A 57,671-nucleotide genomic window follows, 5' to 3' on the forward strand; every position below is an offset into this window, starting at 1 on the left:
AATGACGCGGTCGATAGCGCGCTGAGGATGATGGATATGGGCGCACCAGGCTACTTGGTTGCAAGTGCAGTGCGAGCGGTCGTGGCTCAGCGTCTAGTTCGTAAGATTTGTCCTGACTGCAAAACTCAAGAGCACGTTGATGAAGCAAGGAAGCAGTGGCTCGCGCAGCGATTCCCCAACCAAGTAGAGACATCATTCTCTCGTGGTCGCGGGTGCCAAAACTGCAACCTTACCGGTTATCGAGGCCGAATTGGTGTTTTTGAAATGCTTGAATTGGAGCAAGATATGATGGATATGCTTCGTGCGAGTGACGCTGTAGGGTTTGCCCGTGTTGCTCGTGAATCTGCGTCATACAAGCCGTTACTCGCTTCTGCGATGGAGCTTGCTATCAGCGGAGTCGTCAGCCTCGATGAGGTGATGAGCCTGGGTGAAGGTGATTCATCAGGCGTAGAAAAAGCGATCTATATCTAGGTTCGGGCATGGCATTATTTCAGTATCAAGGTCGAAACTTAGATGGTTCTGCTGCTTCGGGACAAATCGAAGCGGCTAATCAAGAAGCGGCTGCAGAACAGTTGATGAACAAAGGCGTCATTCCGACCAAGTTGACGCTCGGTGGCGGTAAATCTGCGTTTGAGTTTGACCTCAAGCAGCTATTTACGCCCGCGGTTCCGCTTGAAGCCTTGGTTATTTTTTGTCGTCAGCTCTACAGTTTGACCAAGGCGGGCGTCCCCTTATTGCGTTCAATGAAAGGGCTAAGTTCCAATTGCTCAAACAAACAGCTTCAACACGCGCTTGAGGAAGTGACTCAGGAGCTGACAAATGGTCGCAGCCTAGCAGGTTCGATGCAGATGCATTCGAAAGTCTTCAGCCAGCTCTTTGTCTCTATGATCAACGTTGGTGAAAATACGGGTCGATTGGATCAAGCACTATTGCAGTTGGCGAACTACTATGAGCAAGAGGTAGAAACGCGCAAACGAATCAAAACGGCTATGCGTTACCCAACATTTGTTATTAGCTTTATTGTTATCGCGCTGTTCATTTTGAACGTGAAAGTGATTCCCCAGTTCTCAACGATGTTCAGCCGCTTTGGGGTCGACCTTCCTTTGCCTACGCGTATTTTGATCACGATGTCAGATTTTTTCGTCAACTACTGGTTGGTCATGATCGCGGTGATAGTAGGCGTGTTGTTTGGCTTTAATACTTGGGTCAAAACGGCCAATGGACGTGAAAAATGGGACAAGTTTCGCCTAAAAATGCCAATTGTTGGTCCTCTTGTTAATCGGGCTCAATTATCGCGGTTTTCTCGGACATTTGCGCTGATGCTAAAAGCAGGGGTTCCGTTAAACCAATCGTTGGCACTGGCGGCTGAGGCGCTTGGGAATAAGTTTCTTGAGAACCGCTTGATTGAGATGAAGTCCTCCATTGAAGCGGGTGGAACCATCTCCTCAACGGCAATAAACAGCGGCATCTTTACACCTCTTGTCATTCAAATGATTTCCGTCGGGGAAGAGACAGGGCGTATTGATGAGCTACTGTTAGAAGTAGCGGACTTCTATGATCGAGAAGTGGATTACGATCTTAAAACCCTAACCGCGCGAATTGAACCGATACTTCTGCTTGTTGTTGCGGGCATGGTGTTGATTCTCGCACTGGGTATTTTCCTACCTATGTGGGGAATGTTGGATGCGATCAAAGGGTAACGCCATCCTGATGCTGAGGCGGATACGTTTCTCGGCTTGGTTACTCGTTGTCATGGTGTTAACCGCGAGCTTTATGTCAGCTTTTCAAAAAGTGGAGATTGAGGCTAATGACAGCGCGTTTTTAGTCGCTAGCAAGCGAATCATTGAAAGAGCAAGCTTTTATAAGCAGAAGTGGCTACTGCAACAGCAACCGAGTCATCTCGAAATTGACTCTGAGCTGTTAACTCTTTCGCAAAATGGTTGGGTACTGCCTATCAACGAGGCGGGTGACATTGATTGCGATTATTGGCTGAAGGTACTCTATCCGGATAAGCAGATTTTGGAGAGTTTACCTATCAATATTCATAATCATTCTGACGGCTCTCATTATCGTTGTGATTATGATTACGGCATGAATCGACATGTTGTTATCGATCTGAACTATAAGCATTTTTCTGCTAAAATTGTTTTGGTCGCAGAGTGATTTTTTGCCCAAGAGCGATAGCGATATTGTGGCTTGGCAGTATAATAAACAGTACTGATACGTGGATTAATTTATATGTTTAGAAAACAGTCTGGCTTTTCGTTAGTCGAACTTGTGGTTGTGATTGTTGTGGTGGGTTTACTCGCGGTTGCTGCATTACCTCGGTTTTTGGATGTTACTGATGAAGCCAAAAAAGCGAGTATAGAAGGTGTCGCGGGCGGCTTTGCTACAGGTGTCCTGTCAGCACGAGCTCAGTGGGAAGCCTTGGCGCGCCCTTCAAGAACGGTGGGTACAGAAAAGTATAATACCGTCGATTATGACGGCGTTGATTTCTGGTTAACGCGTTCAAAAGACAGCAGCGGAGCGGATACAGGATTTCGCGACGGTTATCCTTATGCTCTGAATGAGGATGATACGTCGTTCCCGACAAGCTTAACGGATCAGGCTTGTATTGATTTGATGGACAATCTTTTGCAAAACCCACCAAGTGTCGACACGGTGGCGAATGCAAAAACTAACTCAAATGTAAAATATTCAGCACAGGCTGACAATGGCGCCTCAACTTGCACTTATATTCAGCAAGAGGGAGGCACCGAGCATCAGTTCGTGTATGAAATAGAGACTGGTCGTGTGACCGTAACGCTGCAGTAGATCTGCGCTAACAACATAGAGAGACAGAAACTATGAAAAGACAAGGCGGTTTCACCCTGATTGAACTCGTGGTGGTAATTGTTATTTTAGGTATCTTGGCCGTAACGGCGGCGCCGCGATTCCTTAACTTACAAGACGATGCTCGTAACGCTTCTCTTCAAGGCTTGAAGGGTGCGATTGATGGTGCGGCCGGTATTGTATATGGTAAAGCGGCCATAAACGGTGTTGAAGCAAGTGGTGCAGCTAATGTAGATGGAATTACCACTGCATTTGGTTACCCAACGGCAGATGCTGCGGGTATCGGAGAGGCCGTGGTTGGATTGTCAACTGATTGGTCTGTTACAGCGAGTACCGCAACTAGTATTACATATGGCTTTGATGCTACAGCTACTACTTGTACAGTGACATACAATCAGGCTACAGGTACAGCAGTGTCGGAAGCTGCATCTTCAGTAGTCAACAGTGGTAACGGTTGTCAGTAACACTATAAGGCCAGCATTGCTGGCCTTTTCTTTTCTCATCTTCTAAATCGTTCTCAAAACTGCATAAATTTGCCTCTCACGCACGTAATCTCATTTATAATCAAAGCAGTAAATTTCATTACTTAGGGTTTCTATGAAACTTAGATGGGCACAAGGTTTTACCTTGGTTGAGTTAATTGTTGTCATTCTGTTGTTGGCAATCATTTCTGCCTATGCCGCAAGTCGCTATTCAGGGCGTGGTGATGTAGTCGCTGCCGTGTTGCAACATCAAGTGGTCTCCGTCGTGCGTCAGGTGCAAGTGAATCGAATGCAATCAAACATTACCGCGAGTGCAGCCTTGGCGAGTAATCAAAACTTTACATTGGATGTCCAAACCAGTTGCGTCGGCTCGGAGGCAGCTTGTTCGGAGCGCTCTGATTCTCGCAGTGACTGGGCTTCCTCTCAAATGGTCCGTTTTTCTTCATCGCCTAGCGCGCCTATTTCGTTCGATTTGTTGGGTAATCCGGTAGGGTCTGCCGCATCTGGGGCGTCTATCTCGATTGTGTCCAGTGAGGAAACCTGCGTCGTGGCAATAAATGCTCAAGGGTATGTGTCACTTGGAGGGTGCTCATGACGAGAGAGCGTGGTTTCACTTTGATTGAGAGCGTTATTGTCATCGTTGTCATAGGGTTTGCCATGATAACCATTACCCAGTTTTTAGTGCCTCAAATTACTCGCTCAGCCAATCCACATTATCAGGTTAGAGCTGCGGCATTGAGCCAGAGCGTCATGTCGATGGTTTTAGCCAGAGGATTTGATGAGTACAGCAATTTTTCTGGTGGTGAACTGCGCTGTGGTGAAGGCGCCGCGGTGGGTACCTCTCATCAATTTTGTTCAGGGATGGATGCATCGGTCAATGGCCTTGGTCCTGATGGAGAGGTGATTGCTGCCTATAATGATGTGGATGACTATATTGGTTGTTGGGAGCCTAATGGCGCCAATGGGTGTCGAGACTTAAACGTATTGGTTGGAGATGGTGTGGGGAATACGACCTATCAAAACTTTCGCTTAGATATTCAAGTGACTTACCAAGAGCCAAGCCTTATTAAGCAGATAGTATTGACCGTCTCTGCGCTTAACCAAACTCCCATCGAATTACGAGCCTATAAAGGAAACTACTGATGAAAAAGTCGGGGTTTACTCTGATTGAAATGGTCATCACCCTAATCGTGGGCAGTATTCTGGTGCTTGGAATTGCGGGTTTTGTTGATCTTGGTGCGCGAGGTTATCGCGATACCATTGATCGCCAGCGGATGCAGACGCAAGCTAAGTTCGTATTGGAGAAAATGAGCCGAGAAGTTCGTCATGCTGTCCCTAATATGTTTAGCAATGAGCTAATGGCAGGGGCGACAGACTGTATTTCCTTTTATCCGATTATGACGTCAGGCTTCTACGCGGTGTCGGGGGCTGATCTACAGTTTGTTATTGGTAGTGAATCGATGACGGTGGATGACTTAAGTTCACTTAATTTGGTTATCAACCCAACAGAGTCGATGCCAAGCATCAATGTTTTTCCACTGAACAGCGTCTCGAGTGCGAACAATGTCTTTGTTTTGACTGGCGGGGCGAATGACTTGGTGGGTAACTCGGTATCGCGTCGCCACTACATTTATGATCCCGATGGTGAGGTGAGTTATTGCCTGATTAACCAACGAGTTCAGCGTTTGGTGAGTCGTACCAGTCTTCTTCCTGTTTCAGACCAAGGAGTGACTGGCAGTTTGAGTTACTCACCTGCTACGTTTGAGAATAGTGGTGGCATACACATTAATCTCAACTTTACCAACGAAGACGGTGATGAGTCGACAAACTTCCGCCAAAACGTGCAGGTGTTGAATGTCCCATAGTAAGTTTCAGTCCGGTAGCCTATACATTGTCGTCGTTTTTGTCTTGGTGGTAATGGGCTTTCTTGCCACCAGCTTAAGTCGAATTGAGTGGTCAAATAATGATGCCCACACCAAAGACGTGATCGGCCTTCAGGCTGCTTTTTCCGCTCACTCTGCGAATGAAATGGTGCTCAGAGAAATTTATCCGCCAAGAGATAATATTGCGGATGAATTTGATGTGGCAGCCGCTTGCAGCTCTGTAAATGGAACCACAAGAACGATTCCAGCGGTGATCAACTGCGCTGATGCTCAAGTGACGTGTGGTGCAAGAGGTGGAGTGTTAGCTGATGGTAGTCAGATGTTTGTCCTAAGCTCTGAAGTAACGTGTGGTTCAGGCGTGAATCAAATGCGCCGCAGTCAAGAAGTTTGGTTGAGAGGTCAATAGCGATGGTTAGATGGATCAAGCTATGTATTTTTGTTGGGTTGAGTTTGCTTTCAGCGAATTCAGTTGCCTTTGACCTTACAGAAGCGTGTCGGACATTTCCCAACCCTGCTCAGGGGTGGCAATCGAGCACAAGTAGGCTAACCATTAATCAGGAGAAAACGGTTAACTCGCCACATCTCGATTATTATATTGCCGGTTGGAGTAATGACTTTGTTCGTGACAATGTTAGAAACTGTACCGACTCAGACGCGGAATGTGGCAGCTCTAAAACAAAGCTGCTAGTGCCCTTTGATAGGGTTACTGACTACAGTAAGTTCACCAGTTGTGAAGCTGGGCTTTGTGCGTCAGGCGCGACGAGTTACAAAGGTAGCAAGCCGACAGTGACTACCTATGATTTTAGAAACGTAAATAAGCGTTTGACGGTTAATGACTTTGAATCCGTCAACTGCGGTAATGCTTGTACGGTAGATATTGACGATGTTAAAAAGCAAGTGACGTTAGCGATTACGGGCAACTTTAGCAATCTCATCATTAACGCTCCGTATTCTAATTATGAGATTAGGGTAAAGCTTAACCCTGGATACGTAATCAAAGACTTTACTGCCAACGTTACAACCACCTTAGATTTCACTTCTCCTGGCAGGTATCTACATCACAAACTGTCCGTGTTGGCACCAGGTTCGAAGCTTGAGTTTGGAAATGATGTACAGCTTAAAATTGTGGTTGATGCAGCAGCGCCATCAAACAGGGGCTTTGTTTACATCGGTGCTTCTGTAGATATTGAAACTCAGGAAACTGAAACTGACACACTTTGGATTAATGCTCCAGAAGGGGATGTATGGTTTCGCGACAGAGTGAGCCCTGTTGATATCCATGCTCTTATCTCTGCAAGACACGTCAGAATTGGCAGCGGGACGTATGTGTTTGGTGCGGTCTCAACGCCGGAGTTGACCATGTCGAGCCAACATAGCGCCGTCATCGGTCAAAGTGCGTGTTTTAGTGATTCTGTCCCTGCCCCAGTTGCCAAGTTCCATCTAGAGGAGTCTTGGTCTGGTAACAATGGCGAAGTGAAGGATGTGTCTGGCAATAATTACCATGGCACCGCGATTAATAGTGCAACCACGGCGGTGGATTTACCCGCTTGGCCTAATGATGCAAATCGCTTTGGTACTTGTGGTTACGGCAGCTTTAGCCGCAGTAGCAATCAATATGTGGATGTTCCTCACTCTTTACCGTTAAGTATGAGTGAAGAAGTCTCTGTATCCGCATGGATCTACCCTAAGAGTTATCCTTCTTCTGATCTTGCGTCAATTGTGACGAAAGATACCAACTATGAGTTCCATCTGACTTCAAGTGGGTATATCTATTGGTACTGGCAGGTCAATACCTCAGGCTATCCTGCGTATAACCTTTACAGTGCTGGCACGGTGCCGCTGAATCAGTGGACGCACATTACCGTGACGTACGATGCGAACCGTCCAACGCAAGCAAAAATGTACATAAATGGTCAGTTGAGTGCTTACTATTATGTACCTATCCATACACCTAGGTTACTAACCAACAACTTACCTTTCCAAATTGGCCAAGATAGAGCAAATCGTGGCTTTGATGGTTTTATCGATGAAGTTCAGTTGTTTGGATCTGCTCTATCTTCTGCTCAAGTACTAGATATTTATAACGAAAGGCATTTATGCCAAGAACAGTCCAAAAATTTAGCACTCAAAATTACGCCAGTCACAGGCTCTGGCTTAGCGTGTGATGGTATTCCGATCGATTTCTCGTTGGTCGACAAAGATACGGGTAACGTTGTTGATGGAGAAGGGCAGAGTCTGTTTGTCGAAACTTTCCCATTGTCTGGACGCGACTATGCGTGTTGGAGTCCTGATGGAAATATGACGACCAATCAATGTAAAAGTGACCATGACTACAACGCTCAATTTCCCAATGGAGCGCCAGCGGTAGTCAGAGGTTACATACACAGTAAGTTTCTCAATGATTACAACATTACAGCGTACGTAAATAGTGAGAGCTTATCTGAATCCGCAGGGCCGTATACATTCTTAGCTCAAAGCGCGAGTATTGTCCCGTCTGATGGGGTTGATGGTAATGATTATTACCATGTTGCCGGACGAGCGTTCCCATTTCGTATTAAAATTCGAGGCTCGCAAGGGCAAGGTAATCAGCTGAACTGCCGTGTCATTGATGTTGACGGTGCCGTCGATGTGGATTTTTCTACTGTGCAGCTTCCAACGAGTAGCCGCAATAATTTGCAAATCTCTCACAACAATGGTGCATGGCAGGACGCCAATACTAGGTTGGCACTTACATTTATCGATGGTGTCGCTGGAGGCAGTGAGTCGACAGCGGATGGCTCCTTAAGGCTAAAGTTAGATGATGCTGGTATCGTTGATTTTACAGGGAGAGGAAGCTCAGGTAATCAAACGTTATCATCGACAGAGCGTTTTTACTTCAGGCCGTTTGCGACCACGTTTTGTGCGCAAAATGGCGCATTACCAAACTATACGTCTGAACTGTCGGGTGGGTTTGCACCTGCAGGCACGAATGTTGATGTGTTCCTAAAAGCGTTCAACTGGCAATCTGGGTTAGACAGTAACAATGACGGGGTGCCCAATGCCTCGGTCAGAGCGGTCAATTTATGCAGCGCTCCTGTGACTGAGAGCTATTTTACTCACAATGGCTACGTGGCTGAATCAACCTTAGCATATGCTCTTCGCTATCCGTCTGGAGGCAGTTTAGGAGATTTAGTCCTTGATGGGTTGCCGTTTGCTGGTCAGGTTATTGAGACAACCACGTCCAATATTAATCGTTCGCGAGCGTTAAATTGGAATGAGGTTGGGACTTTATCGATTTTTGCAAAACAAGACAGTTACCTTTCTCAATCTGGCTTTAACGTGCCTGCAGTTGTCGCTGACGTTGGGCGCTTTTATCCCGCGAATTTTTCCATTACTCGTGCTCAATGGCAGGCGGCGATTGGTCAGGGCGGTATCGCTTATTTAGACCAACCCTATATGAGCGCGGAAGTCGAGGTGGCACCTTATCCGTTAGGTGCGACCACTCCCGTTAGCAACTATCACTTGTTCGGCAGTGCATTGCAGGCAGGGTTTAGTTTGAAGGCTGATCCTGATATCCCCAATAGCCTTATTTTGGACACCCCTAGCGGAAGTTGGTCTTCTGCACTTGATGGGACGTCACGTTGGCTAGTGACAGACTCGGATGCTGTGTTGGCGCGTCACTATGTTGCGTCATCCCCCGCCCAAACTGTGGAAAATGGGCCTTTTAACACAGGTGGCGGTGCGTCAGTGGCCACTGAGTTTGGTCTCAACGTGGTTGCAAGTAATGATCCCGCCTCTTTTGATGCCACATCGACCGTGAGTGAGCAAAACTTTCCGACCCAGCCGCCCGCTCGTTACGGTCGGATGGTGCTACAGAGTGCAACCACAACGATAGCAGACAGCGTCGCGATTCCGCTTAGTGTTGAATTTTGGAATGGCAGCACATTTACAACGAACAGTGAAGACAACGTGTCAGAGTTGGCCACCATGGCCAACTATGTGTGCAAAACGACCGTCTGGCCATCGGGAACCAACTCAAATTCTAAGCTGAATGGTTCAGACACTGCCCCTTGGGAGCAAGTGACTAATGGTGAGAGCAATGTGATTCGGGCTGTCCCCGACGACTCTCATTCGATACGAGAGCAAGTACAGTTTTGGATGAGATTAGGAAGCAATCGCCCTAGCGGGGTTGTATCAGGCTGTGGAAGCACGTTGTCGCAACCTTGGCTTCAATACGATTGGCGCGGATTAGGTGATGAAGATCCTTCTTCTGTGGTTACTTTTGGTATTTTCCGCGGTAATGATCGAGTGATCTTCCGTGGCGAGCCTGGGTTATTCGGACAGTAAATTTTGTCATTTATCTGCCTATCGTTAGGAATCTGTTAGAAATTGCGGGTTTCAGCCCATGTTTACGCTTCAATGCCTTGCTGTAGTGGCAAGGCATTGGTACATTTAGTGCAATTTTCTATCTTATAATTCTTTCAGGACGAGCGAAGAATATGTTCAAAAAACTTCGTGGCATATTTTCAAATGACCTATCTATCGATTTAGGTACTGCCAATACTCTTATCTACGTTAAAGGACAGGGCATTGTTCTTGACGAGCCTTCAGTGGTTGCCATCCGCCAAGACCGCAACCGTGCGGGTAAAAGCGTTGCTGCGGTAGGTCATGCAGCAAAGCAAATGCTGGGCCGAACGCCAGGTAACATTTCTGCTATCCGTCCAATGAAAGATGGCGTAATCGCTGACTTCTACGTGACAGAAAAAATGCTGCAGCATTTCATTAAACAGGTACACGATAACAGCGTGCTAAAACCAAGCCCGCGCGTACTGGTGTGTGTGCCTTGTGGTTCGACTCAAGTTGAACGTCGTGCAATTCGTGAATCCGCACTCGGTGCTGGCGCGCGTGAAGTGTACTTGATTGATGAACCAATGGCGGCGGCAATTGGTGCTGGCTTGCGCGTATCTGAACCAACAGGTTCAATGGTTGTCGATATCGGCGGCGGTACGACAGAGGTTGCGGTAATCTCACTAAACGGTGTGGTTTACTCGTCGTCAGTACGCATCGGTGGTGACCGTTTTGATGAAGCGATCATCAACTACGTTCGTCGTAACTACGGCAGCTTGATTGGTGAAGCGACAGCCGAGAAGATCAAACATGAAATCGGTTCAGCTTATCCAGGTGATGAAGTTGAAGAAATCGAAGTGCGTGGTCGTAACTTAGCAGAAGGTGTGCCACGTAGCTTTAGCCTGAACTCGAATGAAATTCTTGAAGCACTGCAAGAGCCTTTAACAGGTATTGTCTCTGCGGTTATGGTTGCTCTAGAGCAATGTCCACCTGAACTTGCATCAGATATTTCAGAAAATGGTATGGTGTTGACTGGTGGCGGTGCACTACTAAAAGATCTAGACCGTTTACTGACTGAAGAAACCGGCATCCCAGTTGTGATTGCTGAAGATCCACTTACCTGTGTCGCTCGTGGTGGTGGTAAAGCTTTAGAAATGATCGACATGCATGGTGGCGATCTATTTAGCGAAGAATAATCGTAGTACCTAGTGACAAACTAGGGTCATAGAAATAAGGAACTCATATTCAATGAAGCCTATTTTTGGCCGAGGACCTTCACTTCAATTACGTCTGTTTTTTGCCGTTGTTTTATCAGCCAGCCTTATGCTGGCTGATAGTCGTTTAGGTGCGTTTGCTCAAGTACGCTACTTTCTTAATAGCATGGTTGCGCCAATACAGTATTTAGCTGATGTCCCTCGTGTGATGTTTGACGGCGTTTACGAGCGATTCAATGTTCGCCAAAACTTTGTAGAAAGTAATCTCACGCTAAAACGAGAAGTATTGCGCCTCAAAAATGATCTCCTTCTTCTTGATCAATATCGAGAAGAAAATCAACGTCTCAGAAAGCTGCTAGGTTCCTCTTTTGTTCGTGACGAACGCAAAGTGGTGACTGAAGTGATGGCCGTTGATACTTCCCCTTATCGCCATCAAGTCGTGATCGATAAAGGTCAGATTGATGGTGTTTACGTTGGCCAGCCAGTGGCCAATGAAAAAGGTATTGTTGGACAAGTGACCTTTGTCTCTGCTCACAACAGCCGCGTGTTACTACTGACCGACAGTTTGAGTGCGATCCCTGTACAGGTGATCCGCAATGATATCCGAGTGATCGCTTCCGGTAGTGGCAATATGGAGCGTATTAACTTGGATCACATTCCGATCAGTTTGGATATTCAAGAAGGCGATTTGCTTCTAACTTCTGGTTTGGGAGGGGTGTACCCTGAAGGTTATCCCGTTGCCCATGTGGCGAATGTTGAGCGAGATAACGCTCGTGAGTTTGCCCTGATTGAAGCGGAGCCCGTGGTTGATTTTGAACGCTTACGTTATTTGCTTTTGATTTGGCCAAGTGATTTGCGTCAGGAAAAAATTCAACAGGCTGCGCCGGAAAATATGCAAGAGGTAGTCTCGGATGGCGAATAGTATCTTTAAAGGGCGCTTGGTCATTCTCTGTTCGTTCCTGATTGCACTGACCTTGCAAACCATCCCGTGGCCAGGAACGTTAGATCTGATTCGCCCATCTTGGTTATTACTCGTGACTTGCTACTGGGTACTGGCGTTGCCTCATCGAGTAAATGTTGGTAGTGCCTTGATTCTCGGATTGCTTTGGGATCTTTTGCTGGGTTCCACATTAGGCATTCGAGGTATGATGATGTCGGTCGTTATCTACCTAGTCGCATTGAATTTTTTGGTTATTCGAAACATGGCTTTGTGGCAGCAAGCGATCTTAATTGGTCTCTTTTCCATGCTGCTCGACGTGTTAATTTTCTTTGGTGAATACTTAATTCAAGATGTCACCTTCAATCCAGTGTCTTTATGGAGCGGATTGATTAACTGCATTTTGTGGCCGTGGATGTTCTTACTCATGCGTCGTGTTCGCCGTCATTGGCATGTGAGGTAGCGATGAACAAATTACTTATTTTGGCGTCAGGATCGCCGCGTCGTAAAGAACTATTAGGCCAACTCGGTTACCCCTTTACCATTGTGGTGACTAACGTCGAAGAGTCACAGCAAGAGAGTGAAACCGCGCAGCAATACGTTGCGCGACTTTCAAAAGACAAAGCGGTGGCGGCATTAACGCTTCACTCTGATGCAGTGGTGCTGGGATCGGATACGATCGTTGTCTGCGACGAAAAAGTTTTGGAAAAGCCTCTAAACTTAGCAGATGCCAAACAGATGCTGATGATGCTGTCTGGCCGAGAGCATCAAGTGATGACCGCAGTCAGCGTCGTGAGTCAAGAACAACAAGAAACGGTCGTTGTATCGACCGACGTATGGTTCAAAACCCTGTCAGAGAACGAAATAGAACAATATTGGCAAACAGGTGAGCCGTGCGACAAAGCTGGCAGTTATGGAATTCAAGGAATTGGTGGGCGTTTTGTTACCCGTATCGAAGGCAGTTACCACGCTGTGGTAGGGCTTCCATTATTTGAAACTGACCAGCTACTGCAGAAATTTTTATAATTTACATTGAGGTGCGCTCATGAGTGCAGAGTTGCTGATCAACGTGACCCCGAGTGAGACTCGAGTGGCCATGATTGAAGGGGGAACCCTACAAGAAATCCATGTTGAACGTGAAGCCAAACGTGGCATTGTTGGAAACATTTACAAAGGTAAAGTGAGTCGGGTATTGCCCGGAATGCAAGCCGCGTTTGTCGATATTGGTCTAGAGAAAGCGGCATTTTTGCACGCGTCCGATATTGTCCCGCACACCGAGTGCGTCGCGGAAAACGAAAAGCAGCAGTTTCAAGTCCGCGATATTTCTGAGCTTGTTCGCCAAGGGCAGGACATCGTTGTCCAAGTTGTCAAAGATCCGCTCGGCACCAAAGGCGCGCGTTTAACGACCGATATTACCCTACCTTCCCGTTATTTGGTGTTTATGCCGGGAGCCAGCCACGTTGGGGTGTCACAGCGAATTGAAAGTGAAGATGAGCGTCATCGCTTAAAGAAGGTTGTGGGTCATTACTGCGATGAAAATGGCGGCTTTATCATTCGCACTGCAGCAGAAGGGGCGTTAGATAAAGAGCTCTCTCAAGATGCTGCCTTCTTAAAGCGCTTGTGGTCGAAAGTGATGGAGCGGAAAGCTAAGTATAAAAACCGCTCAACCTTGTACGGAGAACTTGGTTTATCACAACGTATCTTGCGTGATTTCGTTGGTACCGAATTAACCAAAATCTTGGTCGACTCGCGCCAAGAGTTCGAGAACCTCAAAGAGTTCACCTCCGAATACGTTCCCGAGCTGACAGAAAAGCTGGAGCTGTACGAAGGGGATAAGCCTATCTTCGATATGTACGACACCGAAAATGAGATCCAGCGTTCTCTTGATCGCAAAGTGGAGCTCAAGTCGGGAGGCTATCTGATTATCGATCAGACCGAAGCGATGACCACGGTTGATATCAACACTGGGGCTTTTGTTGGCCGTCGTAATTTAGAAGAGACCATCTTTAACACCAATGTCGAAGCCACTCAGGCGATCGCTCGCCAACTGCGTTTGCGCAACCTTGGCGGCATCATCATTATCGACTTTATTGATATGGCCTCAGATGAACACCGTAAGCGTGTACTTACTTCATTAGAAGCCGCATTAGATAAAGACCGCGTCAAAACCAATATTAACGGTTTTACTCAGCTTGGTCTCGTCGAGATGACGCGCAAGCGCACACGTGAAAGTATTGAACATATCCTTTGCTCTACGTGTCCAACTTGTGAAGGGCGTGGAAGCGTGAAGACGGTAGAGACGGTTTGCTACGAAATTCTACGTGAAATCACTCGAGTGAACCGAGCCTACGACGCAGATAAATTTGTTGTTTACGCTTCCCCGGCTGTTGCGGATACTCTCCATGGCGAAGAGTCACATGCTCTTGCTGAGCTGGAAGTATTTATTGGTAAGCAAGTTAAGATTCAAGCTGAGCCTTTGTATATTCAAGAGCAGTTTGACGTCGTTATGATGTAAAGGTTGTATGTGAGCTCAGCAACAACGCGTTTAGCAAGGTTTGTATTATGGGTAGTCGTCACAGTGCTAGTGTTACTCGCTATCACGGTGACGGCTTTGCGTATTACGTTACCTCAACTTAACCATTTCCAAGAACCGATAAAAAACTGGGTCAGCGACAGTACGGGGTTTGATCTCGAAATTGCTGAAATCAATGGTTTTTGGCGCAATACGCACCCTTCTATTTCGTTGCAAGGCGTAGAAGTGCACACCCCAAAAAGCAGCGGGATTGCCTTTAGTGCCAATCGGGTTGAAGTTGAATTAGACCTTTTCCAGTCTCTCGTTCGGCGCCAACCTGTTGTTGCCGATCTGATCATCCATCAACTTGTCCTCGATATCACCTCAATTGAAACGGTAAAAAATGACGACGACAAAACGGTTCTAGAACCGAAAGGGTCACAAAAGAATGTGGTTGAGCAGCTCGATTCATTGCTGCTAAGGCAAATGGATGATTTTTCTCTGCTTGATTCGAGCATTCTCTTTCAAGGGGTTGATGGCACAGAGCGTCAGTTAGAGATCGCTAAGCTGCGTTGGCAAAATAATGGCCGTCATCACCTTGCTGATGGTGAAGTGAGCTTTGCTGATAGCAGTATTAACTCAGCCAAAGTCAAAGCGAATTTCGTCGACTATGGATCGCTCAGTGATGTGAGTGGAGAGTTTTATTTATCGGCGCAAAATGTCTTGGTTACGCCTTGGTTGACCAAATACCTGAAGACAGAAACCGGGATCGAAAAAGGCCAGCTGAGTTTTAATAGCTGGCTCACGTTACGACACTCCAAACCCGTTGGCGCTTATCTAGAACTAGAAGCGTCAGAGCTGATTTGGCAAGAAGGTCAGCGCCATGATTTGATGATTGAATCGGGCGTGTTTGAGCTAGAACCGACAAATGAAGGTTGGCAAGTAAATGCTCACTCACTAGAGCTTCGCACCGACGATATTCCATGGCCAGAACTGGACATGGCGTTCGATTGGCAGCCACAGCAGTGGCGATTAAACATTTCACAGTTGGATATCGCCGCGATCACGCCGTTCGTTAAGCTTGCGCCAGAATCCGTTCAAACGACCAAACTGTTAGAAACCTTGGCTATTGGTGGGCTGATTGAAGATGTGCGTATTTCAATGGGCGCAGATCTCGATAGTCTCAGATACTCGGCGGAACTGTCCAATGGCTCGATGTCTCAGTGGGATCTGCTGCCAGGCTTACATCATCTCTCAGCTTCCGTGAGCGGCAATCTTAACCAAGCGCGTGCGAAGTTAAATCTAATTGATGACACCTTGCCATACGGTGACGTCTTTCAAGCGCCGCTGAATATTAAGCAGGGCGAAGTGGATATCGTTTGGCAACAAGACAATTCAGGCTGGCGTCTGTGGGCAGATAAAGTCACCGCTGCCACCCCCGATTTGCAGGTCTTGGGCGCGTTTCGACTCGACTTTCCTAAAGAGCGCAGTCCATTTCTTTCATTCTACGCTGAAGCCGATCTTTACAATGCGGGGGAGACTTGGCGTTACCTGCCAACGTTGGCGTTAGGACAAGATCTCACTGACTACCTTTCGACTGCAATCCAAGCGGGTAAAGTGGATACCGCCAAGTTGCTTTGGTATGGCGAGCTGGCGAATTTCCCCTATAAAAACAATGACGGTATGTTCCAAGCTTGGGTGGGGTTAAAAGACGCGAAATTTAGTTTTGACACGGCTTGGCCGCCGATCACTGACTTGCAATTGGACCTCCTTTTCCAAAATGATGCGATGTATTTGGATTCAAGCAGCGCAACGCTTCAGGATGTGAAAGCGAGTCGAATTACCGGTCGCATTCCAGAGTTAGCCGAGGGCGGGCACATTGAAATTGAAGCGAGTGCTGTTGCTCAGGGTAACGCCGTTCGTGACTATATGAACACGACTCCATTGGTTGACTCGGTGGGCGCTGCGCTAACCGCGATTCAAGTTCAAGGTCCAGTTACATCGAGCTTTCAGCTTAAGATCCCGTTTGACACCGACCAAGAGGCAAGAGCATGGGGTTACGCCGATCTTGCTGGTAATCATGTTGAAATAGACGCCCCGCCAATGAGCCTTTCAAATGTGAGTGGACGTATCGAGTTTGATAATGATGTGGTCAAAGCGGCTGGTCTCTCTGCACAACTGCTCGAACAAGACATAGCCATCGACTTTAGCGGTGAAAATGTCGCTCAAGGTTATGGTGTCGATATTGATGTGGTAGGCGATTGGGACATCAAACCGATTGGCCCGTACATTGGTAGAAAATGGACCGATCCTTTACAAGGTCACGCGCCATGGCGAATGGGCGTCGACATTCAGCTTAACGACGTCGGTTTTACCTACCAAATCGACACAACGGCGGATTTACGTTGGATTGCTAGCGACTACCCATACCCACTTAACAAGCCAACTCAGCTGTCGGGTAAAGCTAGGTTGCAGGCATCGGGTAACCAAGAAAGCATTACCGCGCGTCTACAATTGCCTAACTTAAAGTATCAAGCTGAGATTGATATTCGCCCTGATACTCCGGTCTTAAGAGCGACCAACTTGGTGCTTGGTAAGGGGAGTTTTAAAATCAGCCCTGTTGCGGGTCATCATGCTCAAGTTAGGACCAATCACTTCGATCTCGACGGTTGGATTGAGTTTATGAACACGCCTGAGCCTGTCGCTCAATCGGCAATCAGCGACATGAACACGCCTGAAATTCCAAAGCCGCAACGTATTGAGATAAATACCAAAGAGATGACCTTGGCGGGCATTGAGTGGAACGACGTCGATTTCTCTGCAAAGAAAAAGGGACTTGGCTGGTACATGAACCTTGAAAGCCAAGAGGCATCCGGTGAGGCAAGCTACTTAGCGCCTTATGATCTTTCCGTCGCACTTGACCGACTGCATCTTTATATTCCAGCCTTGGACACCGAATATAAAGACAAATCGTTGTTTCAACCTGAAGCAAAAGATTTACCATTAATCAGTGAGTTTGACCGGAGTTTCCATGAACTCTTGCCTAATATTACATTGACCATCGATGACTTTTGGTTGCAAGGGTATAAAGTGGGCAAAACCCATATGGATGTTCAGCGCCAAGGCGATTCGATCGAATGGAAAAAGCTCTCTTTTGAGAGTGGGACGAACAAAGCGGAAATGAGCGGTCGTTGGACGCTCGACGACACTCGCAGCCATACGCAGTTAAACATTCAAATATCGGGCGAGAATAACAGCGATGTGATGGAACGTTTTGGTGTCTCTTCTGGTATTCAGCGCGCACCATTCGACATAAGTTCGAACGTCGAGTGGGATGGGGCGCCTTGGTCGATGAAAGTGGAATCTCTCCAAGGCGATGTGAACACGCGACTGGGCAAAGGGATGATCTCCGATGTCAGCGGGGCGGCAAGATTACTTGGATTGTTCAGCCTCGATTCGATCATTCGAAAGATGCAGCTCGATTTTACCGACGTTTTTGACAACGGTATGGCGTTTAACTCCATTACGGGCAGTGGTCAGATTAAAAATGGGGTGTTCCTAACGAATGACATTAAAATGGATGCGGTGGCGGGGGAGATGACGATTCGTGGTCTTGCCAACTTAAACAGTCAAACCGTTGATGCTGAAGTCAACTTCGTTCCAGATATCACATCAGGGATTCCAGTGCTTACCGCCTTTGCAGTCACCCCGCAAACAGCGCTGTATGTGCTGGCGATAACCACGGTTATCTCACCGGTGGTCGAGGTATTCACCCAAGTGAACTACGAAGTTAAAGGGCCGTTAGATTCGCCAGTGGTCAAAGAGCTTTCGCGTAGCAAAGGCGAGTTTGCGTTACCCGAAAAATTACGAGAATCCTTGGAATAGGAAGAGTACTCATGGAAAGAGTCGGTTTAATTCAGATGACCTCGGGGCCCGACGTCACTCGTAACTTGGAGTATATAGCCACTCAAGTTGCGGTGCTGGCTGATGCAGAAGCGTCACTCATCATCACACCTGAAAACTGTGTCGTATTTGGTGGTCGATTGGATTATCACCACAGTGCAGAAATCATGGGAGAGGGTATTGCTCAGCAGCGTTTCTCTCAACTGGCCGAGCAGCATCGCATCTGGCTGGTGATTGGAAGCATGCCGATTAAGCGTGCCCAAGGTGTGACGACAACAACACTGGTGTTTGACCCGAATGGAGAGTGCGTTACTCACTACGACAAGCTGCACATGTTTGACGTCGACGTTGCTGATGGTCACAGCCGTTACCGTGAATCAGAAACCTTTACTCCTGGGTCACACATTGTTTCATTGCCAACACCTATCGGTCATCTAGGTCTTACAATCTGTTATGATGTCCGGTTCCCGCAGCTGTACAATGAACTGGCGCAGCGAGGTGCCAATATGATGCTGGTTCCTGCCGCGTTTACAGCGGTGACTGGGGAGGCGCATTGGGAAGCATTGCTCAGAGCGCGCGCCATAGAGAGCCAAAGCTGGATCGTGGCAGTCAATCAATGCGGTGTTCACCCGTGTGGCCGAGAAACGTGGGGGCACTCCATGGTCATTTCCCCTTGGGGTGACGTGGTTGCAAGCCTTACGAATCAGCCTCAAAATCTTGTGGTGGATGTTGAACTTGCTCAAGTAGAAGAGCTAAGAACGACGATGCCAGTGCTACAGCACTCACGATTTCACAATCAATTAAAAGTATAAGAGCGAAGTATGACAATTAATCATGTAGAGGATGCGTTGCTAGGTGCAGCAGGTCTGACCGAGCAAGATGTAGCGGATACCCTTGCGAGTATAGCAACGCGTCAGATCGACTACGCAGACATCTATTTCCAGTCAAGCTGGCACGAGTCTCTGGTACTGGAAGACAGCATTATTAAAGACGGTTCTTTCAACATTGATTGTGGTGTTGGGGTTCGAGCGGTAACCGGTGAGAAAACAGGGTTCGCTTACTCTGATCAGATTCAGTTAGATGGGTTGAAGCAAAGCGCTATTGCGGCTCGTGGTATTGCCCAACAAGGTCAAAATGGTCAAGTTCAGGCGTTTAAACGCACGGATAACCAAACCGTTTACGGCGCCGTTAACCCTCTGGAAAGCTGGCAAAAAGAGCAAAAAACTAAGCTACTTAAAGAGCTGGATGCCTACATCCGAACCAAGGAACCATTGATCAAAGAAGTGTCGATCAGTTTAAGTGGCGTGCACGAGCAAATGCTGGTGGCCGCGACAGACGGTACTTACGCGGGAGATGTGCGTCCATTGGTTCGTTTATCTATTAGCGTGCTCGCTCAGCGAGGAGAACGTCGAGAGCGAGGCAGTTCTGGCGGTGGTGGTCGTTTTGGCTACGACTTCTTCTTATCCGAATCGCAAGGTAGCCAAGTTGCGTATCAGTTTGCGGATGAAGCGATTAGAATGGCGCTTGTGAATCTTGAAGCAGAAGCGGCGCCCGCTGGTGCAATGCCTGTCGTTCTTGGTTCTGGTTGGCCAGGAGTCCTTTTGCATGAAGCCGTTGGCCATGGTTTAGAAGGTGACTTCAATCGCAAAGAGTCGTCGGTATTCAGTGGTAAGGTGGGTGAAAAGGTCACCTCTGAGCTTTGTACGATTGTTGATGATGGCACGCTAAAAGATCTACGTGGCTCGCTCAACGTCGATGACGAAGGGGTTGTCGGTCAATACAATACGTTGATCGAAAATGGTGTACTCAAAGGGTACATGCAAGACAAACTCAACGCGCGCCTGATGGGTGTTAATCCAACGGGTAACGGTCGTCGTGAGTCTTATGCTCACCTACCGATGCCACGTATGACCAACACCTACATGCTACCAGGACAGCATACTCCAGAAGAGATCATTTCAACCGTCAAGAAAGGGCTTTACGCGCCGAATTTTGGCGGCGGCCAAGTGGATATCACCTCGGGTAAGTTTGTTTTCTCAGCGTCTGAAGCCTACTTAATTGAAGATGGCAAAATTACACGCCCAGTTAAAGGCGCCACATTGATCGGTTCGGGTATTGAAGCGATGCAGCAAGTCTCTATGGTGGGTAATGATCTGAGCATCGATCGCGGTGTTGGCGTGTGTGGTAAAGCAGGTCAAAGTGTTCCGGTTGGTGTCGGTCAGCCAACCTTGAAACTAGACTCTCTAACCGTAGGCGGCACAGAGTAAGTCGGCTATAAGGCTCGCTATAAAAACAAAAAGGGTTGATGTGAATGCATCAACTCTTATTTTTTGCGTTGTGATTGACCCTAGATGCCATCGCGTTCGATTGGGCAACTCATACAACGAGCACCACCTCGGCCGCGGCCAAGTTCATTACCAGGAATGGTGAGAACTTCGATGCCCGCTTTGTCATACTTCTCGTTGGTATAAACATTACGTTCATAGCCAATGACGACTCCTGGCTTGACCGTAAGAACGTTGTTCGCATCGTTCCACTGCTCTCGCTCTGCTTCGTAGCTATCACCACCAGTGGTAATGATCTTGAGGTAATCGACTTCGAGCGCTTCTTCAATTGCATGAATGTAACTTGGTACTTGCTCAACCTTCATGTCACCATCATCTTTGGCCGTTAAGCGCCAAGTGTCCAAGTCTTTTCGCATGATTTCTGGGTAGACAGAGAAGGTGTCAATGTCCATGTGCGTCATCACAGTATCAAGGTGCATACACGAGCGATGCTTGGGTAGATCAATCGCGATCACCTCTTTTGCCTGACCGTGTTTGAACAGATTGGCGGCTAAGTTTTCAACCCCTTGTGCTGTTGTACGCTCTGACATCCCAATCAGCACTGACTCTTTACCGATTACCAACACGTCACCGCCTTCAATGTTGGCGTTGTCATAATGGAGATCTTCATCGCCAAAGTACTTAATGAAATCTTGGCCTGCGAACACAGGGTGCCAGCGATAAATCGCGCGTAAGTGATTGGTCTCACGTTGACGAGCTGGCTTCATCATAGGGTTAAGTGATACACCGCCGTACACCCAGCATGACGTGTCTCGAGTAAATAGATGGTTAGGTAGCGGTTCGATGACAAAATCGAGAGGGCGATGCATTTTAGGCAGCATCGACGCAGATTTAATAGGAAGTTCAGAATAGGCTAAACCACCGAGCAGCACTGTTGCTAAGTGTTCGTTATCCAGATCGGATAAGTAACTACGCAGGTCTCGGGCAAAGATAGGGCCGTAGCGTAGATCTGATATCTGCGTGTTGAGTAGCCATGTTTTGGCTTCTGAAACCGCTAAGGTCTCAACAAGTAGGTTGTGGAGAAGCAGAACTTCAACGCCTTGCTCGGTGAGGGTTTGGGCAAACTTATCGTGCTCTTCCCCCGCAGCTTCCACTGCAAGCACATCATCAAACAGCAGTTCATGGCAGTTAGAGGGCGTTAAGTGAGTCAATGCTCGCTCTGGACGATTTAGCAATACACGTCGCAATTGGCCAACTTCAGAGCCTACATACAGCTTACTCATTTTGTATCCTTACACTATGTTCCAACCAGTATTTATGACAAGGTTGTTATCAATATGCAAGCATTCAACTTGGTCTTTAAAACTAACTTATATGGCTTTCTTGGTTTTATGCTTTGTTTATGGTGTTATTTTCTTGATTAAATTTCATTTGGATGAGTTTTGTGGCTTTGCCTTGGAGTGATTCCCTATTCGATAAAAAGAGTCTAACGATGCGTAGTTCATGGCGCATTACGGCATAGCTATTCACCTTAAGGCTAAAGCGGCGCACCAAAGTCATTTTTTATGCAATATTGCTTTGCTTCACAATATGCAGTAGAAAAAAATAAAAACGCAGAATGTTGTGGTGGGAACCTCCGAGCATCACAAAAGAAAGTTCTAAATCGTCAATTTGATAAAAAATTGTTAAATGAGTCAGGTTGTGAGCTTGATCGTTTTAGGGGCAAGGATAATCCGCGCAGAAAGATCAGGATCTCAGTGTATTCTAGGTAGTAATTTCGGTGGATCCATGCGATAGTCCGTTGCGTTAAATTATGATCATTTTTGTCACTATCTGGAGCACTATTTATGTCTCATGAAGATGAATATCTATCAGTCGAAGAATTAATTGAGATTCAAAAGGAAGAGACTCGCGACATCATCCAAGCCTTAAGAGAAGATGGCAGTGATCCAGACGCGTTGTATGAAATTGAACACCACTTATTCGCTGAAGATTTTGATACGCTAGAAAAAGCCGTGGTTGAAGCATTCAAAATGGGTTTTGAAGTGTTAGAAGCGGAAGAAACGGAAGATGAAGATGGCAACAAGCTATTGTGTTGCGATGCGACCATGGAGTCTGCGCTTGATGCCGAAGCGATTGATGCTCAAGTAGAAAAACTGATTCATCTAGCGGAAAAGTACGACATCATTTACGACGGTTGGGGTACTTACTACGAAGGCGAAGATGCCTTGTACCCTGAAGAAGATGACGAAGAGTAATTCGCGAAATGTGTTACAAATGCCAGCCTCTGAGGCTGGCATTTTTGTATCTTTCTTTTATTGCCTTGACTATAATCAGCTCTAATTTGATCTAGCGCAATTTTTGACTGGTACACTCTTTTATGCAGCTCTCTCTCGCCGGCCTTTGGCAAATCTCACCGCTGACCGATCTCTCTATCCCTCAAGATGATATTACCTTTCCCGCGCCGCTCAGCGATAAGCTTCCTGACTCTATGACAGAGCAACAAATCGCCGAGCAAGAGTGGCATTTAATGCATGATATTGAAGTGGATGAAGCGATGCTGGCATTCCCTTCGGTAGATTTAGTTATCGGTGGTGTCGATTTTCACGCTGAAGTGCGTTTGAATGGCGTGGCTGTGTTCGATTGTGATGGCACTCAAAGTGAGTACAAAAAGGATATTCGTCCTTATATGCAAAAAGGTCGCAATCGCTTCGAGATCCTGTTTTTGGAAGAAGAGGAAGACCTTTTGTTTGACGATGAGCGAGCTGAACTGTGCTCATTGCGAGGTGAAGAAGTTGAACAACATGACTCGCGAATCGGGGTGTGGAAGACGCCGTATTTGCAGTTTATTCGTCATGTACGCTTAGAACATATCTCGACTGAACAGATTTGGCATCATGGTGGTGGCTGTGAGTTTCTCGTTGATCTCCATTACAAAACCTATTCTCCAGGCCTTGTATCGGCGTCAGTCAAATTCAATGGTATGACATTCCATTTACCCATTGATGTTCGAAGCACTCACACCAGTGCATTGTTTCAAGTTGAAGCGCCCATTTATGCTGACACCAAGCAACCCAAGCCTGCGGACCTTTATCTATTGGAAGTGACGTTAGATGGCCAGACCCAGCGCTTCAACATTGGTCTTAGTAAAGACTTGTGTGTTACTCATTTCCCGTTGTGAGGTTCAGTAGCCGCTAGGCGTGAGCACCATGCCAACACGCAAGGTGTTGAGCGTGCTTACGTTGCCATACCTTTTCATGAAAGTAGTAGGCAACGGTATTAATGGTCGGCTCGATAGTAGCCATTACACCACCTACAAATGCATCGCCTGTCAGTAAGTAGACCACGCCAAAAGCGACGCTGAAGTGCACCACTGCAAAGCTAGTGGTTTTGACTTTGGCTGAACGAGCAAGCGCTTGCAGTGATTGACTGCGGCTCCACACTCGCTCATGAAAGTAAAAGGCTACCGTGTTGACGGAAGGTTCAATCATCGCTATCAGACTACCAAGCAAGATGTCACCCGTCAGGATATAAGCAACGCTAAACGCAATGGTAAAGTGAAGTGCAGCAAAAGTGAGTGTCTTTTTCATCGGATAGTCCAATCGTGTTTGTTTCGATAAGACTATTATTGAGAATTATTCGCATTAAATAAATTTGATTGATTCTATCAGTTTGATAGGTGAAGACGATGAAAAAGGCGCTCATTGAGCGCCTTGTTGAAGTTGTTTTGATTAGCCTTGAGGCTTAATCACCATCACATTGATAGGAGAGTTTTGTACCACTTTACTTGCCACAGACCCAAGAACAACCTTATCAATCTTTGAACGCTTATGACTTGGCATAATAATCAAATCGGCACCAAGCCTTTCTGCGTAGTCGAGAATGGTCGAGTAAGCTTTACCTTCGGCAACGTGCGCCTTGTAAACCAACTCTTCAGGGATGTGCGAAGAGGCAAACGCTTTGAGCTGTTCTTCGACATCAGAACGCATTTTTTGCGCGGCATCTTTAGGAAAGTAAGTGGCAACCATCGACATGTGGATACCAGGAAGAACGTTCAACAAATGAATTTGTGCGTTCGCGTGTTTCGCATGCCAGACAGCTTGCTCGATCGCTTTGTCAGAAAAGCCTTTGTCATTAAGATCGACTGGAACAAGAATTTGCTTATACATTGATTATTCTCTTTATCATCGCTTATGAGAGCGGAATAACTGCATCCTTAGCTTAAGTATAGCCCCGCTGGAATGGCGGGGCTGATTAACTTACGCGCTCAATTCGTCCCTACGAGCTCGTCTTCTTTGGTTCATTGCTAGACCAATCAGGATAAGAAGTGCAGGCACAAATACCCACTCTTTCATTGGTCGGTCTGCGTCAACAACAACCGAACGGATCTCCCAATCAAAATCAACACCAGCCGATTCTGCAGGGCTACCAAACTCAACCATATCGACAATCATGCGACCATTCGTATCGTTGAGCATCAGACCCATAGATGAGATACGCTCATCGGCGGTTGTTGCGTTATCGTCAAACGGCAAACGAACCGTTTTCGAAATGTAATCACCTTCAAGGTTTTCACCCGCAACTAACAACTCGATTTCTTGACCAACGGGCAGAGTTTCGGCAATTACGGCGATTTCAGTGCCCGGGTGCAGTACTTTTGCAGGGTAGATCTGATCCCACCAGAAACCAGGGCGGAAGAAGGTAAAGGTAAGCACAAGCAGTGCAACGGTTTCCCACCATTTATTCTTCGTAAACCACCAACCTTGAGTTGCTGCTGAGAATATCAGCATTGCGATAACCGAAGATATGATCGTGAGCATCAAATGCCACCAACTGTCGATCCCCATCAACAATAACTGGGTGTTGAAGATAAACATGAATGGCAAGATTGCGGTTCGAATATCATAGGTAAAACCTTGGATACCCGTACGGATAGGATCCGATTTTGCGATCGCCGCTGCGGCAAAGGCAGCAAGACCGACTGGTGGGGTGTCATCCGCGAGAATACCGAAGTAGAAGACGAATAAGTGAACGGCAATCAGTGGAATGATCAAGCCACTTTGTGCACCTAACGTCACAATGACAGGAGCCATCAAAGTTGATACGACAATATAGTTTGCTGTTGTCGGTAAGCCCATGCCTAAGATCAAACTGATCACCGCGGTGAATAGCAGCATCAGAATGATGTTACCACCAGAGATAAACTCGACGAAGTCTGTCATCACAAGGCCGATACCCGTTAGTGTAACTACGCCAACTACTGTACCCGCCGCTGCAGTTGCAACACCGATACCGATCATATTGCGCGCGCCTGTCACTAGGCTTTCTAGTAGATCAATGAAGCCTTGCTTGGTCTGCTCTGCAATAGAGCCTTGCTTCGACATCACTGCCATTAGTGGGCGTTGGGTGATCAAAATGAAGATCATAAATACCGTTGCCCAGAATGCAGAGAGACCTGGAGAGAAACGCTCAACGGTTAGACACCAAACCAATACCACGATAGGTAATAGGTAATGCAGACCAGATTTGATCGTCGGACCTGGCTCGGGAACTTCGGTCAGCTCTGCATCAATCTCGATCGCGCCTTCTTTGGCGTATCTTGCTGAAATATTAACAAGTCCAACATAAGCAAGCAGAAGGGCAACGGTTACGATTGGTGTTGCAGCATCGCCAAACACATCTTTCGTCCAACCCACACCGTAGTAGACCACTGCGCTAATAACGCACAGACCGAGTATTGTTCCCGTAAACGATAGCAGACTTTGAACCACCGTTGGCACTCGGCGACGAGGTAGCCCCGTCATTCCCGCTTTACATGCTTCGAGGTGAACAATGTAAATAAGCGCAATGTACGAAATCAGCGCGGGTAAGATAGCGGCTTTGATAACTTCAACGTAGGAAATGCCCACATACTCAACCATTAGGAAAGCGGCTGCCCCCATGATAGGCGGTGTTAGCTGGCCGTTAGTAGACGCTGCAACCTCAACTGCACCAGCTTTAGTGCCTGGGAAGCCAACTCTTTTCATTAACGGAATCGTAAATGTACCGGTTGTCACTACGTTAGCAATTGATGAACCAGAAACTAAGCCAGACAAGCCAGAAGCGACAACCGCAGCTTTTGCTGGGCCACCTTTCATATGACCAAGTAGTGAGAAAGCGACTTTGATGAAGTAAGCCCCTGCGCCAGCTCGCTCTAACATTGCACCAAAAAGTACAAACAAGAAAACGAAAGAGGTTGAAACGCCTAGAGCAACACCAAATACCCCTTCAGTCGTCAGCCATAGGTGAGACATGGCTTTGTTTAGGCTAGCCCCTTTATGCGCGATAACGTCTGGCATGTGTGGGCCACCAAAGGTGTAAAGCAGGAATACGGCTGCGACAACCATAAGAGGTGGACCTAAAGCGCGACGTGTCGCTTCAAGGAGTAACACCATACCCATCACGGCAACCACAATATCCATGGTGGTTGGCGCACCAGAGCGGCCCGCAAGTTGGGTATAGAAAAGATAGATATAGGCGGCAGCGAAGCTTCCTGCTAAAGCCAAAACCCAATCCACAGCGGGAATGCGATCGCGTGGCGAGTTTTTTAAAGCTGGATAGGCTGTGAAGGCTAGGAAAACGGCGAACATCAGATGGATAGAACGCGCTTCAGTATCATTAAGTACGCCAAAATCAAAAATGAACGGCAGAGGAGATGCGTACCAAAGTTGGAACAGTGACCAACATAGCGGCACAAACCATAAGATGCGACCAGGAATTCCACTTGGAGAACGGGCACCAGTATCGGCTTGAGCGACCATATCTTGCACATCTTGAGACGGAGATGTTGTCTTCGACATGTACTTTATCCTTGTTATATGTGGTTCACGTACTATTTGAGTTATGAACCTCTATTTTGCATCTTTCAGTTTATTGAATAGATGAAATATTGCTCAATCGTGTGTTTTTCTTAGGTATAAAACGGAGAAGAGTTTCAAACATTGAAACTCCAAATAGGTGGTGACGGGTTCGTCACTTAGGTATTGACTAGGGAAGCCGATGCTTCCCTAGTTCAAAGAGCGCTTACTTAAGTAGGCCGATCTCTTTGTAGTATTTCTCTGCACCTGGGTGTAGAGGGATAGAAAGACCTGCTTGAACCATGTCTTCTTTCTTCAAGTTTGCAAACGCAGGGTGTAGACGTTTGAACGTGTCGAAGTTTTCGAATACGGCTTTCGCTACGTTGTAAGCAACATCGTCAGAAACGTTAGTTGTTGTTACCATTGTTGCCGCAACGCCGAAGCTGTTCACGTCTTTGTCTGTGCCACGGTACATACCTGCAGGTACTGTGCTGTACGCGTAGTATGGGTTGTTTGCTACGATGTCGTCGATCTTAGCACCCGTTGCTGAAACCAGTTTTGCGTCACAAGAAGTCGTCGCTTCTTTGATTGATCCATTTGGATGACCAACCACGTAAACGAAGGCGTCAATTTTGTTGTCACAGAGTGCTTGCGAACGCTCAGAACCTTTAAGCTCAGACGCTAGCTTAAAGCTATCGTTTGTCCAGCCCATTGCTTCCATCACAACACCCATTGTCGCACGGTCACCAGAGCCTGGGTTACCGATGTTTACGCGCTTACCTTTAAGGTCAGAAACGTTTTCGATACCAGCGTCGCTACGAGCAATAATGTTGAAAGGTTCTGTGTGTAGAGAGAACATAGCGCGTAGGTCTTTATACGGGCCTTGTTCAGCAAACTTACTTGTGCCGTTGTAGCCGTGGTACTGCCAGTCAGACTGAACGATACCGAAATCAAGTTCGCCTGCGCGGATAGTATTCACGTTGTAGATCGAGCCACCAGTCGACTCTACAGAACAGCGAATGTTGTGTTCTTTACGGCCTTTGTTAACTAGCTTACAAATCGCACCACCAGTTGGGTAGTAAACACCAGTTACAGAACCAGTACCGATAGTTACGAATTCTTGCGCGTTAACTGCGCCAGCGCCCATTACAGCAGCTGCAATAGCGCCAACTTTAATAAGTTTGTTCAATGCCATGAATTTCCCTTCCTTTATTCATTATTAACCCCATTGCAAGTTTAGTTGCTTTGGGAGTTTCCTATTAACGGAAACGGCATCTTTTTCAATCCGTATGTTGAAAAAGTGGCTGAATAATACCAAAAAAACGGCAGATAATTACACGATTGTTAACGAATGTAGTAAAAAAGACTGAATATTAAATCCATGTATACGAGGGTTTAATGCTTTTAAGTTCTTTTAAATCAGTATCTTACTGGTTAACTATTGAGCGTCGAAGATTTGTTTAAGATGTGATCTGAATCACGCCATAATATTGGCGGCGTGATTCTTATTTTTGAGATGAATGTGACTTAGCCTGCGTACTCAAACAGGTCACAAACCGAGTCGAAAAGTTGTTCTGTTGTGACGGACAGTGTTGGAGTAATGAAGATCGTATCGTCGCCAGCAACCACACCTAAAATACCTTCCGCTTTGCCAAGTGAATCGAGCAAGCGTGCAATCAACTGCGCAGCTCCTGGGCCAGTATGGATAACAACAATCGCATTGTTGTGATCGATATCTAGAACAAGCTCACGAAGTGAGCTAGATACGGTAGGTACACCAAGTTCTGCTGGTAGGCAGTACACCATCTCCATTTTGGCATTTCGCGTACGTACCGCGCCAAACTTGGTCAGCATACGAGAGACTTTAGACTGGTTGATATTTTCAAAGCCTTCATTTTTTAGAGCTTCAACAATATCGCCTTGTGAGCCGAAACGCTCTTCTTTTAGTAGGGCTTTAAAAGCGCGAACGAGATTATCTTGTTTTTCTGAATGGCGCATGGTTATTTCACCAGTAGTTTATAAAAAGCGAGTGAATATTCTCGCATAGCTATGCATTCTACGCCAAGCTTAGAAGCCAATTATGTCTAAGATATCACTGTAAACTTACTTTTTATTGATAACAAAAATGGTAGTTAAACCTTTGTCATTAAAGGTAAACAAGAGGATAATGCGCACCCCATTTGTGGCACGTTTTTGTCGGATTGCGCAAGGTCGCAAAGCTGACGTTAATTGATTGTAATCAGGTTGTGATTGGTTTAGTTTTGTCACAGCAAATTACATTTCGCCCTACAAGATATATATAAGAGAATCATCTCAAGGAGAACTACGATGAAAGTAGCCGTTATTGGTGCCGCTGGTGGCATCGGTCAAGCCCTAGCTTTACTACTTAAGAACCGCCTTCCAGCAGGTTCTGATCTAGCCCTGTACGATATTGCCCCTGTTACACCGGGTGTTGCTGCAGACCTTAGCCACATTCCAACGCCAGTTTCTATTAAAGGTTTCGCGGGTGAAGACCCAACGCCTGCACTAGAAGGTGCGGATGTTGTTCTTATCTCTGCGGGTGTTGCTCGTAAGCCTGGTATGGATCGCGCTGACCTGTTCAACGTTAATGCGGGTATCGTTAAGTCTTTGGCTGAGAAGATTGCTGTTGTATGTCCAAAAGCACTTGTGGGTATCATCACTAACCCAGTAAACACAACGGTGCCAATTGCTGCTGAAGTACTGAAGAAAGCAGGCGTTTACGATAAGCGTCGTCTATTCGGTGTAACAACACTTGACGTGATTCGTTCAGAAACCTTTGTTGCTGAGCTGAAAGACAAAGATCCAGGCGAAGTTCGCGTTCCTGTTATCGGTGGTCACTCAGGCGTAACAATCCTACCGCTACTTTCTCAAGTAGAAGGCGTTGAGTTCTCTGATGAAGAAGTTGCTGCTCTAACTAAGCGTATCCAAAATGCAGGTACTGAAGTTGTAGAAGCGAAAGCGGGTGGTGGCTCTGCAACTCTATCTATGGGTCAAGCTGCTTGTCGCTTTGGTCTTGCACTTGTTAAAGCTCTTCAAGGTGAAGAAGTGATTGAATACGCTTACGTTGAAGGTGACGGTGAGCATGCCCCATTCTTCGCTCAACCTGTGAAGCTAGGTAAAGAAGGCGTTGAGGAAGTACTAAGCTACGGTCCTTTAAGTGACTTCGAAAAGGCTGCGCTTGACGGTATGCTAGAAACACTTAATGGTGATATCCAAACGGGTGTCGACTTCGCTAAGTAAGCATCTATTAGCGAGATGAATTTAAGCCGGCTTTCGAGTCGGCTTTTTTGATCGTTTTAATGGCTGACTCGTAACTCAATAAAAAGAGGAGAGTCGTCATGGATATTGGTCGCATCAAAAAAGGCATGTTGGTTGAGAGCAAGTATGGAGTAGGACGTGTGTTGGTGGTAGATGAAACGACCCAAGCCGTTCTACTTGAAGGGCGCGAATCTCAGCAACAATTTGCTGCTCATATTGATGAATTATTGGATAATCCGCAACTACACCAAGGGTGTGATAAGTACTACTAGTAGCGAGACCGATAAATAGAAAAAAAGCGAGCCACGGCTCGCTTTTTTCGTTTTGCTAAGACAATTACTTACGAACGGCAATCGCTTCGATTTCAATACCCACATCTTTTGGTAGGCGCGCTACTTCGACACATGAGCGTGCAGGGTAGTTAGCCACTTTGTGCTCATCGAAGAATGCACCGTACACCTCGTTTACCGTACCGAAATCGTTTAGGTCTTTAACAAATACTGTCATCTTAACGATATCAGTGACAGATAGGCCAGACGCTTCAACGACAGCTTTTACGTTTTCAAGAGACTGACGAGCTTGCTCTGCGATGTCAGCTGATACTTCACCTGTTGCTGGGTTAACAGGGATTTGGCCAGAAGTCAGAACCATGTTGCCTAGGTCTACACCTTGTACGTAAGGGCCGATTGCTGCTGGTGCTGATTCAGTGTGAAGTACTTTAGTCATTGTTATGTTCCATCTGTTTAGGGTTAGTGGACAGGAAACTCAGTTTGCCGTGATTTACGTGCTGGGTAAAGCAAAAATCCCCGCTGGAATAGGCGAGGATGGGTGAAAACGTGAGCTATTACCGCAGCTTATGCATTAACGCTCAGTCACAATTTCACGAGAGAAGACTTTTTCGCAGTATTTGCATTTCAAACGAATATCGTCTTTCTTTTCGAATACTTTAAAGCTGCTCTCAACAGGTTCACCATGAGTAATACAGTTGGTATTTGGACATTCAAATACGTTGTTCACTTGTTCTGGTAATTCTAGCGCTAGTTTCTTTACCACTTGGTAGTTTTCAATCTGGTTGACCGTGGCGTGTGGCGCATACAAGGCAAGTTTGCTCGCTTGCTCTTCAGTAATAAAGATATTTTCAATTTTGAGTAGATCTTTATGACCAAGTGCCGAGGACGGCAAGTTCAGACCGACTGTGACACGCTGCTCTGATTTGTGCATCGAGAAAAGCTTAAGCACTTTAATACCAATTTGCGCTGGAATATGGTCGATAACGGTACCATTTTTAATTGCTTCAACCTGCAATTGAGTTTCTTTAGACATGGTAATTTTCCTCTCGATTACAGTGTTTCGTTAAGAACAAGCGCAAGCAGTGCTTGACGTGCATAGACGCCATTTTCCGCTTGTTCGAAGTAATAAGCGTAAGGTGTTTTATCAACGTCGACGGTGATTTCATCCACACGTGGTAGAGGGTGAAGTACCTTTAGGTTGTCGCGCGCACCTTCCAGCAAAGCGGCCGTTAGGATGTAAGCTGACTTAATGTGTGCGTATTCTGATTCATCGAAACGCTCTTTTTGTACACGTGTCATGTAGAGCACGTCGAGTTCTGGGATGACGCTTTCCATGTCGGTGTGTAGGCTAAATTCTATGCCTGCTTCGTCTAACTCTTCACAGATGTAATCTGGCATCGCTAACGCTTCCGGTGCGATAAAGAAGAAGCGAATGTTGTTGAATTTTGCGAGTGCCTGAGTCAGTGAGTGAACGGTACGACCATATTTAAGGTCGCCGACAAACGCGACGTTGAGGTTGTCTAAACGACCTTGAGTTTCCGCAATCGAGAAGAGATCGAGTAAGGTTTGGGTTGGGTGTTGGTTGGCACCGTCACCGCCATTGATGATTGGAACGCCATTGGAAAATTCAGACGCTAGGCGCGCTGCACCTTCTTGAGGGTGGCGCATAACGAAAGCATCGACGTAAGAAGAGATCACTTGCACAGAGTCAGCCAGTGTTTCGCCTTTTTTAGCAAGGGATGTGTTACCGCCGTTATCGAAACCAATCACATCACCACCGATGCGTTGGATTGCCGTTTCAAATGACAAACGAGTACGGGTTGATGGTTCAAAGAAGCAGCTCGCAACCACTTTGTTTTTGATCAGCTCAGGTCTAGGCTCAGCTTTAAGCTCACCCGCTGTTTTGACAATCAATTCTAGCTCTTCACGAGAAAGCTCAGGAATTGAGATAATGTGCTTGTTGTAAAGCGTGTTTGTCATAATCATCTTCCCAGTCATGAATTTTAGGCACAAAAAAGCCCCCCATTACGGGAGGCTTTAGAAATCGGTGGAAATAGTAAAATAGAGCGCCGATAAGCTCATTGGCTTACCCAGTGTAATACGCTTTGTAGAGCACGAATTACGTGGCATATTTTTACTACCTCCAGACAAATTGCCGAGCATTATACGCTGAAGATTTGTTAACGCAAGCGATTACATCGAGGGTTTTCCTGTCGATATTCTACCTTGTTTAGCTACCGAGTGTGGCCACCATCACAGCTTTAATTGTGTGCATTCGGTTTTCTGCTTCATCAAACACAATGGAATGCTCGGATTCAAACACTTCGTCCGTGACTTCTAAGCCATTCATGCCGTACTTTTCTGCGACTTCTTTACCTATGGTGGTTTCATCGTTATGGAATGCCGGTAAGCAGTGCATGAACTTAACTTGCGGATTGCCCGTTTTAGCAATGACGTCCATATTGACTTGATATGGTTTCATCATGGCGACGCGTTGATCCCACGCTTCTGGTGCTTCTCCCATAGAGACCCAAACGTCGGTGTAGAGGTAATCACAACCTTGTACGCCTTCATCAACATTTTCTGTTAGGGTGATTTTAGCACCAGTGCTGTTGGCGATAGCTTGGCAAGCGCTGACCAGTTCTTCTTCCGGCCAGTAGGCTTTTGGCGCGACGAGGCGGATGTCCATGCCCATTTTCGCTGCGCCCACTAACAATGAGTTGCCCATGTTGTTACGCGCATCACCCAGGTAAGCAAACTTGATTTCGTGCAGCTGCTTACCGCGGCCATGTTCAAGCATGGTGAGAAAATCTGCCAAGATCTGTGTTGGGTGAAACTCATCGGTTAGGCCGTTCCAGACAGGCACACCCGCGTAAGCGCCAAGCTCTTCTACGATCTCTTGACCGAAACCTCGATACTCAATGCCGTCGTACATACGCCCCAAGACACGCGCTGTATCTTTCATCGACTCTTTGTGACCAATTTGAGAGCCAGATGGACCGATGTAAGAGACTTGTGCGCCTTGATCAAACGCTGCGACTTCAAACGCACAGCGTGTGCGCGTTGATGCTTTTTCAAAGATCAGAGCAATGTTTTTACCAACCAGCTTTTTTTGCTCGGTCCCAGCATATTTGGCTTTTTTCAGATCAGCAGAGAGATCAAGTAAGAATTGGATCTCTTTGGGAGTGAAATCGAGTAGCTTTAGGAAGTTTCGGTTACGTAGATTAAAGGCCATGCTCCAGTCCTTGAATGTTCATTCGTTCAATGGAGTTAGTTAAACATATTTAACCAATGTTTGTGAATAATTATTTTAAATAAATGCCGAGATATGAATTATATCTCGGCAGAAGTGACTATAAATTCTCTTCGGCATATTCTGCAAGGCGACTGCGGACCACACCATTTAGGTGAATGTTGGCGCTGCCTTCGAAGTTCTTGAAGCGTTCGACCATGTAGGTCAAACCTGACGTCACAGGGGTTAGATAGTGGGAGTCAATTTGAGCCAAGTTACCGGAACAAACAATCTTAGTGCCTTCACCACAGCGGGTAATGATGGTTTTGATCTGAGAGGCTGTGAGGTTCTGACATTCATCAAGCAGAACGAAAGCGTTTTGGATCGAACGACCGCGCATAAAGTTGATCGATTTGAATTGAATATTGGCTTTATCACAGATGTATTTGAGCGATCCTTCGGTGCAGTGATCATTCTTATGCAACGCTTCGAGGGTATCGGTGACAGCGGCAAGCCAAGGCATCATTTTCTCTTCTTCACTGCCGGGTAAGAAGCCAATAGCCTCGCCAATATCGGGCGTATTTCGTGTAACAATGATCTTATCAAATATGCCTTTCTCAATGGTCTGCTCCAGTGCTGAAGCCAAAGCGAGCAAGGTTTTACCACTACCAGCGGCACCGGTTAAGATCACTAGATCGATATCAGGATCGAGTAGTGCATCTAGCGCCATACCTTGGTAAATATTTTTCGGTGTGATGTCCCAAGCTCTTCGGTGCATCATGCGCTCTCGGCTGAGATCCTTGATGGTGATCTTGTCTTGTTCGATTTCCTCTACTCGGCCAGCAAAATCACTCTCTTCATCAATTACGTATTGATTAATGTAGGTGGGTTCAAAGGGCGCGCGATCGAGAGTGTGGTAAGTACGGCCGGCAAGATTCTTACTTTCGACTTGTTCGACGTTACTCCAAAAATCCCCCTCTATCTGCTGAAAGCCTTTGGTGAGGTATTGAACGTCATCAATCAATTGGTCTGTTCGGTAGTCTTCGACAAATCGAACTCCCGCACCTTTGGCACGTAAACGCATGTTAATGTCTTTCGTCACCAAGATGACTTCACGGGGGGCTCGTTTATTTTGCAGGTAGAGCACCCCGTTTAAGATTCGGTTATCGCCAGCTTTATCGGCGAAAGCTTTTACGGTTTCTTGCAATTCGAAATCAGCCAGAATCGCGATATGGCCAGTATGTTCTGAGTCTTTGTTAATCGGGATCCCTTCAGAAATTTCATCGGGGGTGGCGTCTTTAAACATGGCTTCGAGCGCTCGAATGGCGACTCGGGCATCACGTGCGACATCGCGTTTGCTGTCTTTAATTCGATCGAGCTCTTCTAATACAGTCATCGGGATGACGACATCGTGTTCTTTGAAGGAATAGATGGCTAAAGGTTCGTGAAGAAGGATGTTGGTGTCTAGAACAAAAAGTTTCCGGTCTGTGTCACCCATAAGCGTCTCCTTGCCGACATGCGGCTTGCTTACCCCTCATACTCTTGTATGAAGTGGTCTACTGCGGATGCTTGCAGAGATGTAGCCCGGTAATCAGAGATCGCTGATGGTTTGACTACAAAAACTGCAAACCCGTGTTGATCGTCACCCTAATGAAATGCATCTCTTGTGCCAGCCAAATTGTTGACGGGGCAAGTGCATGTTCACCATTAAGTATAAGCCTGTTTTTCAACACTCCTAATTAGAAGTGCCACTGATTTCTTACACTTTGATGTCATGTACAGCTTTGATAAAAAATTGTTGGTTTTTGAGGCCTTTGTACGTGACCAATGTCACAGCTTCGAGTAAGATTAGCGACCTTTTTCTGCGCTGTAGCTGGCCACTCTTTTTCCTCGTCAGCTGCCTTTCAAGTTGCGCAAGAACAGCTAAGATTTATAGACCCATTTTTGAATTAAACAGATGAGGTAGTCGATTCATGACATTTGCTTTGGGCCAGCGCTGGATTAGCGATACGGAAAGCGATCTAGGTTTAGGAACCGTTGTAGCATTGGATGCTCGTACTGTGACATTAATGTTTGCAGCTTCTGAAGAAAATCGAGTGTACGCTCGTAATGATGCGCCCGTAACCCGAGTAACCTTTAACAGTGGTGACGTTATTGAATGCCAGCAGGGTTGGTCACTGAAAGTCGAGCAAGTTGTCGAAGAACAAGATCTGTTTACTTACATCGGTACACGTGAAGATACGGGTGAAGAAGGCGTGATGCTTCGTGAAATCATGCTAAGCAACCAAATTCGATTCAATAAGCCTCAAGACAAGTTATACGCAGGTCAAATCGACCGCATGGACAACTTTGTGCTGCGTTACCGTGCATTGATGAACCAATATGAGCAGCACAAGAGCCCAATGCGTGGCTTATGTGGTATGCGTGCAGGCTTGATTCCTCATCAGTTGTATATTGCGCACGAAGTGGGTCGTCGTCATGCGCCTCGCGTTTTGCTGGCTGATGAGGTAGGTCTAGGTAAAACCATCGAAGCGGGCATGATCATTCACCAACAAGTGTTGGCAGGTCGTGCTGAGCGTATTCTGATCGTGGTACCTGAGACGCTGCAACATCAGTGGTTGGTGGAAATGATGCGTCGCTTCAACCTGCATTTCTCTATCTTCGATGAAGAACGCTGCATCGAAGCGTTTGCTGACTCTGATAACCCATTTGATACTCAGCAATATGTACTGTGTTCTCTCGATTTCTTACGCAAGAGCCGCAAACGTTTTGAGCAAGCGTTAGAAGGTGAATGGGATCTATTGGTTGTCGATGAAGCGCACCACTTAGAGTGGAGCCCTGAAAAGCCAAGCCGCGAATACCAAGTGGTTGAAGGCTTAGCGGAGCGTACGCCAGGCGTTCTACTGCTAACGGCAACGCCAGAACAGCTTGGTCGTGAGAGTCACTTTGCGCGTCTACGTCTGCTTGATTCAGACCGCTTCTTTGATTACCAAGAGTTCGTCAAAGAAGAAGAGCAATATGCGCCCGTTGCCGATTCAGTTAGCGCACTATTCTCAGGTCAAAAGCTAGAGAACGATGCGAAAAACCAGATTACAGAACTGCTTTCTGAACAAGATGTTGAGCCGTTGTTTAGAATCATCGAGAGTGATTCAGGTGAAGAAGAGAAAGCGGCGGCGCGCCAAGAGCTGATCGATAACCTAATGGACCGCCACGGTACTGGGCGCGTCTTATTCCGTAACACACGTGCGGCAATCAAGGGCTTCCCTAAACGTAATGTAAACTTACTACCGATGCCCATTCCTCAGCAGTACACCACATCAATGCGTGTATCTGGCATGATTGGCGGCAAAATGAGTGCTGAAGCACGCGCTGTGAAAAACTTATATCCAGAAGAAATCTTCCAAGAGTTTGAAGGTGAAGATTCAAGCTGGTGGCAGTTTGATTGCCGAGTGAACTGGTTACTTGAGAAAATTACCGAAAAGCGTAGCGAAAAGATTTTGGTGATTGCTTCTCGCGCAAGTACCGCTTTGCAGCTTGAGCAAGCGCTGCGTGAGCGTGAAGGTATTCGTGCAACGGTATTCCATGAAGGTATGTCGATTCTTGAGCGTGATAAAGCGGCGGCTTACTTTGCGCAAGAAGAGGGTGGTGCACAGGTGCTGATCTGTAGTGAGATTGGCTCTGAAGGTCGTAACTTCCAGTTTGCCAATCAACTTGTGATGTTCGATCTGCCGTTTAACCCAGACCTGCTAGAGCAGCGTATTGGTCGTTTGGATCGTATTGGCCAAAATCGCGATATCGATATTCATGTTCCTTATCTGCAAGGCACTTCTCAGGCGATTCTTGCGCGTTGGTTCGATGAAGGTCTCAATGCGTTTGCCGAAACGTGCCCGACAGGTCGCACAGTTTACGACAAATACGCTGACCGTTTGATTGAAATGCTCGCTTCAGGCGATACAACAGAGCTTGATGATGTGATCGCTGAATCTGCAGCCATGAACAAAGAGCTGAAAGCGCAGCTTGAACAAGGCCGTGACCGCTTACTTGAGATGCACTCAAATGGCGGAGAAAAAGCGCAAGCGATTGTCGATAAGATCGCCTCAACAGATGGCGATACCAACCTAGTCACGTTTGCGTTGAGCCTGTTTGATACCATTGGCCTCGATCAAGATGACAAAGGTGAAAATGCTCTAGTGGTAACGCCATCTGAGCACATGTTGGTACCAAGCTATCCAGGTTTGCCTTACGAAGGGGCAACCATCACGTTTGACCGTGATACGGCGCTGTCTCGCGAAGACATGCACTTTATCAGCTGGGAACACCCAATGATTCAAGGCGGTATTGATCTGCTTATGAGTGAAGGTGTGGGAACGGCTGCGGTTTCGCTACTGAAGAACAAAGCGCTGCCAGTCGGTACCATGCTGCTTGAACTTATCTACAAAGTAGATGCACAAGCACCGAAGCGTAGTGGTATCAGTCGTTTCTTGCCGACGACACCAATTCGTATGATGTTGGACGGTAAAGGTAATGACCTGTCTGCTCAAGTTGAGTTTGAAAGCTTTAACCGCCAACTGAGCCCAGTGGGGCGTCATATCGCGACTAAGTTAGTTTCTTCTGTACAAGCTCAAGTGCACCAGTTAGTTGCAGCGGGTGAGACGCTTATCGTTGAGAAAGTGGAAGCGATTCGTAATCAAGCTCAGCAAGAGATGCAAGCTAGCCTTAACAGTGAACTAGAGCGCTTGCAGGCATTGAAAGCGGTCAACCCGAACATCCGTGATGAAGAGATTGATGCCATTGATGAGCAAATCAAAGAGCTAACGGGCTACATTGGCCAAGCTCAGTATCAACTCGATTCGTTACGAATGATCGTCGTATCACACAATTGATGCGCTCTTAGAACTCTATAAATTAAACCCAGCGTAACGCTGGGTTTTTATTGGATGAACACAATGGCAATGATTGAGTACAACCCGCCGTGCGAACCTTGGGTTGATATTGTATTTGAAGACGAACACATCTTGGTGGCAAACAAGCCGTCTGGATTATTGTCGGTGCCAGGCAGGTTGGAAGAGCACTATGACAGCTTGTGGTCACGCTTAGTCGCAATGTACCCAGATATCCAAGTGGTGCACCGCTTAGATATGGATACCTCAGGGCTGATGTTGCTCGCTAAGCACAAAGAAGCCGAGCGTTCGCTCAAAAAGCAGTTTCAATATCGTCTTACTCACAAAGTCTATTACGCTCGCGTTTGGGGTCACCCAACCAATGAGCACGGAGAAGTAGATTTACCTCTAATTTGCGACTGGCCAAATAGACCGAGACAGAAAGTATGTTTCGATGACGGTAAGCCGTCAAAAACCTTGTATCAGGTCGTTAAGCGAGAGGAACGAACATCGATTGTGCGCCTATTGCCGATTACAGGGCGCTCGCATCAACTGCGCGTGCATATGCAGGCGTTAGGGCATCCAATCGTCGGTGATGAGTTTTACTCAGAAGGGGAAACGTTTGAGTTTTCTGATAGGTTAGAACTGCATGCCGCAGAGCTCAGCTTTTATCACCCACACTGTGAAGCGTTGCAATGTGCGTTTGTTCCCTGTGACTTCTATCTTGAAGCCGAGGCAATGATCTTTAACTATTTTTCGCCTATGCGAGAATTACCGGATTATAAAACGCTGCCACGCCCATAACTGACTTACCAATAACTTGGCAGTGAAAGGAGATCCTATGTCGCTGCCAACTTCTGCTATTCCAACCGTTGTTTTTCTTGATCGTGCCACGATCCCCACTCAAATCGAATTGCCCGAACTGGCTCTAGAGCATAAGCGGATCGACTACGACTTTACCTCGCCAGAGCAAGTTGTTGAGAGACTTCAAGGTGTTCAGGTCGCCATTACCAACAAAGTCATTTTAGACCGCGAGTGTTTACGTCAGTTGCCTGAACTCAAGTTGATTGCGGTATCGGCGACGGGGTTTAACAATATCGATATCGACTATTGTGCCGACAATGGCATTGTCGTGACCAATGTACAAGGCTATGCGACTCAGTCGGTACCAGAGCACGTTATCGCGATGATCTTTGCCCTTAAGCGCAATCTATTTGCCTACCATAATGATATCGCCGCCGGTGAATGGCAGCGTAATAAACAGTTTTGTTTCTTCACGCACCCTATCGGTGATGTTGCAGGCTCGACGCTGGCCATCATTGGCTCTGGCGCGCTAGGTCAAGCAACCGCAACTCTGGCTAAAGCGGTCGGCATGAAAGTCTTGTTTGCTGAGCGCAAAGGTGCCCCTAATTGCCGAGATGGCTTTGTGCCGTTTGAGGAGTGCTTGCAACAAGCGGATATCATCTCTTTGCACTGCCCTTTAAATGAACAAACGCTGAATCTGATTGGAGAGCGCGAGCTGGCAATGATGAAGTCTAGCTGCCTGCTGATCAATACGGGGCGAGGGGGGCTCGTTGATGAAGCTGCCTTGGTTAACGCGTTGAAGCAAGGAATCATTGCCGGAGCTGGGGTCGATGTCTTTACTCAAGAACCTGCAGATAGCTCTAACCCATTACTGGCGAACATGTCGCTACCTAATTTGCTGCTTACTCCACATGTCGCTTGGGGAAGTGACTCATCGATTCAGAATCTGGCCAACATTTTGATGGATAACATTGCGGCATTTATCAAAGGCAAGAAACAGAACCGCATTGTGTAATTGAATTGCAGTACGGTGATTTTAACTTATTGACTTTAAAGTAAATAATCAACTGTGAGCTATGTCTATGCTTGATTATTATTCTGACTCTATTTATAGACGGGATAAATAAAATGTAAGAAATTACGACATCAAAATAATTTATAAATCACGTCAGGAATTTTAGGCATGGACCAAAACCAGTTAACCAATCCCGTTTCATTTCACGGTAGAGGCGGCGAATTTTTCGGCATATGGATAGTTAATATCCTCCTTTCTATTGTTACATTAGGTATTTACTCGGCATGGGCCAAAGTAAGAACAAAGCGCTACTTCTACGGTAACACTCATATTAGTGGCGATAACTTTGAGTATCACGCCAAACCAATACAGATCCTTAAAGGTCGTATTGTGGCACTCGTCGTGGTTCTTATTTGGTCTGTTAGTAGCCAATTTTTCCCTGTTGCAAGTATGGCGCTACTGTTAGCATTTTATGCAGCACTGCCTTGGCTACTTTGGAGCAATGCTCGTTTCGATTCCGCGATGACGAGCTACCGAAACGTTCACTTCTCCTTCACGGCTCCGCTTAAGAGCGCATACGTTACGCTACTTGGACGTGGCGTAGGTGCATTGCTCATTCTTGCGGTCTATATAGGTATTTCAATCGCAGTTGGTTCCGTTTCTACCGCAGCAGGAATCGCGATGTGGTTCGGTCTTTTTGCTGTTATGGCAGTGGTTTACGCGTGGGTTGTTGCTGGTGCTCACCGCTTTTTTGCTAATGGCTATCAATACGGTGATTGGAAGTTTAGCGCAGAAATTACAACAGGTTTCTTTTTGAAGACCTACTGCAAGGCGATGATCATCGGTGTGTTGTCTGCGCTGGCATTTGCTGTCGTTGCTATGCTCGTTGTGTTTGGTGGTGTTGAATTTAGTCAGCTGCATCTTTCTGATCTTTCTCAAGTTGGCCAGAGTGCGGGGGCGTTTGCGGGTGTTGTCATTGTGTACGCGGCGATGATTGTTTTAACTATCGCGTTGACGGCATATACAACGACTCGTGTGCGTAACTATGTTTTCTCTCAACTGGTCGCTCAACAAGAAGATCAATCAGAAACGGCCTTTAGATTCGCTTCAACCATGAGTGTCAGTAGCTACATGGGCTTAGTGATTTCTAACTTCTTGCTGCAAGTGATCACGTTAGGTCTTGCGCGTCCATGGGTGATGGTGAGAACCAGCCGCTATCTATCTGAAAGAACAGCTGTGGTGGGTAACATGACTTTATTAGTGGCGGTTGACCAAGATTCCGATGTGAAATCAGCGGTCACGGATGAAGTTGCTCAGGCATTTGACCTCGGTATCGGCATCAACTAATGCGTTTTCAAGGCAGTGCATTTCCGCCGAATAGCTCAGTTCGACTCGCAGCTGAGCTAGATGCGTCCAGTTCAACATCACTTTGTATCGTGACCGAAGAAGAAACGGTTTACTGCGAAGTGGCATGGGTTGAAGTCAGCGCCCCTGTTGGCAACTTGCCCATCCGTTTTAAGTTTGCCGATGGCTGGATGTTTGTCGCAGATAGGACGCCACAAATCAACGAGTGGCTAAAGCGAAACAAGCGTTCTAGTTTTGTCGAGAAGATGGAAACTAAACGGTTTGCTTGGCTGTTGTCGGTAGTGTGTTGTATCGGTGTTATTGTCGGCAGTTATGTTTATCTTCTGCCTTGGCTTAGTGAAAAAGTAGCTCATGCCGTTCCAAATACGGTTGCTGTCGCGCTAGGGGATAAGGTGTTGGCGAGCTTGGACGAGCATTGGGCCCCCAGTGAACTGAGTATTTTGGAGCAGGAGCAAATTCGCACTAGAGTGTCCCATTATTTATCGCAGATCGAGCCATTACCTTACTCAGTCGATATTGTATTTCGCTCTTCAGAGATGGGAGCGAATGCGTTCGCTTTGCCTGGTGGGAAAATTGTCGTTCTTGATCAAATGGTCAAGTTAGCGGCCAATGAGCAGCAGCTCGATAGCATTATTTTGCATGAACTTGGCCACGTTCATCATCGTCATATGTTAAAGCGTCTTGTTCACTCAAGTATTCTTTCTGTTGGTGTCTCTTTGCTGACAGGTGAGAGCTCAGGCGTGATCGACAACATGGCTGGTGTTGGCGTCTTTTTCTTGTCAAATGGCCATTCACGGGAAGCCGAGATGGAAGCGGATGAGTATGCGAAACACAATATGCGTGTGATTTATGGCAGCAGTGAAGCAATGGCAGAAATGTTTGAGCAATTTAGTCAGCAAGAAGAGTTTGCTATACCGGAGTGGCTAAGCTCACACCCTGACTTCGATGAGAGAATTGAAGCTGCGAGAAATTAGCCACTAGCAAGAATAAAAAAAGCTGGTCGAGTGACCAGCTTATTTTTTTACTAGAGGCAAAGATTACAGCGCTGCAATCGTTGCTTTTTGCTCTTCTAGTTTCACTAGAGTCTCTTTGTAGCCTTCTAGCTTTTCACGCTCTTTAGCAACTACCGCTTCCGGTGCTTTAGCAACAAAGCCTTCGTTACCTAGCTTGCCTTCGATACGCTTGATTTCACCGTGAGTCTTCTTGATTTCGCCGTCTAGACGAGCAAGCTCAGCGTCTTTGTCGATAAGACCCGCCATTGGGATCATCAGTTCAGACTTAGCAACCAGCGCCGTTGCGCAAGCTGGTGTTTCTTCACCTACTTCCAGTACGCGTACGGACTCAAGTTTCGCTAGAGAAACCAGAACTTGCTTGTTCGCTTCTAGGCGTGCTGCATCTTCTTCGCTCGCAGCTTTTAGCATCACTTCAAGCGGCTTACCTGGGTTGATGTCGTATTCAGCACGTAGGTTGCGGATGCTAGTGATGAATGACTTCACCCACTCGATGTCATCAAGAGCTGCTTGGTTGAAGTTCGCTTCGTCGAACTGAGGCAGTGCTTGAAGCATGATTGTGTCACCTTCAACACCGTCAACCAGCGGCTTAACGCTCTGCCAGATAGTTTCTGTGATGTATGGGATCACAGGGTGCGCTAGACGAAGTGTCTTCTCTAGAACGGTGATTAGCGTGCGACGAGTACCACGTTGCTGAGCTTCACTGCCTTTCCAAAGAACTGGTTTGGTTAGCTCTAGGTACCAGTCACAGAATTGGTTCCAGATGAACTCATAAATCGTGTTTGCTGCCATATCCAGACGGAAGTTATCAATGTGACCATTGAACTCTTGCGCTGCTAGCTCAAACTGAGACTCGATCCACTTGTCTGCGAGTGAGTATTCAATCTCACCTGCCTGTTCGTTAGATGAATGGAAGCCACAATCTTGCTCTTCTGTATTCATCAGTACGTAACGGCTTGCGTTCCATAGCTTGTTACAGAAGTTACGGTAACCTTCCAGACGCTTCATATCCCAGTTGATGTCACGGCCAGTAGAAGCCATAGCAGCAAGAGTGAAGCGTAGTGCGTCAGTACCGTAAGGTTCGATACCGTTTTCAAACGTCTTGCGCGTATTTTTCTCGATCTTCGCTGCAAGTTGAGGCTGCATCATGTTACCCGTGCGCTTCTCAACAAGAGACTCAAGGTCGATGCCATCAATCATGTCGATTGGGTCAAGAACGTTACCCTTAGACTTAGACATCTTGTCGCCGTTTTCGTCACGGATTAGACCAGTAACGTATACCGTCTTAAATGGTACTTGTGGCTTACCGTTCTCATCTTTACAGAAGTGCATCGTCATCATGATCATACGAGCAACCCAGAAGAAGATGATATCGAAACCCGTTACGAGTACGTCTGAAGGGTGGAATGTCTTCAGATCATCTGTGTTCTCAGGCCAACCTTGCGTACCGAAGGTCCAAAGTGCAGAAGAGAACCAAGTATCCAGTACGTCGTCGTCTTGGCGTAGAACCACAACTGGCGCTAGGTTGTGGTTTGCACGAACTTCTTCTTCAGTGCGACCTACGTATACATTGCCGTCGTTGTCGTACCATGCAGGGATGCGGTGACCCCACCAAAGCTGACGAGAGATACACCAGTCTTGAATGTCGCGCATCCAAGAGAAGTACATGTTTTCGTATTGCTTAGGAACGAATTGGATTTCACCATCTTCAACCGCTTTAGTTGCCGTTTCAGCAAGAGGGGCGGTGCGAACGTACCATTGGTCAGTCAGCATAGGTTCAATCACCACGCCGCCACGGTCACCGTAAGGAACCGTTAGGTCGTGGTCTTTGATTTCATCAAGCAGGCCTAGCTCATCAAACTCAGCTACGATCGCTTTACGTGCAGCAAAACGCTCCATACCGTGGTACTTAGCAGGTAGCTCAGTTGAGTATGCATCGCTTGCTTCACCGTTAGTGGTGAATACTTCAGCCGCATCACGGATGTCTGCGTTGAAAGTCAGGATGTTGATCATTGGTAGCTGGTGACGTTTGCCAACTTCGTAGTCGTTGAAGTCGTGCGCAGGTGTGATTTTCACACAGCCAGTTCCTTTCTCCATATCAGCGTGTTCGTCACCCACGATTGGGATGCGACGATCAACGATAGGAAGTAGAATTTCTTTGCCGATAAGATCTTTGTAGCGAGGATCTTCTGGGTTAACCGCAACACCCGTATCACCGAGCATGGTTTCAGGACGCGTGGTTGCAACTACGATGTAGTCTTTGCCTTCTGCTGTTTTCACACCGTCTGCTAGCGGGTAGCGGAAGTGCCACATGTGGCCTTTTTTGTCTTTGTTTTCAACTTCTAGATCAGAGATTGCCGTGTGCAGTTTAGGATCCCAGTTTACTAGACGCTTACCGCGGTAGATTAGGTCATCTTCGTATAGGCGAACGAAAACTTCTTGAACCGCGTTAGATAGACCGTCATCCATTGTGAAGCGCTCACGGTCCCAGTCTACCGATGCACCTAGACGACGAAGCTGTTTAGTGATGGTGCCACCAGACTCGCCTTTCCATTCCCAGATTTTGTCGATGAAAGCATCACGGCCGTAGTCGTGCTTTGTTTTGCCTTCTTCAGCAGCGATTTTACGCTCAACAACCATTTGGGTTGCGATACCTGCGTGGTCTGTACCGACTTGCCAAAGGGTGTTTTTACCTTTCATACGCTCTGCGCGGATCAGAGTATCCATGATCGTATCTTGGAACGCGTGGCCCATGTGTAGGCTACCAGTGACGTTCGGTGGTGGGATCATGATTGAGTATGATTCTTTGGTCGTGTCACCGTGTGGCTTGAAGTAGCCTTTCTCTTCCCAAGCTTGATATAAAGCCTGTTCAATTGAAGTTGGGTTATATGTCTTTTCCATAGCTATAGATATTCTGCTGATAGGTCTGGTTTAATTCTAAGTCAATCTTTATAAGTGAGGGATCTCTGACAAGATCGCCTTAGCTATAAGGATTGACCGGTTATTGGTGCGGTGGTGCTAGCTGTGTTCGATCTCGATCGTTTGTAGCTGATAGCCCGCTTGACGGTAGATTTTATATCTTTCTCGCGCCAGTTGCTTGGCTTTTTCTTCGCAAGGGACGAAGTCTACCACCTCAGCAAACTTGTTCGCAAAGGTTGTCTCATTTTCCGCCAAATTTATTACTATTTGCCGATTCCATGAGGGCTTAACAGCTTGATAGCCTATTTCCACCTTGGTGCCATATTTTGGTCCTTCGCCAACCAAGTTGTGGGCAATAAAGTGATGGGGCTCGGCTTGCCAAAAAGTCTCAGCAATCTGTTCTGCGTGCGATTTGTCGTGGCAATTCAGATACACCTTGGCACCCTGTGAGGCAAAATGTCTGGCAAGAAACAGTACATAGTCGCCAAAACCCACGGCATTCGATTGCGGGGAGTCTGGTTTGATAATGTAAAACGTTGCGTTTGCCATTTTGTTTTAGCTCACTATTGCTTTAGATACAAAAAAGGGCCTTGCGGCCCTTTTGACGAAGTTGAGGTTTATTCCTCTGTGTCTTGGCCACTGCGGTTAAGCAGGAATTGGACAAGCATTGAGACAGGGCGGCCCGTAGAGCCTTTTGCTGCGCCCGACTTCCAAGCTGTACCCGCGATGTCGACGTGTGCCCAGTGGTATTTCTTGGCAAATTTAGACAGGAAACAACCCGCTGTGATCGTGCCAGCAGGGCGGCCACCGATGTTTGCCATATCAGCAAATGGGCTCTTCAACTGCTCGTGGTACTCGTCAGCCATAGGGAGACGCCATGCACGGTCACTAGATTGCTCAGATGCGTTGATCAGTTCGTGTGACAGCGGGTTATGGTTAGAGATAACCGCACTGATGTGGTGGCCTAGAGCCATGATACATGCGCCAGTTAGAGTCGCTACGTCAACCACACACTCTGGCTCGTAACGTTCAACGTAAGTTAGTGCATCACACAGGACTAGACGACCCTCAGCGTCAGTATTAAGTACTTCAACCGTTTGACCAGACATTGTCGTCAAAATGTCACCTGGACGGTAGGCATTGCTGCCTGGCATGTTCTCACAACCAGCAAGAACCGCGACGACATTGATTGGCAGGTTAAGTTTTGCCAGTGCTTTCATTGTGCCGAAGACAGAGGCAGCACCACACATGTCGTACTTCATCTCATCCATACCTTCACTTGGTTTGATAGAGATACCGCCTGAATCGAAGGTTAGACCTTTACCCACAAGAACGATTGGTTTTGCTTCTGGATCTGGGTTGCCCTTGTACTCCATGATAGACATCATCGATTCGTTTTTAGAACCACGGCCAACGGCTAGGTATGAAGTCATACCCAGTTTTTCCATCTCTTGCTCGCCAATGATCTTAGTCGTTACTGTCTCATAATCATCCGCGAGGCGACGAGCTTGAGAAGCAAGGTAAGCTGGGTTGGCGATGTTTGGTGGCATGTTGCCTAGGTCTTTCGATGCTTTCACACCAGACGCGATAGCAAGACCGTGTGCGATTGCTTTTTCGCCAAGGTTTAGCTCACGACGTGTTGGTACGTTGAATACCAGCTTACGAAGTGGGCGGCGAGTTTCTGGTTTAACGCTCTTAAATTGGTCGAACGTGTAAAGGCCATCTTTTGTTGCTTCAACCGCTTGGCGTACTTTCCAGTAAGTGTCACGACCTTTAACGTGCAGTTCTGTTAGGAAACATACTGCTTCCATTGAACCTGTTTCGTTGAGCGTATTGATGGTTTTTTGAATGATTTCTTTGTATTGGCGCTCGCCAAGCTCACGCTCTTTACCACAACCGACAAGTAAAACGCGTTCAGACAGTACTCCAGGTACTTGATGAAGCAGTAGCATCTGCCCTGGTTTACCTTCCAGATCGCCACGGCGAAGTAGAGAACTGATATAGCCATCGCTGATTTTGTCGAGCTGTTCAGCGACCGGAGAAAGACGGCGTGGTTCAAACACACCTACAACGATACATGCGCTGCGCTGTTTCTCAGGGCTGCCACTCTTTACACTGAACTCCATGCGTACTCCTACATCCTGAAGACAAATAGAACTAAATGTTAGATAATGCCGTCTTACTTGTTGATTCCTTACTCGGAACTATCCTTAAATAAGCGCGTTAACAGTTAGCCAAAAAATTTAAAAATAAAAGGTTCAACGGGAAATTATAGTGATTCAATTAAAAAAACAAGTTTTGTATAGGTAATTTCAGCGTGATTATTGTTAGATATTTGATCCGCGAGACACTCAAAAGCCAATTAGCGATATTTTTTGTGCTTTTACTCGTCTTTATTAGTCAGACTTTTATCAAAGTTTTAGGCGATGCGACGGACGGTGATATCCCTGCTCGACTGATCTTAGCTATCGTTGGATTAAATATTCCCCAAATGGGGCTTCTGATGCTGCCGATGAGCTTATACATCGGTATCTTGCTCACTTTTGGCCGTTTATACAGCGAAAGTGAAATTACCGTCATGAATGCGACAGGCATGGGCAGTAAGTTTTTGATCCGTGCGGCGATGTCACTTGCGTTTATCACCACAGCACTGGCTGCATTCAACACGCTTTATTTAGCGCCATGGAGTCAAGAAAAAGAGGCTCAGTTGATAGAGCAAGTTGCGGCTGAAAACAGTGTCGACTTGTTAAAAGCGGGTCAGTTTCAGCGTACACCAGACGGCTCTTCTGTCGTCTTCATTGATGAAATCCGAGACAACAAGCTCAACAACGTGTTTGTGGCTCAAGTGCGCCCGCGCGATGCGATTTTACCGAGTGTAATGTTCTCTAACTCGGGTGAAGTGCGTGAGCACGATGATGGTCGCCAAATGATTGTGATGCATGATGGTACGCGATACGAAGGCATACCTACTCGCTTGGATTACATGGTGACAGAGTTTGAGCATTACAGCGGTTTGATTGGTCAACGTGAAGTCCAAGCTAAGCGCCGCAGTTGGGGCGCGGTGCCAACACTAGACTTGATTGAGAGTACCGATTTGTCTGCAAAAGCCGAGCTTCAATGGCGTATATCGCTCTTTGTTTGTATCCCACTGTTGACCATGCTTGTGGTGCCTCTTTCTGCCGTTAACCCGCGCCAAGGTCGCTTTGCCAAAATGGGGCCAGCGATTCTGGCTTATTTTGTTTACTTTATCTCAATGTCGACGACGAAATCAGCAATTGAGGATGGCAATATTCCAGCAGTGATTGGTATGTGGCCAATCAACTTTGCTCTGTTAGTGGCGGCGATTGGCGTCAACTTTATCGACAGCGTTCCTGTGCGACGCATGAAAGACAAATTTAGACAACGTAAGGTGTCGTAACTCGTGTTTAAAATTCTAGACCTCTATATCGGCCGAACCATTATCGCGACGACCTCTATGGTGTTAGCGACTCTTATCGGCTTATCGAGCATCATCCGTTTTGTAGAGCAATTACGCAGTGTAGGTAAGGGAAGTTACGACTTGCTCAACGCGTTCTATTTTGTCCTGTTGGGAATTCCACGCGATATTGAATTGTTCTTTGCCATGTCTGCTTTACTGGGTGCCTTAATCGGCTTAGGTATTTTGGCATCAAGTTCTGAGCTCGTGGTCATGCAGGCTTCTGGCTACTCCAAACTCGATATTGGTTTGTCGGTACTGAAAACCGCAATTCCATTAATGCTGATTATCATGCTTCTAGGGGAGTGGGGGGCGCCTCAAGCGCAAAAAATGGCACGCGAGCTGCGTTCATTCTCGATTTCTGGCGGGCAAATTGTTTCCGTTCGTGCCGGGGTCTGGGCGCGAGATGTGGATGACTTTATCTTCATCGGCAAGGTGGAAGACGACACGCTCTATGGTGTGAAGGTTTGGCGATTCGATGATGAGAAGAAACTCTATCAAGTGATGTTTGCCCCTGAAGCGGACTACTTAGGTGATAACCAGTGGCTCATGAAAAATGCGGAAATTACCGACATGGCCGACAAGGTTGAACTCGCTAAGTCTAAGGTGAAGGAATACGCGTGGAAAACGACGTTAGTTCCTGACAAGTTGGCTGTGGTAAAAGTAGAGCCGGAAGAGTTGGCGATGAGCGGTTTGTATGACTACGTCACTTACCTTAAAGCCTCAGAGCAAGACGCCTCTCGCTATGAACTGGCCCTTTGGCGTAAAGTCACTCAGCCAGTATCCATTGCGGTTATGATGTTGCTCGCGCTGTCGTTTGTCTTCGGCCCTTTGCGTAGCGTAAGTATGGGGGCGAGGGTTTTATCCGGTGTGGTTGCTGGCTTTACTTTCTATATTTCGAGTGAGTTTTTTGGTCCACTGACTTTAGTCTATGGAATTCCTCCCGCAGTGGGGGCGGTAATGCCGAGTTTGGTATTTTTAACCTTGGCACTGATGCTGCTGCGAAGAAAATTGTAAAAAAATGGCTGCCCTTTGGCAGCCATTTTTCATTGAAGACTAAAGCAACTTTTTAAGTCGATATAGCTCTTCCAAAGCCTGACGCGGAGTGAGATCGTCAGGGTCAATATTGGAAAGCGCTTCTTCAACTTCACTCGGTTCTGGAATAAGGCTTAATTGATTCGCGATGTCCACACCGCTACTTGGCGTTGATGATGCTTCTATTTGACCGATTTGTTCGAGTTGGGTCAGCTTAGCGCGTGCATTTTTGATTACGCTCTTTGGTACGCCAGCAAGTCCCGCGACAGCAAGACCGTATGATTTGCTCGCAGCGCCTTCTTGAACGGCGTGCATAAAGGCAATGCTATCGCCATGTTCAACCGCATCAAGGTGAACATTGGTTAAGGTCGGTATTTGGCTTGGCAACTCAGTGAGCTCAAAGTAGTGGGTCGCAAACAATGTCATTGAACCGAGCTGTTTTGCCAACCATTCCGCGCTCGCCCAAGCCAAAGATAGGCCGTCATAAGTACTGGTACCGCGCCCAATCTCATCCATTAGTACTAGGCTATTTTGTGTTGCGTTGTGCAAGATGTTAGCGGTTTCCGTCATCTCAACCATAAAGGTAGAACGGCCTGATGCCAGGTCATCCGAAGCACCAATACGAGTAAAGATACGATCCACCGAACCAATGGTTGCTGACTCAGCAGGCACGTAAGAACCAATGTGAGCCATCAGTGCAATCAACGCGGTTTGGCGCATGTAAGTCGATTTACCGCCCATGTTCGGACCAGTAATGATTAACATCTTACGTTGGGCATTGAGCTCGATTGGATTGGCAATAAACGGCTCGTCCATCACTTGCTCAACAACTGGATGGCGGCCAGCTTGGATATGAATACCAGCCTCTTTGGTTAAGTTCGGGCGACAGTAATCTAAGCTGTCTGCACGTTCTGCTAGGTTTTGCAAAACGTCAATTTGAGAGACTGCAGAGGCGACATTTTGCATTTGCTCTAAATGTGGAAGAAGCAAATCAAACAGCTCTTCCCAAAGTTGTTTCTCCAGCGCTAGCGCTTTTGACTTTGAGTTGAGGACTTTATCTTCATGTTCTTTTAACTCAGGGATGATGTAGCGTTCTGCGTTCTTAAGCGTCTGGCGACGTACGTAGTGTGGCGGCACTAAATGGCTTTGCCCTCTGCTGACCTGAATAAAGAAACCGTGGACATTATTGTAGCCCACCTTGAGTGAATCAATGCCGTGACGCTCACGCTCGTCTTGCTCCATTTGCTCAAGATATTCGGTCGCACCATCTGCCAATTTACGCCATTCATCGAGTTCAGCGTTGTACCCTTCTGCGATCACACCGCCATCACGAATAACCACAGGCGGGTTCTCTTTAATAGCACGCTCTAGCAGTTCGCACACCTCATCCATTGGCGCCGCGTATTGCGCTAACTTAGCGAGGTAAGGGTGGTGAAGTGAGCTCATTAACTCAGATAGTTCCGGCAACTGCTGCATCGCATAGCGTAGACGAGCCATATCACGTGGGCGAGCACTGCGCAGCGCCAAACGGGCCAGAATACGTTCGATATCGCCAATCTGCTTAAGTACTGGATGTAAGTCACTAAATAAGGCTTCACCTTTTAGCTCAGCAATAGCATCTAGACGGTGGTTTAGCGTATCAATGTCGCGCATCGGCTGATGCAACCAGCGTTTGAGCATACGGCTACCCATGGCGGTCGCTGTATGATCCAAAACTTCAGCAAGGGTGTTGTCTGTACCACCGGCAAGGTTTTGGGTGATCTCTAAATTTCTGCGTGTTGCCGCGTCAAGAATCACCGAATGATCTTGGCGATCGAAGGTCAAAGAGCGAATGTGCGGCAGTGCTGTTCGTTGGGTATCTTTCACATATTGAATCAGACAACCCGCTGCGCATAATCCGAGTTTGGCGTGTTCGACTCCAAACCCAACTAAATCGCGTGTACCAAACTGTTGGTTGAGTTGTTGCTTCGCTGTCTCTAGCTCAAACTCCCATACCGGGCGGCGGCGGTTGCCATTGCGAGAAGACATCAAATGCACGGGTTCGAAGTCTTCTGGGAACAGCAGCTCGCGTGGCGCGGTACGTTGCAACTCGGCTGCCATTGCTTCTTCTGTTTCCGGTTCCATGAGCTGGAATCGACCGGAAGTGACATCGAGAGTCGCGTAGCCGAATTTACCATCGTGGTGATAGATAGCGGCGATAAGGTTATCGATACGCTCGGAAAGCAGGGCTTCATCAGTAACGGTGCCAGGGGTGACAATACGAACCACTGCACGCTCTACTGGACCCTTACTCGTCGCAGGATCGCCAATTTGTTCACAAATCGCGACGGACTCGCCAAGCTGCACCAATTTGGCTAAATAGCCCTCTACGGCATGGAAGGGGACGCCCGCCATTGGAATCGGCTCGCCAGCAGATGCGCCGCGTTTAGTCAGAGAAATATCGAGTAGTTGTGACGCGCGTTTGGCATCATCATAGAAAAGTTCGTAAAAATCGCCCATTCGATAGAACAGCAAGATGTCAGGGTTCTCGGCTTTTAACTTGAGATACTGCTGCATCATTGGGGTATGTTTTTGCTTATCTTTTTCAGGTAACGCTTTCACGGGTAACTTCTTTCGTTTATGTCTATTGCGGCTTAGGATACGTGAATCGACATTGGGCGAAAAGATGCAAGAGGGTATTTAGATATGGAATCACAACAAAACCTGTCAGCGCGATTGGGTGAAGCACTATTACGTCACCAACAGGTACTCGCAACCGCAGAATCTTGCACAGGTGGCGGGGTGTCCGCTGCGATTACCGATATAGCAGGCAGCTCCGCATGGTTTGATCGTGCGTTCATCACTTACAGCAATGAAGCTAAGATGGAAATGCTAGGTGTAAAGGAAGAAACGCTTGACGCTCACGGGGCGGTGAGTGAAGCAACCGTGGTTGAAATGGCGCAAGGTGCAATTCGACATTCGCGTGCAACGATCTCGGTTTCTATAAGTGGTATCGCAGGTCCTGGTGGTGGCTCGGATGAGAAACCTGTTGGAACAGTGTATTTTGCTTGGGCAGACGACAAAGGTTGGTTAAAAGTGGCCACTTATTGCTTTGAGGGGGATAGACGATCAGTACGTCGACAAGCTGTTATCAAAGCGCAGCAAGTACTGTATGAGAAGCTAAGTGTCGCAGAGCAATGAATAAGTAATGAATTAAAAGTTTCGATAAATTAGATAGATATCATCAAAATTCAAAAAAAATCCATACAGGTGTAGACACTGTATGAATCAACAGTATAATGACTTTCATTGATGGTTCAGTGCTTGGCACTGGATAAAAGAATTTGATTGATATTCATCAGCACAAGATGAGTCTTTTGGAGAAAGTGATGGACGAGAACAAACAGAAAGCGCTCGCCGCTGCGCTAGGTCAGATTGAAAAGCAATTCGGTAAAGGTTCAATCATGCGCCTGGGTGATAACCGCGCAATGGATGTAGAAACAATCTCTACTGGTTCACTTTCTCTTGATATCGCACTGGGTGCTGGTGGCCTTCCGATGGGTCGTATCGTAGAAATCTACGGTCCTGAATCATCGGGTAAAACAACGCTAACTCTTGAGTGTATCGCTGCGGCGCAAAAACAAGGTAAAACTTGTGCATTTATCGATGCAGAGCACGCACTTGATCCTGTTTACGCGAAGAAGCTTGGTGTTGATATTGATGCACTATTGGTTTCTCAGCCAGACACTGGTGAGCAAGCTCTTGAAATCTGTGACGCGCTAGCTCGTTCAGGTGCTATTGACGTAATGGTTGTTGACTCGGTTGCTGCCCTAACACCTAAAGCGGAAATCGAAGGCGAAATGGGCGACAGCCACATGGGTCTTCAAGCGCGTATGCTTTCTCAAGCTATGCGTAAGCTAACCGGTAACCTTAAGCAGTCTAACTGTATGTGTATCTTCATCAACCAAATCCGTATGAAAATTGGTGTGATGTTCGGTAACCCAGAAACCACAACGGGTGGTAACGCACTTAAGTTTTACGCATCGGTTCGCCTAGACATTCGCCGTACGGGGTCTATCAAAGAAGGCGATGAGGTTGTGGGTAACGAGACTCGCATCAAAGTAGTTAAGAACAAGATTGCAGCACCATTTAAGCAAGCTGAAACGCAAATCATGTATGGCCAAGGTTTCAACCGTGAAGGTGAACTGATTGACCTAGGCGTTAAGCATAAGCTAATCGAAAAAGCGGGCGCATGGTACAGCTATAATGGCGACAAGATTGGTCAAGGTAAAGCAAACGCAGGCAAGTTCCTACGAGAAAACGTAGAGGCAGCACAAGCTATCGACGCTAAGCTGCGTGAAATGCTTCTGTCGCCAGCAGAAATTCAGCCAGATGACGCAGAACTAGGCCAAATGCCTGAGCAAGAAGAGCTATAACATAGCCTTATGAATTTAAAGCCCTGCTTATGCGGGGCTTTGTTGTATTTAGAATATGAGAATTTAATCCGACATGTTCCAACGAAAACCCCCAACACTGTCGAGCAAAGAAGCCGCTATTCAACTGCTCAGTCGTCGTGATCATGGTGAGTATGAAATGTATCAGAAACTTAGCTTGAAAGGTTATGAAGAGGATGCGATTCAAGAAGCGATTAATTTTTGTTTAGATCATAATTACTTAGATGATCTTCGTTATGCCAAAAGCCAAGTGAGGCAGCATGTTTATAAAGGCCATGGAGAGCGCCGCATTCGCCAAGAGCTGAATCAAAAGCGAGTGGCCGAGTCAGTCATAGAAAAAGCGATGGAAGAAGAGCCGCAAGATTGGTTCGAATTGGCAAAAAGTGCTGCCGAGAAGAAATTCAAAGGAATGAAAGCGAAAGACCAAAAAGAGTACGCCAAACAGGTGCGTTTTCTTCAATATCGAGGTTATAGCTTTGAACAAATCAGCTATGCGCTCAACTCGGAAACTGAGGATTAACAGCTAAATGAGTCGTTAATTTGATGATTTAGTTTCGTTTCCACAATCCAAATACTCTTTTCTGCGAGAAAACTAGTCGTAGCGCAAACCATGATCTACAATAGCGCAAAATTCTAACTCGACTATTTTCAGGAAGAGCTGCATGTACATGAGCACTGATGAGGTTCGTAACGCGTTCCTTAAGTTCTTTGAAAGCAAAGGACACCAAATCGTAGACAGTTCATCGTTGGTTCCACATAACGATCCAACCCTGCTATTCACAAACGCAGGTATGAACCAATTTAAAGATTGCTTCTTAGGCGCCGAAAAGCGTGCCTACACTCGAGCAACTACGGCTCAGCGTTGTGTACGTGCGGGTGGTAAACATAACGACCTTGAGAACGTTGGTTTTACAGCTCGTCACCATACTTTCTTCGAAATGCTAGGTAACTTTAGCTTTGGTGATTACTTCAAAGAAGACGCGATCGCGTTTGCTTGGGAATTCCTAACTGAAACGCTACAACTGCCAAAAGAGCGTCTACTGGTAACGGTATACGAGACAGATGACGAAGCCTTCGATATCTGGAACAAGAAAGTAGGCGTACCTGCTGACCGTATCGTTCGTATCGGTGACAAAGAAGGCGGCAAGCAGTTCGAATCAGATAACTTCTGGACAATGGGTGACACAGGTCCTTGTGGTCCTTGTACTGAAATATTCTACGATCATGGTGAGCATATCTGGGGAGGCCGTCCTGGTACTCCAGAAGAAGACGGTGACCGTTTCATCGAGATCTGGAACAACGTATTTATGCAGTTCAACCGTCATGCTGATGGCACGATGGAACCGCTACCTAAACCTGCAGTTGATACGGGTATGGGTATTGAGCGTATTTCTGCAATCATGCAGGGCGTTCATTCAAACTACGAAATCGACGTATTCCAAAAGCTAATCAAAGCTGCTGCAGAGGTTGTCGGTTGCGAAGACCTTTCAAATCAATCGCTACGCGTGATTGCGGACCACATCCGCTCTTGTTCATTCCTAATCGCAGATGGTGTGATGCCTTCAAACGAAGGTCGTGGCTACGTGTTGCGTCGTATTATCCGTCGTGCCGTGCGTCACGGTAACAAGCTAGGTGCAAAAGGCGTATTCTTCCACAAGCTTGTCGGTGTACTGGCTGAAGTGATGGGCAGCGCAGCTGACGAGCTTAAGAAGCAACAAGCCGTTGTTGAGAAAGTACTACGCATTGAAGAAGAAAACTTTGGTCGCACACTAGAGCGTGGCATGGTTATCCTCAATGAAGCACTGGATGCACTTGAAGGTAAAGAGCTTGATGGTGAAACAGTATTCAAGCTTTACGATACTTACGGTTTCCCTGCTGACCTAACTAACGACGTGGCTCGCGAGCGTGATTTCACTATCGACGAAGCGGGCTTCGAGAAAGCGATGGAAGAACAGCGTCAGCGTGCACGTGAAGCAGGCCAGTTTGGTACGGACTACAACGCAACAATTAAAACAGAAGCTGAAACCGAATTTTGCGGTTACACCGGCACTCAAGGTAAGAGCAATGTGGCTGAAATCTTCGTTGAAGGTGAAGTGGCTGAATCTCTATCGGCGGGCGATAAAGCGATCATCATTCTTAGTGAAACGCCATTCTACGCAGAATCAGGCGGTCAGTGTGGTGACGCTGGTGTCATAAAAACTGAATCTGGTCTATTCAAAGTAGAAGACACGCAGAAGTTAGGCAATGCAATTGCGCACCACGGCGTTCTAGCCGAAGGCGTTCTCGCGAAAGGTGATGAAGTGGAAGCTATTGTTGATGCAGAGCGTCGCGCTTCTATCTCACTAAATCACTCAGCAACGCACCTGCTTCATGCTGCACTACGCCAAGTTCTGGGCGAGCACGTAACGCAGAAAGGCTCACTTGTTAAGCCAGACAACCTACGTTTTGACTTCTCTCATCTCGAAGCGGTAACGCCTGCTGAACTAAAAGAAGTTGAGCGCTTAGTAAATGCACAAGTTCGTCGTAACCACGTGATTGAAACTAACGTAATGGACATCGAATCAGCGAAGCAGAAAGGTGCAATGGCCCTGTTCGGTGAGAAGTACGATGATGAAGTTCGCGTGCTATCTATGGGCGAGTTCTCAACTGAGCTTTGTGGTGGCATCCACGCTTCTAACACGGGTGATATTGGCCTATTCAAGATCACTTCTGAAGGTGGTATCG

The 57,671-nt window shown here is 46.9% G+C and carries 48 protein-coding genes (2 of these 48 running past the window's edge); 33 read left to right on the forward strand and 15 right to left on the reverse strand.

Going from position 1 to position 57,671, the window contains the following annotated elements; all coding sequences use genetic code 11:
* From OH458_RS12670 to tldD, 18 genes are all read left to right on the forward strand, one after another.
* A protein-coding gene (locus tag OH458_RS12670) for a GspE/PulE family protein (RefSeq protein WP_038140428.1) crosses the window boundary here: on the forward strand, nucleotides 1-471 show its 3' end. 1,254 nt of this gene lie to the left of the window's left edge; 471 of the gene's 1,725 nt are visible here — the last part of the coding sequence; its start codon lies off the left edge, out of view; its stop codon occupies nucleotides 469-471.
* Between the two features lie 8 nt (nucleotides 472-479).
* Nucleotides 480-1,700 (forward strand): type II secretion system F family protein, encoded by a 1,221-nt coding sequence (locus OH458_RS12675; protein WP_269978590.1) that lies wholly within the window; start codon nucleotides 480-482, stop codon nucleotides 1,698-1,700.
* Entirely contained in the window at nucleotides 1,684-2,163 is a 480-nt protein-coding gene (locus OH458_RS12680; protein WP_269978591.1) for an MSHA biogenesis protein MshF, read from the forward strand. Before OH458_RS12675 ends, OH458_RS12680 begins: the two co-directional genes overlap by 17 nt.
* Nucleotides 2,164-2,238: 75 nt before the next feature.
* Nucleotides 2,239-2,814: a prepilin-type N-terminal cleavage/methylation domain-containing protein gene (locus OH458_RS12685; RefSeq protein WP_269978592.1), complete on the forward strand. Its 576-nt coding sequence runs from the start codon at nucleotides 2,239-2,241 to the stop codon at nucleotides 2,812-2,814.
* A 32-nt stretch (nucleotides 2,815-2,846) separates the two neighbouring features.
* Nucleotides 2,847-3,296 carry a prepilin-type N-terminal cleavage/methylation domain-containing protein gene (locus tag OH458_RS12690; RefSeq protein ID WP_269978593.1) on the forward strand — a complete coding sequence of 150 codons (450 nt, stop codon included), beginning with the start codon at nucleotides 2,847-2,849 and terminating at the stop codon, nucleotides 3,294-3,296.
* A gap of 133 nt (nucleotides 3,297-3,429) precedes the next feature.
* Nucleotides 3,430-3,909 (forward strand): type II secretion system protein, encoded by a 480-nt coding sequence (locus tag OH458_RS12695; RefSeq protein ID WP_269978594.1) that lies wholly within the window; start codon nucleotides 3,430-3,432, stop codon nucleotides 3,907-3,909.
* Nucleotides 3,906-4,457, forward strand: coding sequence for a type IV pilus modification PilV family protein (locus OH458_RS12700; protein ID WP_269978595.1), 552 nt, complete (start codon nucleotides 3,906-3,908; stop codon nucleotides 4,455-4,457). Before OH458_RS12695 ends, OH458_RS12700 begins: the two co-directional genes overlap by 4 nt.
* Nucleotides 4,457-5,179, forward strand: a complete 723-nt coding sequence (locus tag OH458_RS12705) for a PilW family protein (protein WP_269978596.1) — start codon at nucleotides 4,457-4,459, stop codon at nucleotides 5,177-5,179. Before OH458_RS12700 ends, OH458_RS12705 begins: the two co-directional genes overlap by 1 nt.
* Nucleotides 5,169-5,603, forward strand: coding sequence for a hypothetical protein (locus tag OH458_RS12710; protein ID WP_038191653.1), 435 nt, complete (start codon nucleotides 5,169-5,171; stop codon nucleotides 5,601-5,603). Before OH458_RS12705 ends, OH458_RS12710 begins: the two co-directional genes overlap by 11 nt.
* Before the next feature lie 2 nt (nucleotides 5,604-5,605).
* A complete protein-coding gene (locus tag OH458_RS12715) occupies nucleotides 5,606-9,523 on the forward strand; it encodes a LamG domain-containing protein (RefSeq protein WP_269978597.1) in 3,918 nt (1,305 codons plus the stop codon).
* 152 nt (nucleotides 9,524-9,675) lie between these two features.
* Complete coding sequence (locus OH458_RS12720; protein ID WP_004747218.1) at nucleotides 9,676-10,719, forward strand: rod shape-determining protein; 1,044 nt, start codon at nucleotides 9,676-9,678, stop codon at nucleotides 10,717-10,719.
* 52 nt (nucleotides 10,720-10,771) lie between these two features.
* Nucleotides 10,772-11,659, forward strand: coding sequence for a rod shape-determining protein MreC (gene mreC / locus OH458_RS12725; RefSeq protein WP_005472635.1), 888 nt, complete (start codon nucleotides 10,772-10,774; stop codon nucleotides 11,657-11,659).
* The gene (mreD, locus tag OH458_RS12730) at nucleotides 11,649-12,137 is read left to right on the forward strand and encodes a rod shape-determining protein MreD (RefSeq protein ID WP_005472647.1); all 489 of its coding nucleotides are present in this window, start codon (nucleotides 11,649-11,651) and stop codon (nucleotides 12,135-12,137) included. The genes mreC and mreD overlap by 11 nt, the downstream gene beginning before the upstream one ends.
* A gap of 2 nt (nucleotides 12,138-12,139) precedes the next feature.
* A complete protein-coding gene (locus OH458_RS12735) occupies nucleotides 12,140-12,700 on the forward strand; it encodes a Maf family protein (RefSeq protein ID WP_269978598.1) in 561 nt (186 codons plus the stop codon).
* A 19-nt stretch (nucleotides 12,701-12,719) separates the two neighbouring features.
* Complete coding sequence (gene rng / locus OH458_RS12740) at nucleotides 12,720-14,189, forward strand: ribonuclease G (RefSeq protein ID WP_005472701.1); 1,470 nt, start codon at nucleotides 12,720-12,722, stop codon at nucleotides 14,187-14,189.
* Between the two features lie 9 nt (nucleotides 14,190-14,198).
* Nucleotides 14,199-18,071: a YhdP family protein gene (locus tag OH458_RS12745; protein ID WP_269978599.1), complete on the forward strand. Its 3,873-nt coding sequence runs from the start codon at nucleotides 14,199-14,201 to the stop codon at nucleotides 18,069-18,071.
* An 11-nt stretch (nucleotides 18,072-18,082) separates the two neighbouring features.
* Entirely contained in the window at nucleotides 18,083-18,901 is an 819-nt protein-coding gene (locus tag OH458_RS12750) for a carbon-nitrogen hydrolase family protein (RefSeq protein ID WP_269978600.1), read from the forward strand.
* 9 nt (nucleotides 18,902-18,910) lie between these two features.
* Nucleotides 18,911-20,356: a metalloprotease TldD gene (gene tldD / locus OH458_RS12755; RefSeq protein WP_038216272.1), complete on the forward strand. Its 1,446-nt coding sequence runs from the start codon at nucleotides 18,911-18,913 to the stop codon at nucleotides 20,354-20,356.
* 80 nt (nucleotides 20,357-20,436) lie between these two features.
* Here the strand turns inward: tldD and arcA are convergent, their stop codons facing one another.
* The gene (gene arcA / locus OH458_RS12760; RefSeq protein WP_269978601.1) at nucleotides 20,437-21,657 is read right to left on the reverse strand and encodes an arginine deiminase; all 1,221 of its coding nucleotides are present in this window, start codon (nucleotides 21,655-21,657) and stop codon (nucleotides 20,437-20,439) included.
* Nucleotides 21,658-22,221: 564 nt separating this feature from the next.
* On the opposite strand from arcA, the gene rraB reads away from it, so the two are divergent.
* The gene (rraB, locus tag OH458_RS12765) at nucleotides 22,222-22,632 is read left to right on the forward strand and encodes a ribonuclease E inhibitor RraB (protein ID WP_005472754.1); all 411 of its coding nucleotides are present in this window, start codon (nucleotides 22,222-22,224) and stop codon (nucleotides 22,630-22,632) included.
* A 122-nt stretch (nucleotides 22,633-22,754) separates the two neighbouring features.
* Nucleotides 22,755-23,555: a glycosyl hydrolase 2 galactose-binding domain-containing protein gene (locus OH458_RS12770; RefSeq protein ID WP_269978602.1), complete on the forward strand. Its 801-nt coding sequence runs from the start codon at nucleotides 22,755-22,757 to the stop codon at nucleotides 23,553-23,555.
* Between the two features lie 13 nt (nucleotides 23,556-23,568).
* On the opposite strand, the gene OH458_RS12775 is transcribed toward OH458_RS12770, so the two are convergent.
* The 5 genes from OH458_RS12775 to argR form a co-directional block, all read right to left on the reverse strand.
* Nucleotides 23,569-23,964, reverse strand: a complete 396-nt coding sequence (locus OH458_RS12775) for a DUF2061 domain-containing protein (RefSeq protein WP_269978603.1) — start codon at nucleotides 23,962-23,964, stop codon at nucleotides 23,569-23,571.
* 141 nt (nucleotides 23,965-24,105) lie between these two features.
* Nucleotides 24,106-24,543, reverse strand: a complete 438-nt coding sequence (locus OH458_RS12780; protein WP_269978604.1) for a universal stress protein — start codon at nucleotides 24,541-24,543, stop codon at nucleotides 24,106-24,108.
* Nucleotides 24,544-24,633: 90 nt separating this feature from the next.
* Complete coding sequence (locus tag OH458_RS12785) at nucleotides 24,634-27,213, reverse strand: TRAP transporter permease (protein WP_269978605.1); 2,580 nt, start codon at nucleotides 27,211-27,213, stop codon at nucleotides 24,634-24,636.
* A gap of 223 nt (nucleotides 27,214-27,436) precedes the next feature.
* Nucleotides 27,437-28,405 carry a TAXI family TRAP transporter solute-binding subunit gene (locus OH458_RS12790; RefSeq protein ID WP_269978606.1) on the reverse strand — a complete coding sequence of 323 codons (969 nt, stop codon included), beginning with the start codon at nucleotides 28,403-28,405 and terminating at the stop codon, nucleotides 27,437-27,439.
* A gap of 332 nt (nucleotides 28,406-28,737) precedes the next feature.
* Entirely contained in the window at nucleotides 28,738-29,208 is a 471-nt protein-coding gene (gene argR, locus OH458_RS12795) for a transcriptional regulator ArgR (RefSeq protein WP_005472752.1), read from the reverse strand.
* Nucleotides 29,209-29,538: 330 nt separating this feature from the next.
* Between argR and mdh the strand changes: the two genes are divergently transcribed.
* Nucleotides 29,539-30,471 (forward strand): malate dehydrogenase, encoded by a 933-nt coding sequence (gene mdh, locus OH458_RS12800; protein WP_005472715.1) that lies wholly within the window; start codon nucleotides 29,539-29,541, stop codon nucleotides 30,469-30,471.
* Between the two features lie 98 nt (nucleotides 30,472-30,569).
* Nucleotides 30,570-30,761: a hypothetical protein gene (locus tag OH458_RS12805; protein ID WP_005472763.1), complete on the forward strand. Its 192-nt coding sequence runs from the start codon at nucleotides 30,570-30,572 to the stop codon at nucleotides 30,759-30,761.
* A 64-nt stretch (nucleotides 30,762-30,825) separates the two neighbouring features.
* Here the strand turns inward: OH458_RS12805 and OH458_RS12810 are convergent, their stop codons facing one another.
* From OH458_RS12810 to OH458_RS12830, 5 genes are all read right to left on the reverse strand, one after another.
* Nucleotides 30,826-31,215, reverse strand: a complete 390-nt coding sequence (locus OH458_RS12810) for a RidA family protein (RefSeq protein ID WP_005472743.1) — start codon at nucleotides 31,213-31,215, stop codon at nucleotides 30,826-30,828.
* A 135-nt stretch (nucleotides 31,216-31,350) separates the two neighbouring features.
* Nucleotides 31,351-31,812, reverse strand: a complete 462-nt coding sequence (gene pyrI / locus OH458_RS12815) for an aspartate carbamoyltransferase regulatory subunit (RefSeq protein WP_038140359.1) — start codon at nucleotides 31,810-31,812, stop codon at nucleotides 31,351-31,353.
* Between the two features lie 17 nt (nucleotides 31,813-31,829).
* Complete coding sequence (pyrB, locus tag OH458_RS12820) at nucleotides 31,830-32,759, reverse strand: aspartate carbamoyltransferase (protein WP_269978607.1); 930 nt, start codon at nucleotides 32,757-32,759, stop codon at nucleotides 31,830-31,832.
* Between the two features lie 250 nt (nucleotides 32,760-33,009).
* The gene (locus OH458_RS12825) at nucleotides 33,010-34,014 is read right to left on the reverse strand and encodes an ornithine carbamoyltransferase (protein WP_005472707.1); all 1,005 of its coding nucleotides are present in this window, start codon (nucleotides 34,012-34,014) and stop codon (nucleotides 33,010-33,012) included.
* Between the two features lie 118 nt (nucleotides 34,015-34,132).
* Nucleotides 34,133-35,509, reverse strand: a complete 1,377-nt coding sequence (locus OH458_RS12830) for a PhoH family protein (protein WP_269978608.1) — start codon at nucleotides 35,507-35,509, stop codon at nucleotides 34,133-34,135.
* Nucleotides 35,510-35,984: 475 nt separating this feature from the next.
* Between OH458_RS12830 and rapA the strand changes: the two genes are divergently transcribed.
* From rapA to OH458_RS12855, 5 genes are all read left to right on the forward strand, one after another.
* The gene (gene rapA / locus OH458_RS12835; protein ID WP_269978609.1) at nucleotides 35,985-38,894 is read left to right on the forward strand and encodes an RNA polymerase-associated protein RapA; all 2,910 of its coding nucleotides are present in this window, start codon (nucleotides 35,985-35,987) and stop codon (nucleotides 38,892-38,894) included.
* A gap of 63 nt (nucleotides 38,895-38,957) precedes the next feature.
* Nucleotides 38,958-39,695, forward strand: coding sequence for a bifunctional tRNA pseudouridine(32) synthase/23S rRNA pseudouridine(746) synthase RluA (rluA, locus tag OH458_RS12840; RefSeq protein ID WP_269978610.1), 738 nt, complete (start codon nucleotides 38,958-38,960; stop codon nucleotides 39,693-39,695).
* Between the two features lie 37 nt (nucleotides 39,696-39,732).
* Nucleotides 39,733-40,710, forward strand: a complete 978-nt coding sequence (locus tag OH458_RS12845; protein WP_269978611.1) for a D-2-hydroxyacid dehydrogenase — start codon at nucleotides 39,733-39,735, stop codon at nucleotides 40,708-40,710.
* A gap of 168 nt (nucleotides 40,711-40,878) precedes the next feature.
* Nucleotides 40,879-42,057 (forward strand): YjgN family protein, encoded by a 1,179-nt coding sequence (locus OH458_RS12850; RefSeq protein WP_269978612.1) that lies wholly within the window; start codon nucleotides 40,879-40,881, stop codon nucleotides 42,055-42,057.
* A complete protein-coding gene (locus OH458_RS12855) occupies nucleotides 42,057-43,049 on the forward strand; it encodes a M48 family metallopeptidase (RefSeq protein WP_269978613.1) in 993 nt (330 codons plus the stop codon). The genes OH458_RS12850 and OH458_RS12855 overlap by 1 nt, the downstream gene beginning before the upstream one ends.
* Nucleotides 43,050-43,112: 63 nt before the next feature.
* Here the strand turns inward: OH458_RS12855 and OH458_RS12860 are convergent, their stop codons facing one another.
* The 3 genes from OH458_RS12860 to pepA all read right to left on the reverse strand — a co-directional run bounded on the left by OH458_RS12860 (nucleotide 43,113) and on the right by pepA (nucleotide 48,130).
* Entirely contained in the window at nucleotides 43,113-45,986 is a 2,874-nt protein-coding gene (locus tag OH458_RS12860; protein ID WP_269978614.1) for a valine--tRNA ligase, read from the reverse strand.
* A 117-nt stretch (nucleotides 45,987-46,103) separates the two neighbouring features.
* Entirely contained in the window at nucleotides 46,104-46,553 is a 450-nt protein-coding gene (locus tag OH458_RS12865; RefSeq protein ID WP_005472629.1) for a DNA polymerase III subunit chi, read from the reverse strand.
* A 68-nt stretch (nucleotides 46,554-46,621) separates the two neighbouring features.
* On the reverse strand, nucleotides 46,622-48,130 hold the full coding sequence (gene pepA, locus OH458_RS12870) for a leucyl aminopeptidase (protein WP_269978615.1): 1,509 nt from the start codon (nucleotides 48,128-48,130) through the stop codon (nucleotides 46,622-46,624).
* Nucleotides 48,131-48,321: 191 nt separating this feature from the next.
* Here pepA and lptF point away from each other — a divergent pair, with 191 nt between their 5' ends.
* Together lptF and lptG are read left to right on the forward strand one after the other, a co-directional pair.
* Entirely contained in the window at nucleotides 48,322-49,422 is a 1,101-nt protein-coding gene (gene lptF, locus OH458_RS12875) for an LPS export ABC transporter permease LptF (RefSeq protein WP_269978616.1), read from the forward strand.
* Between the two features lie 3 nt (nucleotides 49,423-49,425).
* Nucleotides 49,426-50,496: an LPS export ABC transporter permease LptG gene (lptG, locus tag OH458_RS12880; protein ID WP_039625617.1), complete on the forward strand. Its 1,071-nt coding sequence runs from the start codon at nucleotides 49,426-49,428 to the stop codon at nucleotides 50,494-50,496.
* 39 nt (nucleotides 50,497-50,535) lie between these two features.
* Here the strand turns inward: lptG and mutS are convergent, their stop codons facing one another.
* On the reverse strand, nucleotides 50,536-53,073 hold the full coding sequence (gene mutS / locus OH458_RS12885; RefSeq protein WP_269978633.1) for a DNA mismatch repair protein MutS: 2,538 nt from the start codon (nucleotides 53,071-53,073) through the stop codon (nucleotides 50,536-50,538).
* Between the two features lie 126 nt (nucleotides 53,074-53,199).
* On the opposite strand from mutS, the gene pncC reads away from it, so the two are divergent.
* From pncC to alaS, 4 genes are all read left to right on the forward strand, one after another.
* Nucleotides 53,200-53,694, forward strand: a complete 495-nt coding sequence (gene pncC / locus OH458_RS12890) for a nicotinamide-nucleotide amidase (RefSeq protein WP_269978617.1) — start codon at nucleotides 53,200-53,202, stop codon at nucleotides 53,692-53,694.
* A 188-nt stretch (nucleotides 53,695-53,882) separates the two neighbouring features.
* Nucleotides 53,883-54,929, forward strand: a complete 1,047-nt coding sequence (gene recA / locus OH458_RS12895; RefSeq protein ID WP_038140340.1) for a recombinase RecA — start codon at nucleotides 53,883-53,885, stop codon at nucleotides 54,927-54,929.
* 73 nt (nucleotides 54,930-55,002) lie between these two features.
* A complete protein-coding gene (gene recX, locus OH458_RS12900; protein WP_005472727.1) occupies nucleotides 55,003-55,467 on the forward strand; it encodes a recombination regulator RecX in 465 nt (154 codons plus the stop codon).
* Nucleotides 55,468-55,609: 142 nt separating this feature from the next.
* Nucleotides 55,610-57,671, forward strand: the 5' portion of a protein-coding gene (gene alaS / locus OH458_RS12905; RefSeq protein ID WP_269978618.1) for an alanine--tRNA ligase. It continues 521 nt past the right edge of the window; 2,062 of the gene's 2,583 nt are visible here — the first part of the coding sequence; it begins with the start codon at nucleotides 55,610-55,612; its stop codon lies off the right edge, out of view.

Source organism: Vibrio sp. MarTm2, from assembly GCF_027587055.1.
GTDB classification, from domain to species: Bacteria; Pseudomonadota; Gammaproteobacteria; order Enterobacterales; family Vibrionaceae; genus Vibrio; species Vibrio sinaloensis_D.

Bases quoted from the DNA above. Each gene is read 5' to 3' on its own strand.
- OH458_RS12675 (WP_269978590.1), top strand. From the start codon at position 480: ATGGCATTATTTCAGTATCAAGGTCGAAACTTAGATGGTTCTGCTGCT.
- OH458_RS12680 (WP_269978591.1), top strand. From the start codon at position 1,684: ATGCGATCAAAGGGTAACGCCATCCTGATGCTGAGGCGGATACGTTTC.
- OH458_RS12685 (WP_269978592.1), top strand. From the start codon at position 2,239: ATGTTTAGAAAACAGTCTGGCTTTTCGTTAGTCGAACTTGTGGTTGTG.
- OH458_RS12690 (WP_269978593.1), top strand. From the start codon at position 2,847: ATGAAAAGACAAGGCGGTTTCACCCTGATTGAACTCGTGGTGGTAATT.
- OH458_RS12695 (WP_269978594.1), top strand. From the start codon at position 3,430: ATGAAACTTAGATGGGCACAAGGTTTTACCTTGGTTGAGTTAATTGTT.
- OH458_RS12700 (WP_269978595.1), top strand. From the start codon at position 3,906: ATGACGAGAGAGCGTGGTTTCACTTTGATTGAGAGCGTTATTGTCATC.
- OH458_RS12705 (WP_269978596.1), top strand. From the start codon at position 4,457: ATGAAAAAGTCGGGGTTTACTCTGATTGAAATGGTCATCACCCTAATC.
- OH458_RS12710 (WP_038191653.1), top strand. From the start codon at position 5,169: ATGTCCCATAGTAAGTTTCAGTCCGGTAGCCTATACATTGTCGTCGTT.
- OH458_RS12715 (WP_269978597.1), top strand. From the start codon at position 5,606: ATGGTTAGATGGATCAAGCTATGTATTTTTGTTGGGTTGAGTTTGCTT.
- OH458_RS12720 (WP_004747218.1), top strand. From the start codon at position 9,676: ATGTTCAAAAAACTTCGTGGCATATTTTCAAATGACCTATCTATCGAT.
- mreC (WP_005472635.1), top strand. From the start codon at position 10,772: ATGAAGCCTATTTTTGGCCGAGGACCTTCACTTCAATTACGTCTGTTT.
- mreD (WP_005472647.1), top strand. From the start codon at position 11,649: ATGGCGAATAGTATCTTTAAAGGGCGCTTGGTCATTCTCTGTTCGTTC.
- OH458_RS12735 (WP_269978598.1), top strand. From the start codon at position 12,140: ATGAACAAATTACTTATTTTGGCGTCAGGATCGCCGCGTCGTAAAGAA.
- rng (WP_005472701.1), top strand. From the start codon at position 12,720: ATGAGTGCAGAGTTGCTGATCAACGTGACCCCGAGTGAGACTCGAGTG.
- OH458_RS12750 (WP_269978600.1), top strand. From the start codon at position 18,083: ATGGAAAGAGTCGGTTTAATTCAGATGACCTCGGGGCCCGACGTCACT.
- tldD (WP_038216272.1), top strand. From the start codon at position 18,911: ATGACAATTAATCATGTAGAGGATGCGTTGCTAGGTGCAGCAGGTCTG.
- arcA (WP_269978601.1), bottom strand. From the start codon at position 21,657: ATGAGTAAGCTGTATGTAGGCTCTGAAGTTGGCCAATTGCGACGTGTA.
- rraB (WP_005472754.1), top strand. From the start codon at position 22,222: ATGTCTCATGAAGATGAATATCTATCAGTCGAAGAATTAATTGAGATT.
- OH458_RS12770 (WP_269978602.1), top strand. From the start codon at position 22,755: ATGCAGCTCTCTCTCGCCGGCCTTTGGCAAATCTCACCGCTGACCGAT.
- OH458_RS12775 (WP_269978603.1), bottom strand. From the start codon at position 23,964: ATGAAAAAGACACTCACTTTTGCTGCACTTCACTTTACCATTGCGTTT.
- OH458_RS12780 (WP_269978604.1), bottom strand. From the start codon at position 24,543: ATGTATAAGCAAATTCTTGTTCCAGTCGATCTTAATGACAAAGGCTTT.
- OH458_RS12785 (WP_269978605.1), bottom strand. From the start codon at position 27,213: ATGTCGAAGACAACATCTCCGTCTCAAGATGTGCAAGATATGGTCGCT.
- OH458_RS12790 (WP_269978606.1), bottom strand. From the start codon at position 28,405: ATGGCATTGAACAAACTTATTAAAGTTGGCGCTATTGCAGCTGCTGTA.
- argR (WP_005472752.1), bottom strand. From the start codon at position 29,208: ATGCGCCATTCAGAAAAACAAGATAATCTCGTTCGCGCTTTTAAAGCC.
- mdh (WP_005472715.1), top strand. From the start codon at position 29,539: ATGAAAGTAGCCGTTATTGGTGCCGCTGGTGGCATCGGTCAAGCCCTA.
- OH458_RS12805 (WP_005472763.1), top strand. From the start codon at position 30,570: ATGGATATTGGTCGCATCAAAAAAGGCATGTTGGTTGAGAGCAAGTAT.
- OH458_RS12810 (WP_005472743.1), bottom strand. From the start codon at position 31,215: ATGACTAAAGTACTTCACACTGAATCAGCACCAGCAGCAATCGGCCCT.
- pyrI (WP_038140359.1), bottom strand. From the start codon at position 31,812: ATGTCTAAAGAAACTCAATTGCAGGTTGAAGCAATTAAAAATGGTACC.
- pyrB (WP_269978607.1), bottom strand. From the start codon at position 32,759: ATGACAAACACGCTTTACAACAAGCACATTATCTCAATTCCTGAGCTT.
- OH458_RS12825 (WP_005472707.1), bottom strand. From the start codon at position 34,014: ATGGCCTTTAATCTACGTAACCGAAACTTCCTAAAGCTACTCGATTTC.
- OH458_RS12830 (WP_269978608.1), bottom strand. From the start codon at position 35,509: ATGGGTGACACAGACCGGAAACTTTTTGTTCTAGACACCAACATCCTT.
- rapA (WP_269978609.1), top strand. From the start codon at position 35,985: ATGACATTTGCTTTGGGCCAGCGCTGGATTAGCGATACGGAAAGCGAT.
- rluA (WP_269978610.1), top strand. From the start codon at position 38,958: ATGGCAATGATTGAGTACAACCCGCCGTGCGAACCTTGGGTTGATATT.
- OH458_RS12845 (WP_269978611.1), top strand. From the start codon at position 39,733: ATGTCGCTGCCAACTTCTGCTATTCCAACCGTTGTTTTTCTTGATCGT.
- OH458_RS12850 (WP_269978612.1), top strand. From the start codon at position 40,879: ATGGACCAAAACCAGTTAACCAATCCCGTTTCATTTCACGGTAGAGGC.
- OH458_RS12855 (WP_269978613.1), top strand. From the start codon at position 42,057: ATGCGTTTTCAAGGCAGTGCATTTCCGCCGAATAGCTCAGTTCGACTC.
- OH458_RS12860 (WP_269978614.1), bottom strand. From the start codon at position 45,986: ATGGAAAAGACATATAACCCAACTTCAATTGAACAGGCTTTATATCAA.
- OH458_RS12865 (WP_005472629.1), bottom strand. From the start codon at position 46,553: ATGGCAAACGCAACGTTTTACATTATCAAACCAGACTCCCCGCAATCG.
- pepA (WP_269978615.1), bottom strand. From the start codon at position 48,130: ATGGAGTTCAGTGTAAAGAGTGGCAGCCCTGAGAAACAGCGCAGCGCA.
- mutS (WP_269978633.1), bottom strand. From the start codon at position 53,073: ATGATGCAGCAGTATCTCAAGTTAAAAGCCGAGAACCCTGACATCTTG.
- pncC (WP_269978617.1), top strand. From the start codon at position 53,200: ATGGAATCACAACAAAACCTGTCAGCGCGATTGGGTGAAGCACTATTA.
- recA (WP_038140340.1), top strand. From the start codon at position 53,883: ATGGACGAGAACAAACAGAAAGCGCTCGCCGCTGCGCTAGGTCAGATT.
- recX (WP_005472727.1), top strand. From the start codon at position 55,003: ATGTTCCAACGAAAACCCCCAACACTGTCGAGCAAAGAAGCCGCTATT.